Source organism: Helicobacter muridarum (assembly GCF_000765805.2).
Lineage (GTDB): Bacteria > Campylobacterota > Campylobacteria > Campylobacterales > Helicobacteraceae > Helicobacter_A > Helicobacter_A muridarum.
On sequence record NZ_JRPD02000001.1, the window covers coordinates 1 to 57,671 of the forward strand.

Annotated in this window: 54 protein-coding genes, 2 tRNA genes and 1 pseudogene; 27 read left to right on the forward strand and 30 right to left on the reverse strand. The window is 33.1% G+C overall.

From position 1 onward, the window contains the following. Nucleotides 1-152: 152 nt before the first annotated feature. From alr to LS73_RS10485, 6 genes are all read right to left on the reverse strand, one after another. Entirely contained in the window at nucleotides 153-1,292 is a 1,140-nt protein-coding gene (alr, locus tag LS73_RS00005; protein ID WP_034559685.1) for an alanine racemase, read from the reverse strand. A gap of 1 nt (nucleotide 1,293) precedes the next feature. Continuing rightward, on the reverse strand, nucleotides 1,294-2,367 hold the full coding sequence (locus LS73_RS00010; RefSeq protein ID WP_052090001.1) for a YkvI family membrane protein: 1,074 nt from the start codon (nucleotides 2,365-2,367) through the stop codon (nucleotides 1,294-1,296). Between the two features lie 257 nt (nucleotides 2,368-2,624). Continuing rightward, on the reverse strand, nucleotides 2,625-5,732 hold the full coding sequence (locus LS73_RS00015) for an efflux RND transporter permease subunit (RefSeq protein WP_034559687.1): 3,108 nt from the start codon (nucleotides 5,730-5,732) through the stop codon (nucleotides 2,625-2,627). A 26-nt stretch (nucleotides 5,733-5,758) separates the two neighbouring features. Continuing rightward, on the reverse strand, nucleotides 5,759-5,983 hold the full coding sequence (locus tag LS73_RS00020) for a YbdD/YjiX family protein (RefSeq protein WP_104692126.1): 225 nt from the start codon (nucleotides 5,981-5,983) through the stop codon (nucleotides 5,759-5,761). A gap of 12 nt (nucleotides 5,984-5,995) precedes the next feature. After that, nucleotides 5,996-6,739 carry a BspA family leucine-rich repeat surface protein gene (locus tag LS73_RS00025; RefSeq protein WP_034559689.1) on the reverse strand — a complete coding sequence of 248 codons (744 nt, stop codon included), beginning with the start codon at nucleotides 6,737-6,739 and terminating at the stop codon, nucleotides 5,996-5,998. 438 nt (nucleotides 6,740-7,177) lie between these two features. Next, complete coding sequence (locus LS73_RS10485) at nucleotides 7,178-9,280, reverse strand: methyl-accepting chemotaxis protein (protein ID WP_114985949.1); 2,103 nt, start codon at nucleotides 9,278-9,280, stop codon at nucleotides 7,178-7,180. Between the two features lie 177 nt (nucleotides 9,281-9,457). Between LS73_RS10485 and ppk2 the strand changes: the two genes are divergently transcribed. Next, on the forward strand, nucleotides 9,458-10,396 hold the full coding sequence (gene ppk2 / locus LS73_RS00035) for a polyphosphate kinase 2 (protein WP_034559589.1): 939 nt from the start codon (nucleotides 9,458-9,460) through the stop codon (nucleotides 10,394-10,396). A gap of 116 nt (nucleotides 10,397-10,512) precedes the next feature. Further along, on the forward strand, nucleotides 10,513-11,403 hold the full coding sequence (locus LS73_RS00040; RefSeq protein ID WP_052089987.1) for a CinA family protein: 891 nt from the start codon (nucleotides 10,513-10,515) through the stop codon (nucleotides 11,401-11,403). A 26-nt stretch (nucleotides 11,404-11,429) separates the two neighbouring features. Here the strand turns inward: LS73_RS00040 and dut are convergent, their stop codons facing one another. Next, nucleotides 11,430-11,888: a dUTP diphosphatase gene (gene dut, locus LS73_RS00045; RefSeq protein ID WP_034559587.1), complete on the reverse strand. Its 459-nt coding sequence runs from the start codon at nucleotides 11,886-11,888 to the stop codon at nucleotides 11,430-11,432. Nucleotides 11,889-11,957: 69 nt separating this feature from the next. On the opposite strand from dut, the gene yidD reads away from it, so the two are divergent. The 4 genes from yidD (at nucleotide 11,958) to mnmE (ending at nucleotide 16,593) form a co-directional block, all read left to right on the forward strand. Beyond that, nucleotides 11,958-12,353, forward strand: a complete 396-nt coding sequence (gene yidD / locus LS73_RS00050) for a membrane protein insertion efficiency factor YidD (protein WP_158654949.1) — start codon at nucleotides 11,958-11,960, stop codon at nucleotides 12,351-12,353. Between the two features lie 17 nt (nucleotides 12,354-12,370). Then, entirely contained in the window at nucleotides 12,371-14,044 is a 1,674-nt protein-coding gene (gene yidC / locus LS73_RS00055; RefSeq protein WP_034559583.1) for a membrane protein insertase YidC, read from the forward strand. Between the two features lie 76 nt (nucleotides 14,045-14,120). Further along, the gene (locus LS73_RS00060; RefSeq protein WP_052089985.1) at nucleotides 14,121-15,200 is read left to right on the forward strand and encodes a Jag N-terminal domain-containing protein; all 1,080 of its coding nucleotides are present in this window, start codon (nucleotides 14,121-14,123) and stop codon (nucleotides 15,198-15,200) included. A gap of 1 nt (nucleotide 15,201) precedes the next feature. Beyond that, nucleotides 15,202-16,593, forward strand: coding sequence for a tRNA uridine-5-carboxymethylaminomethyl(34) synthesis GTPase MnmE (gene mnmE / locus LS73_RS00065; RefSeq protein WP_034559581.1), 1,392 nt, complete (start codon nucleotides 15,202-15,204; stop codon nucleotides 16,591-16,593). A gap of 114 nt (nucleotides 16,594-16,707) precedes the next feature. On the opposite strand, the gene LS73_RS00070 is transcribed toward mnmE, so the two are convergent. Then, nucleotides 16,708-17,535, reverse strand: a complete 828-nt coding sequence (locus LS73_RS00070) for a prephenate dehydrogenase (protein WP_034559579.1) — start codon at nucleotides 17,533-17,535, stop codon at nucleotides 16,708-16,710. 235 nt (nucleotides 17,536-17,770) lie between these two features. Here LS73_RS00070 and LS73_RS00075 point away from each other — a divergent pair, with 235 nt between their 5' ends. The 3 genes from LS73_RS00075 (at nucleotide 17,771) to LS73_RS00085 (ending at nucleotide 22,199) form a co-directional block, all read left to right on the forward strand. After that, nucleotides 17,771-18,322, forward strand: a complete 552-nt coding sequence (locus LS73_RS00075) for a thioredoxin family protein (RefSeq protein WP_158654948.1) — start codon at nucleotides 17,771-17,773, stop codon at nucleotides 18,320-18,322. A 24-nt stretch (nucleotides 18,323-18,346) separates the two neighbouring features. Then, nucleotides 18,347-18,931 carry a thioredoxin fold domain-containing protein gene (locus LS73_RS00080; protein WP_034559577.1) on the forward strand — a complete coding sequence of 195 codons (585 nt, stop codon included), beginning with the start codon at nucleotides 18,347-18,349 and terminating at the stop codon, nucleotides 18,929-18,931. Nucleotides 18,932-18,992: 61 nt separating this feature from the next. Then, nucleotides 18,993-22,199, forward strand: coding sequence for a cytochrome c biogenesis protein (locus LS73_RS00085; RefSeq protein ID WP_034559574.1), 3,207 nt, complete (start codon nucleotides 18,993-18,995; stop codon nucleotides 22,197-22,199). 300 nt (nucleotides 22,200-22,499) lie between these two features. Here LS73_RS00085 and dapF read toward each other — a convergent pair whose 3' ends face one another. Beyond that, nucleotides 22,500-23,288: a diaminopimelate epimerase gene (gene dapF, locus LS73_RS00090; protein ID WP_104692193.1), complete on the reverse strand. Its 789-nt coding sequence runs from the start codon at nucleotides 23,286-23,288 to the stop codon at nucleotides 22,500-22,502. Between the two features lie 108 nt (nucleotides 23,289-23,396). Here dapF and LS73_RS00095 point away from each other — a divergent pair, with 108 nt between their 5' ends. Then, nucleotides 23,397-25,430 carry a DNA polymerase III subunit gamma/tau gene (locus LS73_RS00095; protein ID WP_052090010.1) on the forward strand — a complete coding sequence of 678 codons (2,034 nt, stop codon included), beginning with the start codon at nucleotides 23,397-23,399 and terminating at the stop codon, nucleotides 25,428-25,430. After that, nucleotides 25,430-26,137, forward strand: a complete 708-nt coding sequence (locus tag LS73_RS00100) for a hypothetical protein (RefSeq protein ID WP_052090008.1) — start codon at nucleotides 25,430-25,432, stop codon at nucleotides 26,135-26,137. The genes LS73_RS00095 and LS73_RS00100 overlap by 1 nt, the downstream gene beginning before the upstream one ends. A gap of 1,146 nt (nucleotides 26,138-27,283) precedes the next feature. Here LS73_RS00100 and LS73_RS00105 read toward each other — a convergent pair. After that, nucleotides 27,284-27,526: a S24 family peptidase gene (locus LS73_RS00105; RefSeq protein ID WP_034559797.1), complete on the reverse strand. Its 243-nt coding sequence runs from the start codon at nucleotides 27,524-27,526 to the stop codon at nucleotides 27,284-27,286. A 24-nt stretch (nucleotides 27,527-27,550) separates the two neighbouring features. Continuing rightward, a complete protein-coding gene (locus LS73_RS00110; protein ID WP_034559795.1) occupies nucleotides 27,551-27,760 on the reverse strand; it encodes a hypothetical protein in 210 nt (69 codons plus the stop codon). 442 nt (nucleotides 27,761-28,202) lie between these two features. Between LS73_RS00110 and LS73_RS00115 the strand changes: the two genes are divergently transcribed. From LS73_RS00115 to LS73_RS00140, 7 genes are all read left to right on the forward strand, one after another. Continuing rightward, nucleotides 28,203-28,433: a hypothetical protein gene (locus LS73_RS00115; protein ID WP_034559793.1), complete on the forward strand. Its 231-nt coding sequence runs from the start codon at nucleotides 28,203-28,205 to the stop codon at nucleotides 28,431-28,433. A 434-nt stretch (nucleotides 28,434-28,867) separates the two neighbouring features. Beyond that, nucleotides 28,868-29,242, forward strand: a complete 375-nt coding sequence (locus LS73_RS00120; RefSeq protein ID WP_104717593.1) for a BRO-N domain-containing protein — start codon at nucleotides 28,868-28,870, stop codon at nucleotides 29,240-29,242. Continuing rightward, complete coding sequence (locus LS73_RS00125; protein WP_034559829.1) at nucleotides 29,232-29,462, forward strand: helix-turn-helix domain-containing protein; 231 nt, start codon at nucleotides 29,232-29,234, stop codon at nucleotides 29,460-29,462. The genes LS73_RS00120 and LS73_RS00125 overlap by 11 nt, the downstream gene beginning before the upstream one ends. A 161-nt stretch (nucleotides 29,463-29,623) precedes the next feature. Next, complete coding sequence (locus LS73_RS00130; protein WP_034559831.1) at nucleotides 29,624-29,812, forward strand: hypothetical protein; 189 nt, start codon at nucleotides 29,624-29,626, stop codon at nucleotides 29,810-29,812. 106 nt (nucleotides 29,813-29,918) lie between these two features. Then, nucleotides 29,919-30,050 (forward strand): BRO-N domain-containing protein, encoded by a 132-nt coding sequence (locus tag LS73_RS10390; RefSeq protein ID WP_267891695.1) that lies wholly within the window; start codon nucleotides 29,919-29,921, stop codon nucleotides 30,048-30,050. A 47-nt stretch (nucleotides 30,051-30,097) separates the two neighbouring features. Next, nucleotides 30,098-30,580, forward strand: coding sequence for a BRO family protein (locus LS73_RS00135; RefSeq protein ID WP_052089925.1), 483 nt, complete (start codon nucleotides 30,098-30,100; stop codon nucleotides 30,578-30,580). After that, nucleotides 30,577-30,798 carry a hypothetical protein gene (locus LS73_RS00140; RefSeq protein WP_034559271.1) on the forward strand — a complete coding sequence of 74 codons (222 nt, stop codon included), beginning with the start codon at nucleotides 30,577-30,579 and terminating at the stop codon, nucleotides 30,796-30,798. Before LS73_RS00135 ends, LS73_RS00140 begins: the two co-directional genes overlap by 4 nt. Before the next feature lie 45 nt (nucleotides 30,799-30,843). Here LS73_RS00140 and LS73_RS00145 read toward each other — a convergent pair. The 11 genes and pseudogenes from LS73_RS00145 to LS73_RS00190 form a co-directional block, all read right to left on the reverse strand. Beyond that, nucleotides 30,844-30,999: pseudogene (locus LS73_RS00145) on the reverse strand (DNA adenine methylase); the annotation flags it as partial. Nucleotides 31,000-31,167: 168 nt separating this feature from the next. Further along, nucleotides 31,168-31,950, reverse strand: coding sequence for a hypothetical protein (locus LS73_RS00150; protein ID WP_034559273.1), 783 nt, complete (start codon nucleotides 31,948-31,950; stop codon nucleotides 31,168-31,170). A 37-nt stretch (nucleotides 31,951-31,987) separates the two neighbouring features. Beyond that, a complete protein-coding gene (locus LS73_RS09940; RefSeq protein ID WP_034559274.1) occupies nucleotides 31,988-32,182 on the reverse strand; it encodes a hypothetical protein in 195 nt (64 codons plus the stop codon). Continuing rightward, nucleotides 32,179-33,051: a hypothetical protein gene (locus LS73_RS00155; RefSeq protein ID WP_034559275.1), complete on the reverse strand. Its 873-nt coding sequence runs from the start codon at nucleotides 33,049-33,051 to the stop codon at nucleotides 32,179-32,181. The genes LS73_RS09940 and LS73_RS00155 overlap by 4 nt, the downstream gene beginning before the upstream one ends. A gap of 15 nt (nucleotides 33,052-33,066) precedes the next feature. Beyond that, nucleotides 33,067-36,240, reverse strand: a complete 3,174-nt coding sequence (locus LS73_RS00160; protein WP_081955656.1) for a hypothetical protein — start codon at nucleotides 36,238-36,240, stop codon at nucleotides 33,067-33,069. Nucleotides 36,241-36,250: 10 nt separating this feature from the next. Then, nucleotides 36,251-36,457 (reverse strand): hypothetical protein, encoded by a 207-nt coding sequence (locus LS73_RS00165; RefSeq protein WP_034559276.1) that lies wholly within the window; start codon nucleotides 36,455-36,457, stop codon nucleotides 36,251-36,253. A gap of 44 nt (nucleotides 36,458-36,501) precedes the next feature. Further along, entirely contained in the window at nucleotides 36,502-36,804 is a 303-nt protein-coding gene (locus LS73_RS00170) for a hypothetical protein (RefSeq protein WP_034559277.1), read from the reverse strand. Nucleotides 36,805-36,814: 10 nt separating this feature from the next. Next, nucleotides 36,815-37,465, reverse strand: coding sequence for a hypothetical protein (locus LS73_RS00175; RefSeq protein ID WP_034559279.1), 651 nt, complete (start codon nucleotides 37,463-37,465; stop codon nucleotides 36,815-36,817). A gap of 9 nt (nucleotides 37,466-37,474) precedes the next feature. After that, nucleotides 37,475-37,915: a D-Ala-D-Ala carboxypeptidase family metallohydrolase gene (locus LS73_RS00180; RefSeq protein ID WP_034559281.1), complete on the reverse strand. Its 441-nt coding sequence runs from the start codon at nucleotides 37,913-37,915 to the stop codon at nucleotides 37,475-37,477. A gap of 371 nt (nucleotides 37,916-38,286) precedes the next feature. Continuing rightward, the gene (locus LS73_RS00185) at nucleotides 38,287-38,520 is read right to left on the reverse strand and encodes a hypothetical protein (RefSeq protein ID WP_034559283.1); all 234 of its coding nucleotides are present in this window, start codon (nucleotides 38,518-38,520) and stop codon (nucleotides 38,287-38,289) included. 570 nt (nucleotides 38,521-39,090) lie between these two features. After that, nucleotides 39,091-40,488, reverse strand: coding sequence for an FAD-linked oxidase C-terminal domain-containing protein (locus LS73_RS00190; protein ID WP_034559286.1), 1,398 nt, complete (start codon nucleotides 40,486-40,488; stop codon nucleotides 39,091-39,093). Nucleotides 40,489-40,648: 160 nt separating this feature from the next. Between LS73_RS00190 and LS73_RS00195 the strand changes: the two genes are divergently transcribed. The 4 genes from LS73_RS00195 (at nucleotide 40,649) to LS73_RS00210 (ending at nucleotide 45,514) form a co-directional block, all read left to right on the forward strand. Then, nucleotides 40,649-41,944, forward strand: a complete 1,296-nt coding sequence (locus LS73_RS00195) for an RNA polymerase factor sigma-54 (RefSeq protein WP_034559288.1) — start codon at nucleotides 40,649-40,651, stop codon at nucleotides 41,942-41,944. Between the two features lie 129 nt (nucleotides 41,945-42,073). Beyond that, complete coding sequence (locus LS73_RS00200) at nucleotides 42,074-43,063, forward strand: TatD family hydrolase (RefSeq protein ID WP_052089927.1); 990 nt, start codon at nucleotides 42,074-42,076, stop codon at nucleotides 43,061-43,063. 105 nt (nucleotides 43,064-43,168) lie between these two features. Continuing rightward, nucleotides 43,169-45,238, forward strand: coding sequence for an ATP-dependent helicase (locus LS73_RS00205; RefSeq protein ID WP_052089929.1), 2,070 nt, complete (start codon nucleotides 43,169-43,171; stop codon nucleotides 45,236-45,238). A gap of 199 nt (nucleotides 45,239-45,437) precedes the next feature. Beyond that, nucleotides 45,438-45,514: transfer RNA gene (locus LS73_RS00210), tRNA-Ile, on the forward strand. Between the two features lie 40 nt (nucleotides 45,515-45,554). Here LS73_RS00210 and LS73_RS00215 read toward each other — a convergent pair. The 3 genes from LS73_RS00215 to LS73_RS00225 all read right to left on the reverse strand — a co-directional run bounded on the left by LS73_RS00215 (nucleotide 45,555) and on the right by LS73_RS00225 (nucleotide 47,828). Next, nucleotides 45,555-46,397, reverse strand: coding sequence for a DUF815 domain-containing protein (locus LS73_RS00215; protein ID WP_034559289.1), 843 nt, complete (start codon nucleotides 46,395-46,397; stop codon nucleotides 45,555-45,557). Between the two features lie 177 nt (nucleotides 46,398-46,574). Beyond that, a tRNA-Asn gene (locus tag LS73_RS00220) sits at nucleotides 46,575-46,649 on the reverse strand. A gap of 66 nt (nucleotides 46,650-46,715) precedes the next feature. Beyond that, nucleotides 46,716-47,828, reverse strand: coding sequence for a hypothetical protein (locus LS73_RS00225; protein ID WP_034559290.1), 1,113 nt, complete (start codon nucleotides 47,826-47,828; stop codon nucleotides 46,716-46,718). 218 nt (nucleotides 47,829-48,046) lie between these two features. On the opposite strand from LS73_RS00225, the gene LS73_RS00230 reads away from it, so the two are divergent. Then, nucleotides 48,047-48,469, forward strand: coding sequence for a hypothetical protein (locus LS73_RS00230; protein WP_034559291.1), 423 nt, complete (start codon nucleotides 48,047-48,049; stop codon nucleotides 48,467-48,469). Nucleotides 48,470-48,496: 27 nt separating this feature from the next. On the opposite strand, the gene LS73_RS00235 is transcribed toward LS73_RS00230, so the two are convergent. The 4 genes from LS73_RS00235 to LS73_RS00250 form a co-directional block, all read right to left on the reverse strand. Then, nucleotides 48,497-49,174 (reverse strand): thiamine phosphate synthase, encoded by a 678-nt coding sequence (locus LS73_RS00235; protein WP_081955657.1) that lies wholly within the window; start codon nucleotides 49,172-49,174, stop codon nucleotides 48,497-48,499. Then, on the reverse strand, nucleotides 49,171-49,488 hold the full coding sequence (locus LS73_RS00240) for an AzlD domain-containing protein (protein WP_052089933.1): 318 nt from the start codon (nucleotides 49,486-49,488) through the stop codon (nucleotides 49,171-49,173). The genes LS73_RS00235 and LS73_RS00240 overlap by 4 nt, the downstream gene beginning before the upstream one ends. 8 nt (nucleotides 49,489-49,496) lie before the next feature. Then, nucleotides 49,497-50,120 (reverse strand): riboflavin synthase, encoded by a 624-nt coding sequence (locus LS73_RS00245; protein WP_034559292.1) that lies wholly within the window; start codon nucleotides 50,118-50,120, stop codon nucleotides 49,497-49,499. Between the two features lie 122 nt (nucleotides 50,121-50,242). Next, nucleotides 50,243-51,412 carry a pyridoxal phosphate-dependent aminotransferase gene (locus LS73_RS00250; RefSeq protein ID WP_052089934.1) on the reverse strand — a complete coding sequence of 390 codons (1,170 nt, stop codon included), beginning with the start codon at nucleotides 51,410-51,412 and terminating at the stop codon, nucleotides 50,243-50,245. Nucleotides 51,413-51,835: 423 nt separating this feature from the next. Between LS73_RS00250 and LS73_RS00255 the strand changes: the two genes are divergently transcribed. The 3 genes from LS73_RS00255 to LS73_RS00265 all read left to right on the forward strand — a co-directional run bounded on the left by LS73_RS00255 (nucleotide 51,836) and on the right by LS73_RS00265 (nucleotide 55,526). Continuing rightward, entirely contained in the window at nucleotides 51,836-52,603 is a 768-nt protein-coding gene (locus LS73_RS00255; RefSeq protein WP_034559294.1) for a 3-hydroxybutyrate dehydrogenase, read from the forward strand. A 15-nt stretch (nucleotides 52,604-52,618) separates the two neighbouring features. After that, nucleotides 52,619-53,917 (forward strand): GntP family permease, encoded by a 1,299-nt coding sequence (locus LS73_RS00260; protein ID WP_034559296.1) that lies wholly within the window; start codon nucleotides 52,619-52,621, stop codon nucleotides 53,915-53,917. 247 nt (nucleotides 53,918-54,164) lie between these two features. Further along, a complete protein-coding gene (locus tag LS73_RS00265; protein WP_034559298.1) occupies nucleotides 54,165-55,526 on the forward strand; it encodes a TIGR00366 family protein in 1,362 nt (453 codons plus the stop codon). Between the two features lie 119 nt (nucleotides 55,527-55,645). Here the strand turns inward: LS73_RS00265 and LS73_RS00270 are convergent, their stop codons facing one another. Further along, nucleotides 55,646-56,140 (reverse strand): ferritin, encoded by a 495-nt coding sequence (locus LS73_RS00270; RefSeq protein ID WP_034559300.1) that lies wholly within the window; start codon nucleotides 56,138-56,140, stop codon nucleotides 55,646-55,648. A 505-nt stretch (nucleotides 56,141-56,645) separates the two neighbouring features. On the opposite strand from LS73_RS00270, the gene panC reads away from it, so the two are divergent. Beyond that, nucleotides 56,646-57,629, forward strand: coding sequence for a pantoate--beta-alanine ligase (gene panC, locus LS73_RS00275; RefSeq protein WP_081955658.1), 984 nt, complete (start codon nucleotides 56,646-56,648; stop codon nucleotides 57,627-57,629). The last annotated feature ends 42 nt before the right edge of the window (nucleotides 57,630-57,671 follow it).

Below are 57,671 nucleotides of genomic sequence, written 5' to 3' on the forward strand. Positions count from 1 at the left end.
GGCTTTATATTTGAGCTAGCAAAGAGAAAAGGAATTATAAAGATTCGTTTACTTAATATAAAGCTGTATTTAGATTTTAGTGGGGTTATGAGTGTGTTTAAGTAGATGGATTAGAAATTGACAGGCTATAGTAACATCATTTGTTATAGCCTTTAAGTATTCTTAACATAAACTCTTGGCACTCGCTTAGATACTGCACAAACAAGCTCATAGTTAATAGTTCCAATATGGTTAGCCAACTCATCTACACTTAACTCATTGCCCATATTATCGTAGCCAAACAACAATGCGCAATCTCCTATTTTTACATTTTCTAGGTGGCTAATATCAACCATGCAATGATCCATGCAAATATTGCCTATCACTGGTGCTCTTTTGCCATGTATTAGCACATCTGCCTTGTTGGATAAAAGTCTCATATAGCCATCGGCATAGCCTATAGGCAATGTGGCTATCTTGCTTTTCTTATTGGCTATGAATGTTTTGTTATAACTTACACCTTCATCCTTGCCTATTTCTTTTATATGTATGATATTGGCTTTAAGGCTCATAGCTGGCTTTAGTTTTACCCCTTGCATATCCATATCTATACTTGGTTTTAAGCCGTATGCGCTGATCCCTAGCCTAACCATATCTCTATGTGATTGTTTAAACCTAAGTAAGCTAGCACTATTAGCACAATGCAATAAGATATTTTTTGGTAGCGTTATGGAATCTAGGAAATCTTGAAAGCCCTTGTTTTGCTTATTGAAATATTCCAAATCATTAGAATCAGCCGTAGCGAAATGTGTGAAAATACCCTTAACATTAATATATGGTAGATTAAGAATATCTTGTATTTCCTTTATGCTTCTGGCTGTATATTTATATCCTATACGATTCATGCCTGTATCTAGCTTGATATGCGCTAAAGCCTCTTTGTTTTCTTTGCTAGCAATATTTGAAAATTCTTTTGCTGTTTGCATATCATATATACATAGCTCAATATTGTTTTTGATAGCCTCCAAAGCATGATATGGTAGTGTGTATCCTAGGATTAGGATTCTAGGTTCTTTGAATCTTTCTCTAAGTTGCAGTGCTTCTTCAAGTGTTGCAACTCCAAAAAAAGATATATTATGCTTTAACGCAAATTCTGCTAGCTTCACTGCTCCATGACCATAAGCATCTGCCTTTAGCACTAGCATTAATTTTGTATTTTCCTCTATTCTTTCTTTAGCTAGATTAATATTATGCAGAAAATTGGACATATTAATCTCTGCCCATACCTGCCTTTTTAGACTATGATAAGCCATTCTATTGCTTTTTGGTTTTTACTTGAAAGTAAGCATAAAGTATAATAAGCATAATGACTATCCCACCATATCCAAGCAATGGATAAACAATACTAATCAAATCCTTGAATCCCAAAAGACTAGCAAAGAATCCAACTAGCGCAGTGGCTGTTATAACTATCAATGACGATGTTCTTTGTAGTTTATAGATTTTTTTAAATCTTTCTACTGATCCATAAAAGCAAGTAATAGCGGTTGAATACAATCCGCAAAATAATATAATTGCATAAAGAGAGCCAATAAAAGGTGACATATTATTGGCAAGCACTATCATAGGTAATCTCTGTGTGCCAACTTCAACTATATGCGCCTTTAACACTAGGCTTAAGAATAATGCACAACCGCCAAGCATGATTGCCCCTAGCAATATACCAAAAAATATTGTGCTATTGTTTTTTGATTCATCGCTAAGTGGCACAAGAACAGCCAGTGCTAATTGGAAGTTAAAGGCTACATATAACACAGCAGAAATCCCCCAGTGCCAAATCAAGCTGCTATTATTCACCGCAGCATTTGCTATTTCTTGCTCAGATGCATTACTTGGATTTACTATAGAGTAGATTCCAACAACGGCGACCCCAAGAAACATAATGGGTATAACTATCTCCATAACCTTTACAATCGTGTTAAGCCCTATATATGTGTTAATCACAAGTAGAATACACACGACCAAAGCACCTACAAACATAGGTAATCCGAACTTATCTTCAAATGTAGCCCCAGCTCCAGATAGCATTATAACTAGCGTGCCAAATAATGAAAGCGTTATAAACAAATCACAGAACAAAGAAAGGAATTTGATATTAAGCGGATTAATTGCTTGTATATAGCTGTTTGTTCTAAGAGTAATAGCAAGCCAAGCAGGTAAATATCCAAATACAAAAAACAATAGTGTAGTCAAACATACAATAAGCCAAGTATGTTCTTTGAAGTATAAGAAATATTGCAAGATTTCCTGTCCAGAAGCATATCCTGCCCCAATTACAGTGCCTGCATAGGTTGTTGCAACACCTATAATAGATACCTTTTTGGACATGATATATCCTTTCTATTTATGATGTTTTATACTAATATATAAGCTCTTTTGTGTCAAGCTCTTTTGTGTATTTTTTGAAAATATATATTGAGGATAATTTTTCTATTTTAAGTTTTAATCAAAATACTTTTTAATTTCATAGCTTTTAGATTCTTCATCTACTAAGTTTGGTTATAAGACAAAAGATAATAGTTGTTGTAAGTAAGTCTTAATAACTTAATAATCTTATATTAATTCATATCATTTGTTTTTAATGATTACTTATCGTCTTTTGTCCTATAGAATCTCTGTATTTTTTCATCAAGAGGCGTAATGATTCTATAAAATATAGGGACTACAATTAAAGATAGTATCATAGATACCATTAATCCGCCTATCATTGCTAGCCCTATTGGCTGCTTCATAGCACTGCCATCGCCTGTTGCTATTGCTAGGGGTAACATGCCTGCTACCATGGCTATAGTTGTCATAAGGATTGGTCTTAACCTTTGCTTACCTGCAAGTTGTATTGATTGTGCAAGTGTTGCTCCATTCTTTCGGTTTTCATTGGCTACATCTACTAGTAATGTGGCATTTTTACCTACCATTCCAATAAGCAAAATGAGCCCCATAATGGAGAACATGCTAATAGCCGCTTCACTTCCGCCTGCTATCTTGATTGCAAAGAATGCCCCACTAAAGCTTAACGGCATAGTCACCATGATGATAATTGGCTGTAAAAAGCTTTCATACAATGCTGCAAGAATAAGATAAATAAGCACAAATGCCATCATAATGGCTACACCAAATGCTACAAGTGTCTCACTTAAACTATCTGCTTGTCCCATTAGGCGATAGTTTGCGCCACTATCTAGCCATTTTGCTCCAGAATTGGCATTTTTTTCAATTAGATCTACCATTTCTCCAACGCTAAGCCCACTATGTTCTTTTGGTGCTACTGCTACTATTATGCTTCTTTGCCTATTGAATCTTGTAATATTGGTAGATGTAAGATCATCTTCTATATCAACTAGTCCGTCTATAAATATTAAGTCTCCGTTTTTGCTTCTAACTTGAATTCGCTTTAAATCATCAGAAGTCATACGTTTATAATCTGGAGCACGAACAGTTATGTAATATTCCTTGCCATCTTCTTTATAGTATGCTACTTGGGTTTCACCAGAAAATGCCGTAGCTACTGCTTGTCCTATGTCTGTGCTTGTGATTCCATATTGTGCTAGATTCTGCCTAATTGGTTTTAATTTAAATGCTGGCATAGAATCTGAAGTAGAAAGATGAAAATTTGTGATTTTATCCTTAAATCTTGGTTCTTGCTCTGTAATATATTTACTTAGATTTTCAACGCTTGATTGCATTATTTGCTCTATTGGCGAAAATATAGCAAGTTGCACAGGTGTATTATCGTTTCCACCCCCAACTAATGGAACTTCAGATCCATATATATCAATACCTTCTGCTTCGGGCATAGATAGTAAGGTGTCAGTTAGACTTTGCAATATAACAAATTGGTCTGCCTCTTTGCCATGCTTCTTACGCTCTTTTAGTGGTTTTAGTGCTACATACAGTTTAGAAAAGAAAGCTTGCTGTAAGTCGCCGGGTCCTACTTGCAGAGTTACAAAATCTACATATTGGTTTGATTCTATATGACTTGCAAAGAATTCAGTTTTTCTTTTCATCTCATCAATACTAATTCCTGGCTTTGCTTTGAACATAATCTGAAATTGGCTTCTGTCTTCTTTTAGTAAAAATTCATTACCCATAGTTGATGCAACAAATAGCGAAAGAATAAAAATGCCAAAAACCAAGCTAGCCACAATTAACATATTCTTCCAACTTTTCATTAGAAATTGCAAGATAGACAAATATATATTATCAATTCGCTCAAAGAATGGCAATGTCTTATAATAGAATCTTGATTGTTCTGCTTTAACTAAAAGCGCGCTAAACATAGGAATGACAGTTATTACAACAATATAGCTAATTACTACAGCTAGTGCTACTGTTAGCCCAAAGCTAGCAAAGAATTTGCCCGAGATTCCGCTCATTGTCCCCACTGGGATAAATACAGAGAGCAACATAGCAGAGATTGCTATAATGGCAAATCCAATTTCGCGAACCCCTTCATAGGCTGCTTCTCTTGGGCTTATACCATGTTCTAGTTTGTTATGAATGTTTTCTATGACGACAATGGCGTCATCTATGATAATTCCAATAGCAAGAGTTAAGGCTAGCATTGTTAGCATGTTAAGCGTAAAGCCCATAATATGTATACATACAAATGCACCTAACACTGAAACAGGCAATGATATCGCTGATACTATTGTAATAGTGAAGTTTCGTAAGAAAAATAACACAATGCACACAGCTAAAAATCCGCCTAATGCTAAATCAAATTGTATGTCATTAATTGATGAGCGAATATATTCTGTAGTGTCCCAAAAGATATTTATATCATATCCCGGGCTTACTGCTTCTATTTGCTTCATTGCTTTTTTTACACCGTCGGCTATGGCTATTTCATTTGCTCCTGTGATCTTTTGAACCTCTAATATTACTCCTCTTTTGCCTTTGTATGTTGCATAAGATTTTTCCTCTGCTAGTCCATCTTCAATATCTGCAATGTCTCTAAGCATTAATCCATCTTTTATGATGATGTTTCCTACTTCTTCTACGTTTATGCTATTTGCATCTGTGATAATGTAATGCTCGCTAGTTAAGTCTATTAATCGCCCGCCATCTATCTCTCTATTTTCTCTTCCTATGATACTTGATAGGTCTGTATATGTGATGTTGTATTTGCTCATCAATGTAGGATCTGGATAGATTTTAATTTGCCTTTCACGGTATCCGCTTAGTTGTACATTTCCTACTCCTCCAATTCTTTGCAATATAGGAGAGATGATATTATTTGTATGTTTCATTATTTCTGGCATTGGTTTATCAGATGATAAAAAGAGAGAAATAATAGGAGTGCTGCCTGTATCTAGCTTCTGCACTGTTGGCTTATCTATTTCAGAATCTAGCACCACGGCATTTACTTTATCGCGAACATCATTTACAGCTACTTCCAAAGGCTTTTCTAACTCAAACATCACAGCCACAATACTAATGTTTTTCGCGGAATTTGATGTTACATATTTGATTCCATCAATTGCTAGCACAGCTTGCTCAATTTTGTCTGTTACTTTGGTTTCAATAGTTTCTGCACTAGCACCTTTGTATATAGTTTTGACAACCACTACGGGAAAATCTACATCAGGAAACAAAGCTTTTGGCATGCTTTTTATTCCATATATTCCAAACAAAATAAGAGCCATTGCAAACATAAATGTTGATACGGGTCTGCTAATGGCAAATTTATACATATAATATTCCTTTAAGATTGTTTAATTTAACAGCATCTTTTTCCGCCACCTCTTCCATATCTTTTATCTTGAGAATCTAGAAAGAATTCTTTGCGGCTTTTTATAGGACAATTTGGGTGATATTTTTCATGATGTTCCTTATATTTTTCATAGCTTGGTAAGCCTACTAATAGACTAAAGAACTTTTCAGATTGTCTATATATTCTTGATATGTTTGCAATATATTTTGCAATTTTGCTTTGTTTTTCCATTATATACCTTTATCATTTGGGATAAAAATGCTTATTTATATATTTTATCTCTTGTTCTTTCTGCCATTCCTCCTTATACCAAGAGGGAATCTTTTGCATACCAGATTTAAGAAACATTCTATCCATAGTTTTTAATGATGGCATATTCCATGACTCTAAATCCTGATTAAAGCTTTTTGCGTTGTGAAACATATCTCTAGCATTCTTTAGTTTTTCTAGATTCCAATTGCTTATATCTTGATTGAATGATAAAGCGTTATAAAACATGCTTCCAGCTGCTATTACATTTTCTACATTCCAAGAGTTAAGCGGCTGATTAAATTTAGTTGCTCCTAGGAACATATTAAACATAAACTTTACATTGCTTACATTCCATGAATTAAGAGGACTATTAAACTCGCTGGCATCATGAAACATTCCGCTCATATATTCTACATTTTCTACATTCCAAGATTCTATATTGTGGTTAAAGAATTTAGCTCCAGCAAACATATAGCTCATGTCTGTAACATTACTTGTATCCCATGATTCTATACCTGTGAAATCTTTTCGCTTTGAATCTTGAAATAACCTACTCATATCAGTAATCTTACTAGTGTCAATATCGTCTAATGAAATACTAGGATCTCTTAATAGTCTTTCTAGATAATAGCGAGATCCTGGACTATGCTTGGCTTGTGCCATTGTATATGTGCCAAATTCCACATATACACATAGATAAAAAAAATAGCTTATTTGCAATATAATCTTTTGCATCATTATCCCTTGATATTGTGCTTATATAAACTATCTTTAAATAAACATATTCTAATAACTCATTATTAACAATAGCCCAAAAATATAAATTGCTTACATATGCATAAGATTAATAACCTCTATTTATTTGCATTACAGAATCATTTTTATATCCTAAGCTAGATAACAAAATTATCATAATTATGACTTTATGCTAAAGCAACATAATAGTATTTTTATGATGACTATATGATATAAAGAATCTAAAACTTCATAATTAATAATTCTAGATACATTTGGAGGGAATAGCTTAAGAAATCTAAAAAATATATTTTGCTTTGATTTATGTCATCAAGTTGGGAATCTAAATGTGTTGAATTACGCATAATTTATTTTATGGGACTAACAAGATTCACAAATCAAGAATCTGCCTAATGTTGATTTAGCTACATCATATATCTAGAATCGTTTTTTAGCTACATCTTGCATAATCCTTTCAGATATGTCATTAACAAAGTTGCTTATTTCTTGAGAATGACCAGCAATTTCTAGGGTTTGCTGTGTAACTTGCTCTAGTTGGTCAACTGTTTCATTAATTTGACTTATACCTTGTGCTTGCTCTTTAATAGACTCTGCCATATCATTAATGCTTTGCACTAATATATTAGTATTTGCTTCTATTTCTCCTAGGCTCTTTTGAGTTCTCTCTGCTAGTTTTCTAACTTCATCTGCAACAACTGCAAATCCTCTACCATGTTCTCCTGCTCTTGCTGCTTCTATTGCTGCATTTAATGCTAATAGATTTGTTTGGTCTGCTATATCTCTTATTATTCCAATAACATTCTTAATGTCTTCACTTTGTTTTATTACTTCATCTGTTCTACCTGATACATTTTGCATAGATGATGTTATTTCTTCTATAGCTGATGCCGTTTCTTCAAGCGAGCTTGCTTGAGTGTTTGAACCCTTTACTAGCTCTTGTGAAGTTTCTTTTAATATTTTGCTTTTTTCTTCTAGTTCACTAGCGAAGTTGTTAGAAGCAATAAGCATTTCTCTTATCTCTTCTCCCAATGCGTTTGTTACTATTTCTACTCGTCCGTTAGCATTTTTAACCTCTGTTGTAAAGTTAAGCTTTATATAGGAGTTAAACACACGTTCAATTTCATCAAGATTGCTACCAATTTTATTTTGTAATTCTTCAAGCATGTGATTAAGGACATCTCTTAATTCCATAAGTTGAGGATTATATGGGGTAGATTGAATTCTAGATGTTAGATTGCCATGCTCTACTGATTTTGCAGTTTCTACGGATTCCTCTATTGTTTGTCTATCTTTTTCTAGTCCTTTTTGCATTTTTTCAATATTGTGGTTTATTGATATTGTCATATCTCCAATTTCATCTTGATATTTGGGTTTTATTAAAGCTGGCGGAACTTTTATCTCATGGTTTAGGAATCTAAAGAAGTTTTGTAATAGCCTATAAATATTTTGGATACGTGATACAATCTGCGTTTTAATATAAAAGTATGCTACACTAATAACTATTACAAGAGTAATTAATATGCTAATTATTATAATATTTCTAAGTTCAACTATAGGTATAGATATATCTTGTTCTGACACTATTTCTATAGATGCCCAATATGTATTACCAATATCAAATGTTGATATAGCCCCATAACTATTTATCCCTTGTAAGTTAACAAGATTGTATACCCCATCTTTTCTATTAGAAATTGCATCAAGAATTGCGTTTATGCTAGGATTCGAATTAATTTCTTTTATTTGTCTTCCAAGATATGATGTATTTGAGTGAGCTGCAATTATTCCATCACTTGTTGCTAGTACTCTATAGTCATTGCTAAAGGCTTTATATTTATTTCCTGCTATATCTTCGTTTATTTTATGTAAATCAACAAAAGCTCCAATTACTCCTATTATTTGTTGATCATTATCAAGTAATGGGGAGTTTACTCCCATACCAAAAAATTCAGCATTATTGGCAAATTGAATTTTTCTTGGAGTGCCTATGACTTGTTTGCCTGTGCTTAATACTTCAGATATGCTAGGAATTGATAGTATACTTGGATCTGCTTGTAATAGCTCTATGCCACCTTGATTATCTGGAATATTGTCATTAAGCAGAATCATTAAATCGCCATTTGGTAGAAGATACTTAGGGTTTGTTATTTTGCCCATTTTACTATTATAATTTTTAATATATAAGTATCCATATTTACCTAAAGTGGTATCTAACATGTTTTCTATGTATTTTTGTATTAGTGTTAAATGATTTGTATCACTGCCGAAGCCAGTATTTAACATAGTATTAATTATATTAGCAGTAACTTCAACTGGTATTATAGTTTTATTTAGATCAGATTGCAATGAAGCTGAGATTCTACCTGAAATATTTTTTGCTAGCTTATCTGCTTCTCTATATTGTATTTTGCTTGACTGAATTACGATGACAACCATCATAATTATCATGCAAATTATCAATACTATACTTATGCTTATGATAATTTTTGACCCGACACTTAACTTTTTAAAAAAATTCATTATTTATTCCTTTTTAGAAGTATTTGAAATACTTATATCTTAACTTGGTATAGTATCTAAAAATATTCTTTAAGTTAAGTATTCAGCAGCAGATATTTAACTTAACATTAGCTTAAGGATACTTTAGTTAGAATTGAATGATTATATTAATATTGTAACAAAGGGGAATTCATAGCAATGGGTAAAAAGCAAATTGTTGTAAGACCTGAAGAGTCTTTGGATCCAAAAGAAGTATATAGCAAAAAAATCATTAATAATCGTCATCTACTTAAGAATGATTTTTATGAAAAAGAGCTTTGTAAGCTAGAAATAGAACTTGTCAAATTTCAGAATTGGGTAAAGAAAACAAAGCAGAAGATTGTAATCATTATGGAGGGACGAGATGGTGCTGGTAAGGGTGGCACTATTAGAGCTCTTACAACACATTTAAATCCTAGGGGTTGTCGCGTTGTTGCCCTACCCAAACCTTCAGAAGAAGAAAAAACAGAGTGGTATTTTAAACGTTATATAAGCACACTTCCTACTGGTGGTGAGATAGTTTTTTTTGACAGAAGCTGGTATAATAGGGCTGGTGTTGAGAAAGTAATGGGATTTTGTACCCAAGATGAATATAGGGAATTTATCTATCAAGTAAGCAATCTAGAACAAATGCTAGTAGCAAGCGGGACCATGATATTTAAATATTTCTTAAATGTCTCTAGAGAAGAACAAAAAAGGCGCATTGAGAGGAGAAAAGATGATCCTTTAAGAATGTGGAAATTAAGCCCTATTGATGCGAAATCTTTAAACCTGTGGGACGATTACACAGAGGCATTTGAGAAGATGTTTTCGCGTACGCATACGCCATTTTGTCCTTGGGTGATTGTGGATTCTAATGATAAAAAGAGAGCAAGGCTAAATCTTGCCAGGGATTTACTAAGTAAGGTAGATTATGAGGATAAGGATCAAAATTCTGTTTGTCTTTTAGCTGATCCAAATATCGTTCATCTATATTCACAGCAATCAAGCTTCATAAAGAAGAATAAAAATTTTAAAATCTTTAAAGATGATAAAAAAGATGCTAAGGACGACAAATCTAAAGATAGCAAAAAGGATGACAAAGATGACAAAAAATAAAAAGTAGCATAATACTTACATTTGAAATTATGAATATTTTGTATATTAAATTTAATATATTTTTGCTGTAGGTATTATAATGCTTGTAATTCAAATAGAATATTTAAAGAGAAATTATGCAAGACGATATGACTAGACAAATTGTGTCATTTGAGATACTAGGCTTTGAGCAGCAAAGCACAATTCAAATATTGACTAGTCAAGCTAGCAAATTCAATGTTTCACTTTCTTGTTCAAGAGATAATGATTATGAGATTGTAGCTATTGGTAGTGGAGTAGATTTAGAATTATTTTTCCAAGAGTTGCAATCATTATTTGGCGAACGACTCTTGCATGGTGATTTAGCTCATTTCCTTATACATAAACTAACGCAAAAATCCCTTACAATTTGCGTTTCAGAATCTTGCACAGGTGGAGTGTTGAGCTCTTTGCTTACATCTGTTCAAGGTGCTAGTAATGCATATAAAGGTGGAATAGTTGCATATAGTATAGAATCAAAAAAGCAGATTCTAGGAGTTCAGGATTTTGTGTTCAAAGACTTTGGTGTTTATTCTGAAGAATGCGTGAAGGCTATGGCAAAGGGAGCTATGGATATATTTGGGGCTGATATAGCCATTGCAACAAGTGGCTTGGCTTCAGAGGATACAAGTGGACATAATTTTCTTAATCTTCCTATAGGATATGTTTTTACTTGTGTATTATGTAAGTCTATGCTTCCTGTAGTCATTTCGCAAAATTATCTCTCAAAAGATGCTTTAGATTCTTACACACCAAGCTTTAATTTGGAAAGATTATATGGATTTAAGAATTACCAAAATCCCCAAGATTTTTCAGACTTTAGAGAAAAAGATTCTAATATACGAGAATCAAATCATCTAAAGCCCAACCTTCAAAATCCAATCCAGCAAAATTCAAGTTCAACACTAATTTCATCAAGAATTTTTATTCAGCAAGAAGCAAGCTTGTTTGCTCTGCGTCTAGTTTTAAATACCATAAGCAACTTATAGTCATCTATTTCCAAATAATCATGTGCCTATATACCTGTGCTACCAAATCCGCCTTTATCGCGCTTAGTTTTACTAAGCATAGAAACTTCTTCGATTTTTACAATGGGTAGCCTTTGTATTATGCCTTGTGCTATCCTATCTCCGCTATTAATTTTAAATTCCTCTCCAAAGTTCATCAAAATAATCATCAATTCTCCGCGATAATCACTATCAACAGTCCCCGGAGAGTTAAGAATGGTAATTTTATGATTTAATGCTAGACCACTCCTAGGGCGCACTTGTAGCTCATATCCAAATGGCAACTCTACGCTAAGCCCTGTGTGAATAAGAGATTGTTCATTTGGCTTTATAACATAAGAATCCAAAGCATGAAAATCAAAGCCGGCTGCACCATTGCTAGCAAATTTTGGAATAATAGCTCTCTTGTCAATTTTACAAAACTTTATGATAACTTCGTTAAGCCCTGTTATTTCATTACTAAACATAAATACCGCCTTTGGTTAAGTATAATATTATATTTTGTTTAAATATTTGTCAATATTTAAAGGTGAATGATGAGAAGACTCATGTATCTTTTTGTGTTATTTTACAAGCGTTTTGTTTCTCCGTTTTTGCCACCGGCGTGTCGCTATTATCCCACTTGCTCTATATATGCCTTAATACTTTTAAGGTTTGATAATCCAGTGTTTGCAGTTTGCAAGATAGTATGCAGAATCTTATATTGCAATCCTCTAAGCAAAGGAGGATTTAACCCTGCATTTGTTTTTCTGCCAATCAATAAGCAAAAAAATATACAAAAATTGATTTTTATAGCAAGCTTCAAACAAGCTCATTTTCTATCTCCGATATGCCCTCAAATCCCGCAGAATGCAAACTATTTTTTCATAGAATCAAATATGCGTTTATTGCGTAGATTCCAAAAATTCTATATAATTTCCGTTTATGTTTAAAATAGAGGTATTCTAACGTGGATAAGCAAAGCAATCTTAGATTAATCTTAGCCGTAGCCATTTCATTTTTAGTAATTGTTGTTTGGTCAAAGTTTTTTGCTCCAGAGTCATCTACAGGAACATCTATTAAACAAAGCAATGAGGTTAAGGTTGATAATAGTAGCGAGATTCCAAAAGCAATTACTAATCAATCATCATCTCAAGCAAAAGATACTAATGATCCACTAACTGATTCCATAGCTGTAAAAAATATAATCACTAGAGTAAATAGTAAAGATTTTGATATGGATATAGATTCTAGGGGGACTATTGTTCAAGTTTATCTTAAGGCAGATAAATATATCCAGCCACATCAAGAGGGAATTTTTACTCATATTGGTAGGATATTTGGCGTTGTTGGAGGAGAAAATAATAAGCTTGATAGATTGCCGCTTTTAGCTAATAATGCTAGTTTATATCCACTCCAAATGTTTTTTGTTGATAATCATTTACGAGAGCTTTCTAATAGCACTCCATACACGGCTAGTGTAGAGCATATTGCAATCGAAGATCGCGCGCAGACTTTAGTTCTCATGCAAAACTTAGGTGATATAACTGTAGAAAAAAAGCTTACCATTTATCCCAATATGACCTATAAAGTTGAAATCAATCTTAGCAAACCTGCACAATATATTATTAGTAATGGCATGCGGCCAAATGCAGATGGCGAGAGTTATGCTTTTCATGGAGTTTTATTACAAAAGACCGATACAGGTATAGAAAAAATAGAAGATGGTGATGCCAAGATAGAGGGGCAAAACTACTCAGATGCCCTTTATATAGCTAGCGTGGATAGATATTACACAAGTCTACTATTTAACATAGAAAAACCTCTTTCTGTCGTGGTTGGCTCATTTGGCAAGGGAATGCCTAGACCATTTGTTAATCTTCAAGAGCAAAATGAGATTTTATATGGATATATTGGACCTAAGGATTATAATTTATTAAAATCCATTAATCTTCATTTAACTAGCGTTGTTGAGTATGGGAGAATTACATTTTTTGCTAAATACATATTTACATTGCTTGATTATTTATATCAACATATAGGGAATTGGGGAGTTGCTATTATCTTGCTTACTATTATCATTAGAATCATATTATTCCCTTTGAGCTTTAAGGGAATGGTAAGTATGCAAAAGCTAAAAGATTTAGCCCCTAAGATGAAAGAGCTGCAAGAAAAGCATAAGGGTAATCCACAGAAGTTACAAGCTTCTATGATGGAGCTTTATAAAAAGCATGGAGCAAATCCGCTTGGAGGCTGTCTACCATTGCTATTGCAAATTCCTGTATTTTTTGCTATCTACCGAGTTTTGTATAATGCTGTTGAGCTAAAGAACGCAGCATTTTTTGCTTGGATACATGATTTAAGCGTTATGGATCCTTATTTTATTTTGCCTTTGCTTATGGGGCTTTCTATGTATGCTCAACAAACTCTAACGCCTACTGCATTTAGCGATCCTATGCAGGCAAAAGTTTTTAAGTGGTTACCTGTAATTTTTACAATTTTTCTTATTACATTTCCTGCGGGCTTAATTCTTTATTGGACAGTAAATAATATTATTTCCATAATACAGCAACTTGCAATCAATAAAATATTAGATATTAAAAAGCAGAAAGAAATAGAAGTTAAGCATAAAAATAAATCTTGAGTTATTTAAAATAACAAATAATCCCTGTTAAGTTTATATATTATCATTATAATATATGAAAACTAGGGATAAAATAATGAAAAAATTTGTTTCAAATTCGATTGATTCTTGTTTGTTGCAAGCTTCAGAGTATTTTGGTTGTTCCGTTGATTATATTGATTATGAGATAATTCAAAATCCAAGTGCAGGTTTTTTAGGCTTTGGTAAGAAGGAGGCTATTATAATTGCTTATTTCAGCAATGTTGCTAAGTCGATTCAAAGCCAACATTACATAAGAAACCAATATTTAGACCCTATTAAAATAGAACAAGTGCAGACAAATAACAATGATTCAAATGAGCTTGCTTGGAGTGATGGGTTTAATAACAAAATATATAATACAAATAGCTTGGATATTGGTAAATATGATGGTGATGGTTTAGAAAATTCCAAAATACACGATAGCAACAAAGATACATATATCCTCCGAAACAATTTAAATAATATAAAATATAATATGCCAGATATAAAAGATAAACAGTATGAATATATAGAAGATAATGAATATAGTATAGATCAATCTAATATGGATATATGTTCTAGTAATATTGTTTTGAATAAACATCATACTGAAAGCCAAGACAATATATCATGCAATCTACCCGCAAGCAGTCTTTATTGCTATGATATGGAATCAAATGCTATGATTATAGCATGTCAAGAAATTAAAGATGAGTTGGTTGAACTTCTTGGGATTTTGCCACTAGATATAGATAAAATCGAAGTAAAGCCCTATAATACTCATTCTGTGTTTATCATAATAGATGGTATTGATTCTGCTCTTTTAATAGGGCAAAAAGGATATAGATATAAGTCTCTAAGCTACATGTTGTTTAATTGGATAAACACTCGCTATGGATATGGGGTGCATTTGGAGATAGCGCAATTTTTAAAGAGCCAAGAACAGGCTATGAAATCATATCTTAAATCAATTATACTTAAAGCCAATGAGCATGGTTTCGCGAAGACTAAGCATTTAGATGGTGTGCTAGCATATATTGCTTTAAGAATTCTAAGGCAGCAATTGCCGAATATGTATATCATATCTCATGATGGTGACAATAATGAAAAATATATTACAATAGATAGTTTCTCAAATAATTCTCGCATAAATTAATATGATTAATAACATAAGTAAGCAAGGACATACTATAGTAGCAATCTCTACTGCTTTAGCAAAGAGTGCTATAAGCATTGTACGTTTAAGTGGTGAGGGGGCACTAAATATTGCCTATCGTTTTCTATCTGGCAAACAAAGCACATTGGATTTTAGAATAGAATTAATCCCTAGACATGCTAAGCTTTGTGATATATATGACTCTGGGGGGAGATTGCTTGATAAGGCTATTTTAATTTACTTCAAAGCCCCATTTAGCTTTAATGGTGAGGACATAGTAGAAATACAAAGTCATGGAGGTGTGCTAATTGCGCAAGAGATTCTAAAATCCGCTCTTGAGTTTGGAGCAATGCTAGCTAGCCCTGGCGAATTTAGCAAGCGAGCGTTATATAATGGTAAAATGGATATACTAGAGTTAGAGGCAACACTTGCAATAATTAATAATACAAATACTAATCTAACACAACTCCTAGCACGTAACTTAACAGGGCAATGCGCTAAGATGTTGGAATCTAGTCGTCAAACCGTGCTAGAAATCATTGCTCAAATAGAGGTAAATATTGATTATAGCGATGAGGATTTAGATCCAAAAATCCTAGAAAAATCCATAAATAGTTTAGGAATGTTGGTTGCCAAATTTAGCTCTATTGTGGAATCTAGTGCTCATTATTCGCGCCTGCAAGGCATAAAGCTTAGCATACTAGGTAAGCCAAATGTGGGGAAAAGCTCTTTGCTTAACCTTCTTTTGCTTAGAGATAGGGCTATTGTAAGTGAGATAGCTGGCACAACAAGAGATGTAATAAGCGAAAGCTTAGATATTAATGGAAATATTGTTTATTTACATGATACTGCTGGTATTCGCACTAGTTTTGATTCTATAGAAAACGATGGGATACAAAGGAGCTTTGATTGTGCTAAGGAAAGCGATATTTTGATTTGTTTGTTTGATTTGTCGCGTGAAATGGATAATGATGATTATAGGATACTTGATTTTATTAGTTCAGACCTTATAAATAAAAAAGATATTTTAGTGTTGCTTAATAAGAATGATCTAGAATTGCGTAATTATTATGATTTTTCAAGATTTAATCATTGTTCAATCAATACAAAAGATATTTCTAACCGTCAAATAATTACACAAAAGATAGATCGGTTTTTAACAATGCATATTGATAATGATACTCTTGTGTTTACAAATGCTATGCAAACCAATCTTTTAGAAAATGCTTTGCATAATTTGGAGAAGGCTTCTTCTCTTTTATCTGAACAAGCACTAGAGCTTGCTAGCTTTGAGCTTATGGAATCTCTTCAAAACTTAGGAGCAATTACTAAGCCTTACAATGTAGAAGAAATGCTTGATTCTATGTTTTCGCAATTTTGTGTGGGTAAATGATTCTTAAAGTTTTAACAATCATATCTGGCATATATATAGCAATATTATTTTTGCTAGGTCTTGTTACTTCTCTAGCTTTTAGCAATCAAAATATTTATAGCTCTATATTTTCGATTATAAAAACTCATATAAAGAATTTGCCATTCTCATCCAATTCTCCAACTTATCCCACTCTTCATTTTTGATATAGGTTTTTGCTAGAGCGATGTTTTTTTCAAACTCGCTAATAGATTCTAATAGATGGGTTTTATTGTGCTTGAATATATTGCACCAAGTAATAGGAGAGCTTTTTGAAAGTCTACTAGTATCACGAAAGCCACCGCCAATTAGGGCTAAAATATTCTCTGGTTTTTCTTGCCCTAGCACAGTGTTTGCTAGCGCGAAACTAAGGATATGAGGGAGATGTGATATATAGGCAATGTGGGCATCATGATTATATGAATTCATCTTGATTATTTGCATACCAAGAGAGACAAATATGTCTTTTGTAAAAGCTATTTGAAATTCCCCGCTTTGCTCTGTGTCTGTAAGAATTAGAATATTGTTTTTAAAGAGATCTTTTTTAGCTGCTTTTGGTCCACTGTATTCAGTTCCACTCATAGGGTGTGCGCCTACATAATTCTTTCGTATAGATGAATTAATTAGGCTGGCTATAAGAGACTTTGTGCTGCCTAAATCGATTATTGTTTGATTTGGTGCTATGTTTTTGAATCCATTTATAATTGTTGCTACTACATCAAGCGGCACAGCTATAAAAATGACATCACTTGATGAGATTTCATCTAAGCTTACGCATTCATCAATCAATCCTAGATTTAGTGCTTGTTGTTGGTGTAACGGATTTACATCATAGCCTAGTATGTTTTTAAAAAGTCTAGTCTCCTTAAGGGCTAATCCGAGCGAACCTCCAATTAATCCTAGCCCAACAATGCCTGCTTGCATACTGCTCCTTTTGTTGTAGTCAGATTTGGTATTGTAATCCAAGATTTCACATTTACGAATATTTACAATTCTACATGTAGAATTATAACTAATTTACATCAGACGCAAAGATTGATAATTTAAACTACAGGTAAATAAGGATAATTTAATGTTCATTAACCATACCTATTTCCTATGTTTTTGGCTTTATTTCTCTAGGCTTTTTTATGCAATTTTGCCCTGTGCGCTCCTTATAATGCTTATTTTTTCCCAATTGTTTGCGCATTCCCAAGATGTAGATGTTCAAGATTCCACACCCAAGCAAGAAATTGTAAATTCTACATCATCGCTTGAATCCTCTCTTAACTCCATTTTTCTTGATAGTAAGAATATATTTATAGAAAATAAGTATGTTTTCTTAATATTTATTAGGGACGATTGCTACTATTGTCGAATATTAGAAACAAGCATTGTTGAAAACGCATCTATAAATGGCTACTTATCTATAAATTTTTCTTCATATCTAATCAATATTAGTTCTAATATTAAGCATAATATTCCATATCTTAAGCTATCTGGCGTTAGTTCTATTGATATGGCAAAGTTATATGGAGTAACAGCCCTCCCATATATTGTTTTTATTGGCTTGGATTCTGAGGAGATTATACGTGTAGTAGGATTTCCCGGTGAGCGTAGACTTATGAGAGTTTTAGAATTTGTAAATAATGATTTGTGGAGGAGATCCAATACGCAAGCAGAGCGTATTGAGAGCTTCTTGAAATATGAAGAAGATTATAGCTTAAAGTGATAACCGCTTTTTCAAGGAGATTTTATGAATATAAAAACTTTTATCTTTATTATTGTTTGTGCTATTTTTCCGATGTTTGTGTTAGGTTGCAAAGAGGGTAATATTACTATTAGCGATGGTAATAATAATACTCAAGCCCTAGAGGAAATGAATCAAAATATTGATATAGCAAGTTACAAGGGGTTAGAAGATGTATTTAGTAATTCAGCACATATAAAATCAGACTCTAAGCCTATCATGTTGGTATTTGGTAAGAACAACTGTTTGTATTGCGAGAAGCTAAAAAGCGATATTACTAAAGATTCTTCTCTTAGGGATTTTATAAAAGAGAATTTTATTTCATATTATATTAACACTAGTTACAGTAAAAGCCATGAAGTCGTATTCTTAGATAAGAGTATGCCAACAGATTCTTTAGCTATGGTTTATGGACTAGATGGGACTCCTCTTACTATCTGGTTTGAGCCAAATGGGAATAAGATTCTTAGTTTGCAAGGTTATGATAAAAAATATTTTGTTTCTATGTTGCATTTCATACAAGAAGAAAAATATGCTCAAGAAGATAACTTTAATAAGAGAATGGAACTCTTTGCTAAAACATTACAATAGTCCGACTAGCTAATGTGGCGTATTTTATGAATATTTGGAGGGGAATATTGAAGGGAAATATATGTTAAAAATAAAGACTCTTCTTAAAAGTCTTTTTGCCTCTTTGCCTCTTAGTATATTTCTTATGGCTTTGTATGCAGCCTGCATTGGTTGGGCTACTTTTGTAGAGAGAGATTATGGCACATTGGTAGCAAATGATGTGATATATCATTCATGGTGGTTTGAGACACTTAATGCTTGGTTGTTAATTAATATACTAGGTTGTTTAAGACAGAGTATAAAACTTGGCGTGAAGATAAGCATGGCTATATTTCACTTCTCTTTTGTTGTTATCATTATTGGAGCTGGCATAACTCGTTTCTATGGTTTTGAGGGGAATCTAGTTCTAAAAAATGGAGAGACTAGCTCATTTATTCGTTCTGCAGATAGTTTTTTGAATGTGCTAGTAAGTAATGAAATTGGAGAAAATTCTAGCCCTCGTGATATAGATCCTCTTGCAAGTTTTAAGGAGGGATTTGAGATCAATCTTAGTCCATATGTTAGATATTCTTCATTTACACTAAAAAAAGAAGTATTTGATAAGTTTTTGCAAATTAAATCCATAGATATTATTAATTATTCTTTGCAATCTCTTTATGCTGATGCTTCCAAGGGTGAACCAAGTGAGCAAGATATAGCAGAGGCTAAAAAACAAAATCATTACATTGCGGCTTTTGAGGTTGAGTATGATGGAGTAAAAAAAACTATACAAGTCTCAAATAGGGGTGAAATTTCTATAGAGAAATTTGGCAACCGCTACATCACTCTTTCATGGGGACCTAAGTCTATGCTTCTGCCTTTTAGCATTACATTGCAGAAATTTGAAGTTATTAATTATCCTGGCTCCCAAATGCCTTCAAGTTATGCTTCCTATGTAGAGGTAAATGACAATGAAAGCGGGGATGTCTTTGAGTATAAGATATTTATGAACAATGTCTTAGATTTTAAGGGCTATCGCTTTTTTCAGTCTAGTTATACTACTAATGATTCTGAAGATGGCGTAATTTATACCGGAACAGTGTTATCAGTTAATAATGATCCTGGCAGGATTCTTACATATATTGGCTATACACTTTTAATCATTGGAGCAATTTGGCTTTTGTTCGATAAGGATTCTAGATTTAGACAGCTAGGCGATTTTGTTCAGCGTCAAAAGATTCTTTCTTTGTTTGTTGGCATTGTGATTATTTCATTTATTGAGCCCTCTATTGCAAGTCAAGCTAATGCACATCATTCCAGATTAAATACATTAGATATATCAAATAAGATAGACGCAAATGCTAAGTCAAAAAATCAAGTTCAAGCTTTTATGCGGTATTTTGATGAGTTAGCAAATAAACAACAAGAATTAGAGCCTTTGTTAGAAGATTCTAGCCTAGAGGCCATAAAAGCTAGATTAGAATCCCTAAGAAACATTCCAAAAGACTACTTGCAATCTTTTAGCCAATTACAGATACAAGGCATGGACGGACATATTAAGATAATGGATACGTATAGCCATGAGGTTATGCGTAAAATTGTAGAATCATCTACATTTCGAGGTCTAAAGCATAATCAATTTTTACTAGGGCTTTTAGCATTACCATATGATATGGCAAAGTTACGTTTTATACGAGTAAAAAATAAGCAGATTTTAAAGATGTTAGGAGTTAATCAAGATGCTTTTGTTTCATTTAATGATTTATTTGTAGCAGATTCTTTGAATGACATTTATGAATACGCAATGTTTCCCACTCAAGAGTCATTAGATAAATTCAAGCAGGGCTACAAGCTCTATCACTTCGTGATTACTGCAATCAAAAAGCCCGAATCAGAACGTAATGAATTTGATAAGCAGATTCTAAAACTCCATGATAAGATGGACTATCTTATGCCTTTTTCTATTTGGAATTACATGAGGATATTCCCAAATCCAAATAATATAAACTTAGATTTAAATCGAACTAGCCAAGTTGGCAATTTGAATATGGAGACTAAACAAGGCGAGGATAAAAGCAATAATGACATAATAGGCACAAGTGTTGTGCCACATGAGGAAATATCCCCAGATTTATTCCACGAGCTTCATACTTGGCACTCTTTAGGGAATCCATTTTTGCTAAAAGACCCATTGCTAATTTATTTCTATAATAGCCTTGTAATAGCCTTGCAGCAGGGCATATTGCAAAATGATTGGAGTAGATTACCGCAAGCTTTGAATGCTATACACGATTATCAAGAGCGAACTGCTGGAGTCTTATATTTAGATTCTATGCATGTTAAGTCTGAATTACTACTAAACTCCATAGACATTTTCCCTATTTCGCAGTATTTTTACTTGATTTTGGGCATGATTCTGTTTTTCATTGCGCTTATTGCTATTATAATTAATAAGAAGATTCCGCAGTGGTTAGGACGTAGCATATATATTATATTGATGCTAGTTTTTATATCGCATACTATAGGACTTTTGCTGCGTTGGTATGTTGGTGGTCATGCCCCTTGGAGCAATGCTTATGAATCCATGTTATATATTGCTTGGGCTAGCGCGTTATCAGGCATTGTTATATTACGTAAATCATATTTTGCACTTTGTGGATCTAGCTTTTTGGCAGGAATGGCACTAACTGTTGCACATTGGGGGTTTATGGATCCTCAAATTGGTAATTTGCAGCCTGTTCTACAATCTTATTGGCTTAATATTCATGTAGCTATTATTGTAGCTAGTTATGGATTCTTAGGGTTATCGCTCATGCTAGGAGCGGTAAATATGATTCTATTTATCTTTAGAAACCCCAATCGACCACAAATTGATAGCTCCATCCTTTCCATTAGCGCAATTAATGAAATGAGCATGATTATAGGCGTGCTTATGCTAAGTGTTGGAACATTTCTAGGAGGAGTTTGGGCTAATGAATCTTGGGGACGATATTGGAGTTGGGATTCTAAGGAGACTTGGTCTCTTGTTTCCATTGGTGTATATGCCTGTGTGCTTCATATTAGATTGCTCAAGATAGTGCATATCGTTTATATATTTAATGCGTTATCAGTATTGGCATTTTATAGCATTATCATGACATATTTTGGTGTGAATTATTATCTTGCCACGGGTCTTCATTCCTATGCTAGAGGAGATGCAGCAAATGAAATAAGTATTAGGATTATTATTTGTGTTGGAATTACTCTTCTTATTGTATTGTTAGCTTTTTTAAAGAGGAAGCTACCACAGACTAAGGATTTGTATGGTTAGTATAACCTTATGTTTTACTATGCCTTATCAAATGCTAAGCAAGAAAACTATTGCTTCTTATATGGGAGATGAATTATTATTTTGTTAAAAATATACTAAAATTCTAATAATTCCTTTGTGTTAGGAATTATCCTACCTAAGATTCTAAACAAAAGCCTTATTAGTTAGCTAAGATAACTTAACTTTAATTTGCTGCTCTCACAACTTTTAAGTTAGGGGGGGGGGGGTAATTCATGCAAAGTTTTTAGACTTGATAAATTGTATTTATATTATGTATATGTAAATCTATTTTGCATATACCTATATAACACAATGGCATATTTTTCTTGCTATACCGCTACAATATATTTCATTATTTATATGGTTAACCTTTAATGCTTCTTTGCTAGGTGGGACTAAGATTCCTTCTTTAGAAAAATCTCCAATACAAATATATACAGCACTAGCTCCAGTTCCACAAGCCTGCGTAACACCTTCTACACCACGCTCGTAAGTAGCGTAATAAGTCATTTTAGAATCTTTAAATGCAATGCTTACATTGGCATTATATTTGTGGCGAAGTTTCGATAAGAATTGAGTATCTGCCACTAAGCTGTAATACTCTTTCATAGATGATACTAGGCATACTAGATGTGGAATTGTTATATCAATTAATTCAAACTCATAGATGTTATTTTTTCTATATTCTACAAAATTGCCTTTTATGGTATATTTACCAATTTTGCTTTGAATATATGCCTCTTTATCACTTATAATTTCTTTAATCTCTGTTGAGATGATTCCAGCTTTACTAAGAAAATTATGCTTATTTGGAGCTAAGTTATTGTGATTAGCATATAGGCTTACTGCTCGGCTAGCATTTCCGCACATATCAGACACGCTACCATCTGCGTTGTAGAATTCCCATTTATATGATGCATCAATGTCTTTTTCCTCTATAGATAGCGGCAATAGCACAACTAAACCATCAGCTCCTATGCCATTAAATCTATTGCAAAGTTTAACTGCCATGTCATTTCTATTTGCTGGTAAAAAGCTATGAAATATTAGAAAATCATTTCCACTTGCACAATATTTACTAATTAGCATTTTGTTTCCTGTTAATTTTTCAGTTTTATATTATTATTATATTATTAGTTGTTTTAACATAAGCATTTTTATTCTATAATCTAGCTATTTTTACATTATGAGTGCTATATGGTTACCAATGATGACATGCCACCATGGGATATAAATCAAGATTCTAAGAATCCAATTGATATAAATATGCCTTTTGTTGCCCCAAAGAGCATATTTGATATAGAATTTATCCCATCTAAGCAAGCTACAAAAATTCCAGATAAAATATATAATCCACAGCAAAACCAATCCGCTGTTAATGTAGAAACAAAATCCCAGCCCCTGGATAATACTTTAAACTCAAAGCCCATAGTTCAAAATCAAGCCTTAGCCATCAAATACAGACCAAAGCTATTTTCTGAATTAATAGGTCAAGAGAGTGTTACTAAGACCCTTTGCCTAGCCCTTGATACGGGCAGAATCTCACATGCATATCTATTTAGCGGACTGCGTGGTAGTGGCAAAACCTCTTCGGCTAGAATCTTTGCACGATGCTTGCAGTGTCAAGTGGGCATAAGCTCCAATCCGTGCGGGAGCTGCGCTAGCTGTGTTGCTGCTCTAAATGGGAATAGCCTTGATATTATAGAGTTAGATGGGGCTAGCAATAGAAAGATAGATGATATTCGAGAGCTTATTGAGCAGACTAAATATAAACCTAGTATTGCTAGATTTAAGGTATTTATTATTGATGAGGTGCATATGCTAACTAGAGAGGCATTTAACTCATTATTAAAGACATTGGAAGAGCCTCCTAGTTATGTGAAGTTTATTCTAGCTACCACAGATCCGCTAAAAATTCCATCAACTATCCTTAGTCGCACACAGCATTTTAGATTTAAGAAGATCTCTAATGTCGCGCTTAAGAATCATCTAAGCAAAATACTTGACAAAGAAGGAATAAGTTATGATAATGCTAGCATTGATATAGTTGTTCGTAATGGACATGGGAGCGTTCGAGATACTCTTACTTTGCTTGATCAGGCTATTATTTTTTGCGAAGGAAACTTAAGCACAGATAAGGTAGCAAATATGCTAGGCTCTCTTGATCTGGCTAGCTTTGATTCTTTATTTCAAGCTTTGTTACAAAAAGATAGGCTAGAGTGTTTAAGATTTGTTGATTTGCTTGATAGCTATGATGTAGAAATGGTATTAGATTCTCTTAGTTTGTATATCAAAGATAAGCTTATGCAAGATTTGATTATGCCAGTCATGGCTATGCGCTATGCAAATATTATTGCAGATTCTAAGGCATTGTTGCAAATTGATTGTGATGAAGAATTTTGCTTGCTTCTTACTGTGCTAAAAATGCTTGAAGCCCAAAAGATTCATGATATAGAATCAAGCATAGCTGCGCTGGAATCCAATCGAGCCTTTCAACAAGAGCTTACATCTATCTCACAGCTTGGTGATGCTAAAACGCAGCCAGCGCATGTATTAGAAGATGCAAGGAACAATTTACAATCTGATTCTAAGCTTAATCCAAATGCATTAGAAACAAAATCACAAGCAAGTAGTTTAGATAATATCACCGTAATGCAAGATGAATTAAGCAACACAAATACATTAAATAATCAATCTCAAGAGATTAATACTAATTTAGATATTAACACATTAAACGAACAAGAGCCATCATTAGAGCAGAAGCAAAAATATTCTCAAATGCTGCAAGCAATTAGTCAAAGGGACTTTGACACAGGTGAAATCTTTGAGAATCACATTACATTTGATAAAGTAGATTCTTCATTTATTTATTTGAGTGCATATACCAATGAAGAGCAAAATCTAATATTGCGACAATCATATAAGGGAATCCTAGATATAGCGCGCCAAGTCTTTGGGCTTCACATTTCTATTAAGGTTGATAAAAAGCCTCCAAGCTCATATCAAGTTCCACTAAAAACGCAGGTTATTACCAAGGTTGATAATAGTACTAATGCAAGTATAGAATCTATACATAATCAAACACCAAAGCAAGCGTTAAATCTTAAGCAAAATACTATACGTCTAGGCGAAGAAACGATAAAGGATTTTGTAAAAGATAATCAAAAAATATTAGATACAATAAAGAGCGAGTTAGGTATAAACAATGTAAAGTTGGTGGATTATAAATAATGCGCTTAACCTATTACCTTATGTTTATGATGTTTATATCAACTTGCTTGGCTAGAGATGAGCTATATAATACCAAGCAGGAATTAGAGCAAGACATCCAAATCCAACAAAATTCACAAAATCAAATTGACTTTATTAGAAGAGAATATAAGGGTAATCCAGCTGCAAGTGACTTAATATATTACAAGCAAAATAAAGCTCAAGAAGAAATACAAAAAGATACCTTGCTAAATATAGAGCCAAGTAGAGAGCCAGAAATAGAGCAGGTTGCCTCTAGTATGCTATATGAATTTACTGTGTTGTATACATTTAAGATTGTCAATGATGTTCCATATGGGGAGAGTTATAAAATATCTGTGCCTTTAGTATCTAAGGCAAACAATAAGCATATAGCAAAAACTTGCGAAATATCAACAAAGGAGACATATTATTCTCTAATGTTATATCCTTATTATACTCCTTCGCAAAGCCAAGCAAGTATAAAGAAGCAAACACAATATAAACTATATGACTTCTTGCAAGAATACAAAAGTGATGTGATTGTATGCCTAATGCAACATAGTACTCTAATTGATGATGTGAATCTAAACATAAACTTACAATCCAATACTAAGACGCTTGCTAGCGTTAAGGCACATTTATTTGTAAGTTTTAATGGCGGTATTTTAACGCTTAATATCCTTGAGATAAAAGATAAAGATAATTGAGACGTAATGTTCATGGTTAGATTTAGCTGTTACAATGATATTGAAGCTTAATTTAAGTCAAGTAAAATTGTTTAAGCTCATTTTACTTTGCTATTTAAGCCTTGAGATAGAAATAGATATGTGTATATAATTACACAACAATTTTCTAATTAGCCAAGAATATCCTCATTGCGCAATTCTCTATATGTGCATTAAAGCGTTTGCAATCTAATCATTTTGTTTTCAAATGTATTGTTGAAGTTTAGAATCAAACTTGTCATGTTTGGGCATAGCCTGCTTGTCATGCTTGAATGAAGCGAAACATCTTTAAGGATTAGCTGAGAGATATTTCAGACATTCGCCTTCAATATGACAATGCAAATGTTTTACTTTTTCGCGCATGACAAGGATAAATTTTGTCATTTCTTAAACGAAGTAAAGAATCTCTATTAATTAAATGTTTTTCTTCGCTCGCATGTCGCGTGAATGATTTGGGACTACTAACATACGTGACAAGTTTTAGAATCTGCTTTTAACCTATCATCAAGTCAAATTTAGAATTTAGATTCTATGAGTTCTTTAACAAAAGAATGGCAGAAATTATTTATAAATCAACTATTTTTTGTATTTTTATTTTTATATATTATTAAAGTATTTGTATAAGTTGGGGAGTGAATAGAGGGGCATGGGAATTGTGCCCCTCTATGTGCCTGAAAAATCCTTGAAAATCCATTTGTGTATTTTTATAATTTTTATGTTAAAAGCTTTTGTATTTATATTTGTGTGCTTGGATTTAAGACTTATGGTTTGCTTTGTTTCTTTGAGTGGGCAACATAGAGATTTGGCAGCATAAAATTCTCTTGTGCTTTGTGTCAATATATTGCTCTTGGTGCTTTAGATTGTGTTGTATTAAAATAGATGTTTTGCTTTGCTCAACATAACAATAGGGTAAAAATCTTTAGAATGACAAAAGACTTCTGTAGATCTGCAAATGAAATTAAAGTCATTTCTCGTTTAAAATCAAAGTGGGCGTTAAACTGCTATTGCCCACTTTGATTTTATTTGATGAAAATACTCTCATTGTTGTTTTATATAAACACTTACTTTAGCTATATATCTTGATTAACTTTTATCAATTTTAAATGTATCTCATTAGTCGTAACGCAATTACAACGCATTAATGATGCCTCTAACTCTCCCAACCACGATAATATCATCTAGTGCATATTGCATTGGTGCATAAGCTTCATTTACACTTACAAGCATGAGGTTAGAATCTGCTGTGATTTTAGAGTTTGTGTGGTAGCATTGCTTTACAAACACATCATCCTTTGTGTTTATCGCATATATTTTTCCATTTTTTATATCTTTTGCGCTAGTGTCGATAAAACAAAGGCTTTCTTCGCTCATCGCTATTGTCGTATAAAACTAGCATTATTTTTTATACTTACTTAAAATCTCTAGTAGCTCATCTAAGGCTAAACCTTTTTCATAATAATATAAAAAAGGTTCTACCCATACAGGAGTTTCATCCTTTTGCTTCCAATTCATCATGGTTTGATAAGGCATCCCGATAATTTCACTAAAATCTTTTTTTGAGATTTTTAATGCTTCCAATCTTTTCTCAAAGTCTGTATTATTCATTTGTGTCCCAAATATATTAATATGATTATAATCATAGATTAAATTAACTAAAATAATTATAAAACATTTGACAAAATAATTAAAATAATATATAATTATCCTATAAATTAATTATTTTAGTTAATTTATAAATCAACGAAAGGGGGCACAAGATGAAAAGAATAGATTTGATAATCGCCATTTTAAATCTAATCATTGCTTTGTTAGCTTTCTTTGGATAGCAAAGCAATGGAGGGGTAGCAAGGGGCTTAAAGCTTAAGCTTTAGCCTTGCGCCCTGCTTTTTATCTGTGTGCTTTATTATATCCTAGTTTAGGAGGTTGTTTATGGAGATATTGGCTTCAATCGGTGGTTTATGCTCTGCGGTAGTGCTTTTGGTGTTAGTATTGCCAGTGCATAAACTAGAAAAAAGAACGAGAGATTTAGAATCTAAAAAGGATTGATATGACAGCACAAGAGCTAAAAGATTTTTGTAAAGAGCAAGGGCTTACTTACAGAGAGCTAGGCGAATTAATCGGAATGACAGAGGGCGGCATACAAAATGCAATCAAAAAAGATAATGTAAGCGAGCAGACATCTAAGAGTATCGAACTTTTAAGAGAAGTGCAAAGATTAAAAGAACAGTTAGCAGACTACGAAAATCTTAAACAAAGTCTTAGAAAGGCTATACTTTAAATATTGTCAATATTGGTTAAAAACTATATTTTTATATAAAAAATATTGATTTTTAATCTAGTTAAATTTGACTTAATAGGATTTTTAAGCTAAAATTATAATATCAAAAGAGGTTAAAAACCTTTCTTGAAATTTAAAAGAAAGGAGAGACACAATGAGAGAAAAACTAATAACTGCAGTATTAGTTTTAAAGATTATTTACTTGCTCGTAAAAATCTATGTAACTCTTAACACATAATGGTTACGCCTCGCCCAAGACATACTAAAGGGGCGGGGTTCTCATTTGTCTTTTATATTTTAGCATAAAGGATTGAAAATGGAAATATTTGGTGATATTTTGGAAATTGCAGAAGTGCTTATCATTGTAGGACTTATTTATCAAGTTGATAAATTGCAAAAAAGAGTAAAAGATTTAGAATCTAAAAAGGATTGATATGCAACTACAAGTATTTAATCATAAAGATTTAGGACAAGTTAGAGTTATAGGCAGTAATGATAATCCTTTATTTTGTCTTAGGGATATTTGCGAAGTTTTGGAGCATACCAACCCATCAAGGCTAATAGAAGCCATAAATACAGAGCTTGGAGGTGGGCTAACTCTAAGTTACCCCATAATCGACACGCTAGGTAGGATACAACAAGCAACCTTTATAACAGAGCCACAACTCTACTTTGTGCTAATGCGAAGTGATAAACCAAAAGCAAAGCCTTTTAGGCAATGGGTAGTAAGCGAAGTCCTGCCTAGATTGAGAAAGAAAGGCTATTATCTAAATCCAAAAGATATACGAAAGGGAAAATATGGTAGATAAACATGAGAATCTAATCAAAAAGACTTGTAAAGAATTGGGATTGACATATAGAGAATTAGGCGAGAAGATTGGGTATAGTGAGAGTGCTATTAATAACGCCTCAAGGCAAGAGAGTATAAGTGAGCCGCTTACAAGGGCAATAGAGCTTTATTTAGAAAATATAAAACTCAAAGAACAATTACAAGACTTCTACACACTTAAAGCAATTCTTACTAAATAACACTTTTAAAGTATTATTTTCTCTACAAAAAACATAAATAATATATTAAAATACTTATTTTTAAACTTTTAATGTGTTATAATTACATTATCAAACATAAATAATATGTTTGCTTGTTCTTTGAAAGTGGATTGTTTAAAATTAGTTTGCCATAATTGATTATGTATGATTTAACAAAAAATATAGGCTTAGGTTTATTTGTAAATGGAACATTTGCCTTGCTTAATGGTGATTTTGGTATTATGACTATAATTATTTCATTGGGCAGTGTATGTGTTATGTATATGTCAATAAAGCTAGATGAAAGGAGCAAAAATGGGACAAGTAATACTAACAATAGTAACAATTAGCTTATGTGCTTTTTTAGCTTATAAACTTTACTTTGAAAAAGGTAGGCAAAACTAAATATTAACAATCCCTTTTAAAGAACTAAATTGCTTTTAAAAGGAGATTAATATGCAACTACAAATATTTAATCATAAAGATTTAGGGAGGATTAGAGTTATAGGCAGTAATGATAATCCTTTATTTTGTCTTAGGGATATTTGCGAAGTTTTAGGGTTAGAATCTGTTAATAAGGTTGCGTAAAGCGAATAAAAGCGGAGTTTGAGGGAGGGGAATTAGATTCTGCTCCTTTGCAAACTAAAGGCGGAACACAACAAGCAACCTTTATAACAGAGCCACAACTCTACTTTGTATTAATGCGAAGTGATAAACCAAAAGCAAAGCCTTTTAGGCAATGGGTAGTAAGCGAAGTCCTGCCTAGATTGAGAAAGAAAGGCTATTATCTAAATCCCAATATAGAATCTACAATCACAGAGTTAAAATATTCCAATTCTCATAAAGATTGCTTAAAAAGAGAGAATGAAAACTTAAAAGATGAAGTAATCGCCTTGCAAAGAAAGCTTTTAAGTCTCTATGATAGAAATATATCTAAAGAGCAAGAAGCAAAAGTAGTATCAAAGCACTATGGACAAAGGCTAAGTAATAATGAAAAGGCTCAAATACGAGCATTAAGAAGTGAAGGTAAGAGTATAAGACAAATACAACACATACTACAAAGAAGCGAAAGCGCAGTGCTAAAAGTGATAAAAAATGATAAAAGAGGTGTGCTATGAGTGAAGCAGCACCAATAAAAACACATATAGATGCAATCGATGCTTTAAATAATATTAATTATGACATAACTGCTTTAGCGCATATTGCTATGTTTATGGGCATTGGCTCAAAAGAGCTTCAAGTAGAGGAGCAAGAGCTATGTCTACTTAGCGATACATTGCAAAATATTGTAAAGAAAGTGCAAGATGTAGAGAAGTATTTGGAATCACAAGGTTAAGTTTTAGATGATTCTAAGATGTTTTAGCATGTCTTCTATGCTTGGTTTTGCATACAAAACTGATAATGCTCCACCAAATACCTCTACATAGAGTCTATGCGGGGGCATGAGCTCTACAATATCTTTTGCTAGTCTGCTTTTCCCCCCAACCCAAGAAAATGGGGCTTTTAGTGTTGTAGGTTTATAAAAACCTGTTTCCATAATGTCTCCTTATAAAACATAAAAAATTAAATTCTCTTTTTTAAAAAGAGTTAAAATATTTTGTTTTAAAGGCAGAATTATGCGTTAAAACTCTATTTAAACAATGTTTAAATTCTCTTTCTATCTTGTTTAAATAGATTCAGTTCATTAATCTAGTCAAATCAACTGCTAGCCCACATAATATCCCTCCAATAAATGCACTCTTCTAACTTCATTCGTATTTCCACCATAAACTGAAGTATTGTTATAAACAAATCCTCCTACCATATTTCTACGTCTGCTGCTACCTCCTAGAGGTTCTGAGGTAGGAGTCCAGTGTCCATAGCTATGACTATGGGCTAAAAGCTGTTGTTCTCCAAAGCTTCCCACAAGGCTCTTAACGCTTACTCCCTTTGTGTAGAGATTGCCTTGTGGTAGCCTAAAGTATCCTTTTGGCGTGCCAACTTGTGCCTCTTTGCTTGTTTGTAAGCTATAAAACCATGCTAGCGGGTAATCTCTTATTTTTAATAAAGAATTAGGAGCTTTATAGCCTTTTGGCAGACTACTCCGAAAAAATAGCTTATATTCAAGCATTTTATCTTGCTCTATTAGTTCTTTTTCTTGTGTATCACGAATCTCTCTTAGCAATAACAAGATAAACTGCGCTATGTTTTGCCAGCTATCAGACTTAATGCCTGCTATTGCTTTTAGCTCTTTTGCTCTTTTATCTGCGGCATGTTCAATGGATGCTATACTCTCTTTTGTAGTAGCTTTTAAATCTTCTTTTGCCGTTTCCACAGCAGATTGTATATTGTCATGGACGACATTTCCTACTTCATCAACATCAAGCCCAAAGGCATTTAGCTCATCTGCAAACTTTGGCAAACTCTCCAAAAAAGCATCAGCCCTAATGTCAAAGTTTATGCTATCTTGTGTTGTTGGTGGCTGTGGCAGTGGTGTAATTTTAGTCATAATATTCTCCTTTTTAAAGTTTTCTTTGTTATAGATTTCATCTTGTCCCTTCTTTCATGCAAACATATCGCTTAAAGAATTCTAAGATTATGCAAATAACGCTAATGCGGAAGTCCTGCGAGTTGATTTTGCTTGTTTTCAAGCAAAAAGCGAAGGGAGTTACCTTATGTGGTAATGACCAAGCTTTGAGCGAAGAATCAAGCAAAAGCAGCCGCAAGACAAACGCATTCATATTAGTCCTTCAATTTCTATTGATACAATACTTCTCCCAACCTTTTCTAATAAAATCTCATGATTTTTCAAGAATCCAAAATTAATCAGATTTTCAAAATAATCAGCAATAACAAACACAATAGCTTCTCCTCTAAGCTCGCTAAGCAAAAAGCTTACTCTGTCCATATCTCTATCTTCAACTAGCACTTCAAAGGCATTCGTGCGCTTAAAATTGCCTCTTGTTAATTGCGTATAACCCCGCTCATCGCTCTCAACCTTGCTAAAATCAAGCATAGAGATTGAATTTTTTGCATAGAGTGTCATAGCTATATCGATTAACTCTCCACAGATAATAGAGCCTATTGCTATATCTCTTAGCCCATAAGCTCTTATTCTAAAGACTACATTGCGTGTGTATGTTGTGCGCTCATAGTAAATATTGCTTTTTTGCTTCCCCTTCCAATTTCCAAAGAAGTATTCACTCCAGCTAGCAATCATATTGCCATAAAGTTTAAATTCTTGTTGTTCTGTTATCTGATTATTTCTTATATCAATAACTTCAATAAGTAGCATTTTTGCTTGCAACCCCGCAATATAAATTGCATTAGCCCCCACGCATGCAAAGCTAATATCAATGCAGTCTTTATTGTAAGAGCTTGTATTTAAATAATAATCAAAGCATGCCCATTCATTGCTTGTGTCAATCCATTCCCAATATGCAGCATTGTTTAGATTTTGATTAATTACATCTACCTTTGCTTTGTATTTAGACTTAGAATTTACCACGATGTCGCCCTGTCTGTATTGCGCATTTTTATCAAATAATTGCGTGTCATCGCTTAAATTTGATTCTATAATAACAATTTCACCGCGCCTTAGAATTTTCATGTTTTTGCCCTTACTTTAATTAGCTTTGCCTAGCTCGTTCAAGCTTTCTTGATTGACGCGCAACATTTGCTTCAATGTGCTTAAAATCTGCACGCTTAATTTTTCTTGTGTGTTGTCTTTTTGCGTTTGTATTTCTTTTAACTCCTTTGTCTTTGCTAAAAATGGATCTATCATATTTAGCTTTTGCTTTTTCTCTCCTTTTAGAGCTTCTTCATATTTCTTTGTAGCCTCGCTGCTTGCCATCAAAGCCTCACCCAAAGCATTTATATTTGCTATTGTCTGCGGATCAAAGCCCTTTTTTATTGCTTCTTCTCTATATTGTAAATAATTATCTATATTCACATCAGTAGCACCTAGTGTATCCATAAGCCTATCTACTTGCTTTTTTGCTAGCTCACTTTGGAATCTTAAAGCCTCGCTTTCTTGCCCTTTAAACCTATACACCCAAGTTTTAAAATTATTGCCTGTGTTGATATAAGCATTTAGGCTTTCACTAAGAGCCTCGTTTACTTCCTTATCAATGCTTTTTGCATAATCCTGCCATATTTTGTATATCGCGCTTAAATTTGGATTTTCAATCTCTTTTTTGATAGTTTGGGTAACATCTTCATACAAGTCTGTTGAAAAGAATGTTTGCGTATAGGTTTTTGTTATGGTTTTTGGAATATCTAAAAAACTTGCTATTAGCTCCTTTGCCCCAACATTAGCAATGTCTGCATAGCTATTATATTTACCCGCATTTACACTTATTTCTTTAAATCCCGCACCCATATCTTGCAAGGCATACTCATACCCTCTTAATGTATCTTTAACTTGCCTTAGCGCGAATTCATCAGCATTACTGTAATTTGTATGAAAGCTTGTTTTTTTAGATAATCCCCACCAGCTAGTTTTAGTTGTCTTAAAGTCTTCATATTCTCTTGCTTGTATTTGAGATTTAGTAGCTCTTTTAGTTAGCTCTACTCCCTTTGCTATACTCTGTGTTTTCTTAGAGTTAAAAGAGCCTATAAGACTTCCAGCAATGCCTCCAATCACTCCTCCTATCATAGCCCCAGCAGGTCCAAAGGCAGCACCTAAGGCAGTGCCTCCAAGACTTCCTACTTGGCTATATTTCTGCGTCCTTTTAGCATTTTGCTCATTACTAGTAAAGCTACCTACAATGCCCCCACTAGTTTGCCCTAGGCTAAATCCCGCAAGTGAAGCTCCTAGCATTTCGCTAATTTGCCCACCTATGCCACTACTATTAAAAAGCTTATCTAAAAAGCCACCTTCGCCTGTGAGTTTTTCTAGCATAGAGCCAAAAGACTTTTGCATAGATTCCATAACTTTAGAATTCATAAACGCGTTACTTAAGGCATCGCTAAAGCCTTGTGTAATGCTATTTTGCGCCTGTTTAAACATTGTTTCAAAAACATTTAAACCTTCATTATTCATCAATCCTTGCAGTGCATTGCTAAGATTTTGAGTAAGATTTGAAGTTATTTGACTTGCATATTGATTATATTCTTTAATATCCTTCATTCGTTTTTCATGCAATGCCAATTCTGCAGCATACATAGCATTTGCTTGAGATATTTCTATCTCGCCACTTTTTAGCTTTTCGTTAATTTCAAAGTTTAAGTTTGTAATAGTCCTATCAAATCTTAGCTTCTCGCTCTCTAGCTCTTTTGATTTGGAATCTTTCATTAGGGCAACGTTGCGCTCTCTTAGTCTATACTCAAAGTCCCAATAAGCTTTTAGCTTGTCTTCTTCGCTTTTACCCTTTTCTTGTTTTAACTCTTGAGGAGATTGCTTTTGCTTTAAGCCTACTAAAGTAGCCTTTTTTATATTATCACTAGCCTTTTGCTCTATTTTCTCTTGATTTTTAATCCATACATCTGTAATCTCTTGTAAGCCATCTTTAAAGCTCTCTCTCACATTATCTATATTGTCCATCATAGCGTTAGTTAGCTCTTCATCTTGCTTTGCAAGCGCATTTAACTTTGCTTTAGCCTCATTATCACGTCCAAATGATAGGGCTAGACTTATTGCATGATATGCTTTCATGGCTTGATTTATAAGCAATTTAAAGCCATTGATAGCAGCTTTAATAGAATCTACTATGATTTTTATAGTTGTACTTGTAGCTATGCTTATGCTCTGAAAAGTCTTGAATAAAATAGTAAATGTATCTAACTCTTTGTTGCTTTCTCTAAAGCAAGAGGCAAGCCATTTAATAGCCTCACTTAGATTGTCCCATATAAAGCTAGCTAGGTTTTTTAATGACTCTACAACTCTGCTAATATGCTCTATCAGAAAGTTAAAAACAAGAGATATTCTATCTTGCACACTGCTTAGCGTATCTGCAAAGCCTATGATAGATTTTTTTATAGCCTCAAAATAAGGGCTTAAGGCACTGCGCTTTATATCTTCAAATGCAGAGTTAAGCCTACCCATAGCCACAGAATAGCTAAGGCTCTGCGCTTTTACACTCTCTTGCAATGGACTAAGCTTTTCTAGCATTAACTCATACAGTTTGCCCTCATTTTTTGCCTTTTGCATAGATTCTGTGGAGAGCCCAAGAGATTTAGCAAATCTACCAAAGTCAGTTGCTGTATCAATAGCCCCACTTCCTAATGTATCAAGCGTTACCTTAAGACTAGATACATCAGCACCGCTAACTTGAGCAGCTACTGCTATTGCTTCCATAACTTCTTTTGCTTGCTCTAGGCTCATGCTAGCCCCAGCAGTGCTATAGAAGGTTTTGAACATATCAGACATGTCATTTAGACTATATCCAAGCTTTAGCCCCACTTCTTTTAAGTCATTTAGGGTTTCTTTGCTTTTTTCTAAAGATAGATTCCATTTTTCCTGTATATCTAGCATATTGCCCATAGAATCTACATTTGCATGATTTATAGAGATTAGGGAGGCTAAGGAGTTGCTTAGGTTTTCATATTGAGAATTTAATTCTATGCTTTGCTTTATTGGTTCGCTCAATATATCCTTTATTGCATTAAAGCCCTGCATAGCTAAGCCAATCCCAGCAAAAGAAGCTCCAAGCTTAACAATGGAGCTATTAAAAGATTGGCTAGCTTTTGTATTTGATTCTATATTGCTTTTGCTTTTATCTAATTCTGTGTTTGCAAGCTCTAGCTTGGATTTGGACACATTGAAATTAATATCAACTGCTACATTTGAGTTTGTCATATAGGGACCTTTAATACATTCTTAAAGCTATCATTTCCTTGCATATGCTTAACACCTCAATGCTATCAAGTCTATGTTTTTTACAATAATCCCTTATCACAGCATAATCAACGCATTCAATAACACTAGCTGCCCCTATTTTAAAATCAAGCGCAAGATTAAAGCAGTAAGCAATTAAAATCTCTTCGCTATCATCTAGTTCTATGGGCAAAGGCACGCTACCTCCTCTAGCTATGAAGGCGCTTTCCTTTGCCCAGCGAATTAGTTTTTTCTTTTAGCCTCTTTTATTTTCCTAAATTGCTCGCTCATAGTTACATAAAAACTATCAATGCTGCCATGCTCTAATAAGTCTTGTATAAAATCCTCTTTTCTCTGCCCACTTAAATTCTCTCTTAGCTGCTTTAGCGTTATATCAATATTAGAATCTAGCTCTTTTGCCTTTGTTAGCTCTTGTAATTGTCTAGTATTTGTCTCAAAAAGTGTTAATGTAACACTCTCTCCATTGCTTAACTCTGCGCTAAAATCAATACTTGCGCGCTCTACTTTAAATACTAAATTTGCCATTTTTTCTCCTTTACACTGTTGCGTTCTCTTGTGCTTGTTCTACTTGTGTCTCTTGGGTTTGTGTTGGGCTCAAGTCATCTTTTTGCTCTGTGAAACTTTGTTCGATATAGTGAGTATAATATCCCTCTTGCGTTTTATTCGCGCTTCCCTCAAAGCTCATTGTTGCAAATTCCTCACTCATCAAAGGCAAATCCCCGCCCATTTTGATATTTGCTTCATGGATTATCGCAATCACTCTTTTGCCTGAAATAGGTTTGCTCTCAAATATTAACTTTGCTTTTAAAAGTGGATTACTCCCTGCGTCTATTTTTATAAAAGTGTAATCACCATTTGCTAATTCTCCATTTGGCAATATTTCTCCATCTAGTATTGTTACCTTCTCTACTCTTGAGCCAAGGGCTGACGCTAGATTCATAGGAGAGAAGCTATTGCAAGTGATTTTCATCGTGTAGTTTTCCTCTGTAACTACCTCCGCAATCTTTTGCTTTAAGCCCCCGCTTCGTGTAAAAGCAATAGCACTCTGCGTGTCTCTTGTGAGTGTTACTTCTGTTGCACCCATATCATATTTTTCACTAGAAAGGCTGCCGTCTTTCAAATATGGCTGAATATATAAAGTGCCGCCTGCAAGATACAAGTTATCTTTTTGTGCATTATTTATCATAAAATATCCTTATGCTAGATTTAATGTGTTTTTCAATTCTGCTAGATAGATTTCGCCTGCCTTATTATAGCTCCAGCGTGCCTTATAACCGCGCGTATCCAAATGCACAAAGCCTCTAAACTCATCTTGCGTATTTATAGAAATTGCGATTCCAAAAGGTTTATCGTTATATGTTTTCAGCACATATTCAAATACTTTTTTAGTTGGGACATTATCAATCACAAAATCCACAGCGTCCCCTTGTGTATGTCTTGATCTTGGTGCTCCACCTACTTTTTTATTATGTTCAGCACAGCGATAAGCTGATCTTATTCTTAAAGGTTTATTAAAATGCTCTCTAATTTCAACAAGCGCATCAATTAGAGAATCGCTAGGCATGCCATGCGGTAATTCGCATTTACCGCATTTACATTTAAATTCATGTAGTTTAAAATATTTGTTTACTCTCATTTAGATTCTATAATGCAATCACATTGCGATTTGCCCTGTTATTGCGACTTATCTTTCCATTCTTAAGCTTTCGCAAGAAAGCGAAGAAACTTAAAATATATAATCCCAAACAAGTGCTAAAGAGATGTTTTATTTCATTCAATATGACAAAGGAGGTGGGTAAGAGATTCTTCGCTTTGCTCAGAATGACTTTGAGTAGAAAGCTTAAAAATGACGCAAGGAGTGAGATTCTTCAGCTAAAGCCTTAAGAATGACAAAGAGAAGAATATAAAATCTAATCTCAAATATTTAATTTTTAAAGAATATATAATCCGCATAGCTTATTTTTCGACTATTTTATAACCATATAATGCAAAATATTGCTTACTCCACTATATTTTCATCAAAATTTTTATTTGCATAGCGGCTATATGCTCTAAAGCACCACTTCCGTAACACAAGCTCTCAAAGCCTTCTATATCATTTTTCAAACTAATCCCACATAATATTTGGTAGTATAAAAGCCCATTATACTTGCCTTGTCTGTTTGCTCTCCCAGTGCGATATTGTGCGGGATAATCACATCTTACAGGAATTGAGCTCAATGTTTCTACATAAATTCTCATCAGTTTCCTTTAATAGCCCAAAGGCATAGACTTTTTGCCTTTCGCACAAGGGTATAATAAAGAGTATTATTGCCAATATTTGAGCCTATATCTAAATATTAGCTTTATATTTAAAGTATTTATCTGCTTGCTGTATGATGTGAATATCAAAAAAATCATCATTTCTTACTATATGGGTTTGAGTATAATCGATTAAAATATTGTGTAGATACATATCTTTGGATTGTTTTTGTCCCCACCCTTATCCTTGAAAGCTCCGTGTTAATTATAGTTTCAATTAAAGCTAGTCTTCGCTCTAGATATCTATTTGATACGCTTCTAACTTTTCTCCTTACTCCTTTAAAACCATTGACAAAATGCCTCAAACATCATTTTTCCTTTTAATACAAATGCTTCAAAAGCGCATACTATCAAAATATACTAAAAAAGCTTCTTTGAGTCCTGATACTATGCGGAATTCAATAAAACTATATTTAGTTAATAGAATCTAGATTTTATGCAATTTTAAACAGAACCTTGATAATTATAATCCTAAGTTTCAAATCATAATAGATTCTATAAATATAGAATCTACAATGCCATTTTGCCCGGATTTAGAATGTTATTTGGGTCAAAAGCCTTTTTTATTTGACGAAAAAGATTCATTTCAGAATCATTAAAGGCTAGATTCATAAATGGTGCTTTTGCTAGCCCAATGCCATGCTCACCGCTCAAAGTCCCCTCTAAATTAACTGCAATCTTAAAAATCTCTGTGATTGCTTCATGTCCTTTCTCTAAATCCTTTAAATCCTCAACCATTACATTTGTATGTACATTGCCGTCGCCTGTATGTCCAAAACATGGAATCTTAAAGCCATATTTCTTGCTCACTTCATCAATTTGTGCTAATAACTCTGGTAATTTTGCGCGTGGCACTGTTATATCTTCATTTAATTTCTTTTTGCCATAAATACTAATGCTTTGACTTACATTTCGCCTTGCAAACCATAAATCTTCTCCTTCTTTAGAATCCTTAGCCACTCTAAACTCAACGCAACCATTTTCTTTAAACTTAGATTCTATTAATTTTAATTGATACTCTATATCCTCTTGAAGATTCCCATCTACTTCAGTAATCAAAATTGCTCCTGCTTCCATAGGTAGCCCTTTGTGGAATTTTTGCTCAACTGCGCGAATAGATAAATTGTCCAAAAACTCCATAGCAACAGGTGTTACGCCACTAGCCATAGTTTTATAAACTGCATTCATTGCATTTTCTATTGTGTCAAAGATTCCCATAGCAGAGCGTTTATGTTTTGGTTTTGCAATTAACTTTAGAGTAATCTCGCTAATTACTGCTAAAGTCCCCTCGCTTGCTATTAAAATACCTGCTATGTTGTATCCTGCTACATCTTTGATTGTCTTTTTTCCTGCGCGAATAATATCTCCATTAGGTAAAACAGCACGGATAGCCATTACATAATCTTTTGTGATTCCATATTTTGCTGCTCGCATACCGCCTGCATTTTCGCTGACATTTCCACCTATTGTGCTTTGATTCTCACTTGCTGGGTCTGGCGGATAAAATAATCCATGAGATTCTACGAAGTTTTGTAAGTCTTTGTTGATTACGCCGGGTTGAACGCGCACTATTAGATTTTTTTCATCAAGTTCTAAGATTTTGTTCATATATTTTTCTAATGCTAGAACGATGCCACCTTTAGCCACAATGCTGCCACCTGTAAAGCCACTTCCAGCACCTCTTGGGACAATTGGTATTTTATTGGTGTTACAGTATTTTAAAATATCGCTAATATCTTGCTCATTGCGTGGGAAAAGCACTATATCAGGCTCTCGCTCCTCTCTTGTTGCATCATAGCTATATGCTAATTTGTGCATAGTATCGCTTTTAGTGTTTTCTTTACCAATTAGATTTTCAAAAAATGTTATGTGTTTTGATATATCGCATATGTTTAATTGATTGCTCATTGTTTTTCCTTGAATTATGTTCTTGCCATGCAAATTATGTTAAGAGAATAATGTTAGCAAAATTTTAAATGTCTATAAATTTAGATACCAAAAGTATGTTATGAATTGCTAGATATTTTGCTACAATATAGAGTAAACTTCAGCGAGGACGCGGTGCATAATGGCGAAATTAAGACAAAATATTGCTGTTAAATCAAAGCTTTCTTCTACACTTAAGAGCTGGTTACCGATATTGCAAAGTCCTATTAATGAGCTAGAAGAAACACTTAACAAGATTAGCCAGGATAATCCATACATAGAGATAGAATCTGCTTTTTCTACAAGTTTGCAAGGTCTGTATCAATCCAAATCTCCAAAAAGAATCACACAGCAAACAAAAAACTCTATTGGAGATACTATAGAGTTACTTACAATCTATGAAAAAAGCCTCATAGAAATATTGCAAGAACAAATTAATCCACCATTATTTCCTACGATAAGAAGCCAAAAAATAGCTCTAGCAATTGTTGATAATCTTGATAGTGAAGGATTTTTTGATTGCGATATGAGTGTTGTATTGGCGGATTTAGCTAACGGCGGTGTTATATGTGATGAGAATGAGTTTCAAAAAGTCAGGCAGAGATTTTGCCATTTAGAACCTAGTGGGGTTGGAGCTAAAGATCTACTTGAATGCTTGATTTTTCAACTAGATGCAAGTGAGTTAGAGGGCATAGACTATGATATAGGTTTGCAAATAGTAAAAAATCTTGAAAACCACTCTAAGTTTAAGAAATATAGTAATTATGAAAAAGTGATGAAGGTGATTAGGGATTTTGCTAGAATCCCAAGCCTTGATTTTAAAGAAGATTCTAATGCAGTTATTGCAGATATTATCATAACGCAAGAAGATGGCAATATAGAATTAAAGCTAAATGATTCTTATTATCCTGGCGTGTTGATTGAAAAGCCTTATAAGAAAAATGTTCAAGAGGATAGCTTTTTTAAAAGCAAGTTAAAAGAGGCTAGGGATCTGGTTGACGCGCTTGATATGCGCAAGGCTACCATAAAAAAAATAGGGCTAATGATTGTAGAATATCAGTATGATTTTTTCATGGGAGGGGAGATTAAACCTATGAAATTAAAGGACTTAGCTGACGAGTTTGGGCATTCTCCTAGCACTATCTCACGTGCCATTGCTAATAAATTCCTAGAATGTGATAGGGGTGTATTTCCTATTAAGAGTTTCTTTACTACTGCCATTGATGGCGATACCTCTAATGCTAGTGTTAAAGATTTCCTAAACGAACTTATAAAAAATGAGGATAGGAAGAAGCCACTATCTGATATAAAGATTTTAGAGTTAATCGAAAAGAGATTCGCCTTAAAGATGGTGCGTAGAACAGTTACAAAGTATCGTAAACAGCTTGGTATACTAGGCTCTAGTCAGAGAAAGCGATTATATGAGATAAGCATATAATACATTGCGATTCATTTCAGTGTAAGTTAGATTTGAAGGCTAGTAAGTATGCCTTTTAAATTTCTTATAGGTTTTACATTACAAACAAAATCAATTTAAGATAGATTCCGAGTATTGCAAAGGATTATCATGAGTTCTATGATTGACACACACATACATTTGGATTTTGAGGATTTTAGTGATGATTTAGATAAAGTCATAGAACAATCGCAAGATGTAAATGTAAGCCATTTTGTAATACCAGGTGCATCACTTGAAACACTGCAAAATGCAATCTCTATATCTAATTCTTATCCACAGGTGTTTATGGGTATTGGCATTCATCCATACAATACAAATGAGATGATACTCTTGGATAGAATAGATAAGTTATCTCATTTGTTATTGCTATTTAATATTGATGATGATATTGGAAAATCTATAGAATGCTTTGTAGATTCGTTATTAGAATCTTGGGAACAAGTCCATGATATTTTAGATACAAGCAAAGAGATTTGGATACAAGATTGCCTTAGACAATTTGAAAATGTTTTATTATTACCAAAGTGTATAGCAATAGGTGAGTGTGGGCTAGATTTCTTTCGCCTAGAATCAAAGCAAATAGCCGCGCAGGTTTTAATACAAGTATTATGTCTATTTAAGCAAATTATATTTGCCTTGCAAAATAATTTACCGCTTATATTGCATGTTAGGGATAGTAAAGAGCATTTTTCAGCAAGTCTTTGCATGTTAAAGATTTTAAGATTCTGTAAGTATAAATTAGAACCTATATATAATGTGAAACTTAGAGGGGTATTTCATTGCTACAATGCTAATAGACAGCTTTTAGAGATGAGTGATAGTTTTTATTATGGTATTGGCGGAATCATAACATTCAAGAATGCAAAAGAGCTTGTAGAGATTTTACCAAATATTCCAGTGAATAGAATTTTACTTGAGACAGATGCTCCATATCTAGCACCAGTGCCACATCGTGGCAAGCGCAATGAATCGAAATTTCTAACTATAATATCAGAAAAGATAAGCGAGATTATATGCACTTCATCAGAACAGCTAAGAAACATTACAACAATCAATGCAAAGAGATTATTTTTTGAAATTGCTAGCCATTCCATATAAATTCAGCAATAAGAGCTTAATTATTCTTATTAGTCTAGTAGGGCAAAGACTAAAGTTTCCATTGCTATAGTAATTATAATTCCTTTACATAAGGTTAAGTTAGATATGAATCTAAACGAAGAACAGCAACTAGCATGCAATGCGCCTCTTGGTTATAATTTAGTCATTGCATCTGCTGGTACAGGTAAAACCTCAACAATAGTTGGACGTATAGCTCATTTACTGCGACAAGATATTAAACCAGAGCAAATTTTATTACTTACCTTTACCAATAAAGCTTCTAGTGAAATGATTACTAGAGTAGCAAAAATGTTTGGAGAAGGAATAGCAAATAAAATAGAGTCAGGAACATTTCACAGCGTAGCATATCGCTATCTAAAGGCTCATAGGAGCGTATCTCTAAAACAACCAAGAGAGCTTATGATATTATTCAAGAGCATCTATGATAGGCACTTATTTGATAAAGATAAAATGCCATATTCATACCAATATCTCTATCAGTCCTATGGGCTTTTTCATAATAGTGTAATTAATGGTAGCTATCGTGATTGGTTGGAGAGGAAAAATGAAGACCAATTAAGATTTGTGGATATTTATGAGGATATTTTTGATGAATTTAATAGGTTAAAAATGGAGTATGGATATGTTGATTACAATGATTTACTTATTTTATATCGTGAAGAGTTAAAGCAATTAGCAAGTATTAATTCTACACCTTATATCGAAGTTCTTTGTGATGAATATCAAGATACAAACCCGTTGCAAGATTCACTAATTAGGGCAATTAATCCAAAAAGTTTGTTTTGTGTCGGAGACTATGATCAGAGTATTTACGCATTTAATGGAGCTGATATTAGCATTATCACAAATTTTACTAAGAATTATCCTAACTCCAGAGTCTTTTCGCTAAGCAAGAATTATAGATCTACAGAGCATATATTAAATCTTGCAAATAAAGTCATTGCAAATAATCCTAGGATATATCCCAAGACTCTAAAGATAGTCAAAAAGGGGGGATCACATGCGCCTGCGTTATTGAAATATAATGATCTATTTGCCCAATATAGTGGGATTGCAAAACAGATTCAAAAACTGCATAAATATAGTGGAATTCCATATGAGAGTATGGCTATTATATATCGCAATAATTCAAGTGCTGATGGTATTCAAGCCGCGCTTAGGACGCTAAATATTAATAGCAAGCGAAAAGGAAGTACTAGTTTCTTTGATAGCAAGGAGATAGAGTTTTTGCTCTGTCTATGCAGCATTCTTGCAAATAAAAATGACATGATGAGCTACATTCATATTATAAGCCATGCAAAGGGAATTGGAAATTCTATTGCAAAAGATATATTTGAGGCTCTTATGCTAGTTGGCGCGGGAGATTGTAAAATTGGACTTCTTTCTCCTAATAAGAATATAGAATGTTATTTTTCTAGAGCGAATAATACTGGTATAGGGCTTTTTGATGAGTTCTTTCGCAAAGAGGAGCGAAGTAGATTTGATTCTGTGCTACATGATGATTTTAAATCTCATCCAATTCTTGAGCATCCAAAAATCACGCAAGAAGCAGCGATTTTTCTAAATGACTTCTTTATCGTATATAAGCAAAATCATGATGAGCAAAATCCTACAATATTGCTTGAGAATCTATGCAATTGCTCGCTATATAAAAACTATTTGAATTATTTGAGTAGAGATAGAGCAAAGGGCAAAGATGGTAAACTTGATTTAACTCTATTGGAGTCTGTGAAAAAGAGGATTGATTCTAAAATAGCAATTTTGCAAGATATTTCTAGGAATTATAAGGATTTACTAGGATTCTTAAATGCTATGGTATTGGGCAGTAATGAATTAGCAGAAGGATCTGGAGTAAATTTGCTTAGTGTGCATGCTAGCAAGGGGCTAGAGTTCTCATGTGTGTTTTTAGTTGATTTAATGGATGGTAGATTCCCTAATCGTAAGTTAGCATCTAAGAGCGGCAGTATAGAGGAAGAGCGGCGACTTTTTTATGTAGCTTGCACACGTGCTAAAGAACTTTTGTATCTCTCGTTTGCTATGCAAAATACAAGGGAGCAAAAGGAATATATACCATCTATATTTCTATTTGAGGCTGATTTACTAAAAGAGGAAGATTATGATGTTACTAAAATTTGCGATATGAAGAGGACTTGATTGAAGTTATGCTAGAGATTCATATTAATATCAATTGAAATTGATATTAATATGAATCTTGTAAATCTCCAATTCATAAATAATAAATAAGCTTTCATTATGGCAGTTAAAAACTTCTTTAAAATATAGTCTTATATGCACTTATTTGCAATTTTTTAGTATAATTCATCTTCTCATTATTTATTAATACAGAGCTTATGGATCTTTAGCTCAGTTGGTTAGAGCACTCGGCTCATAACCGAGTGGTCGTAGGTTCAAGTCCTACAAGATCCACCACTTCTTACTTCAATAAATCATATAAATATATATAAAGAATTTAATTTAATATGTTGGTTTTATATAGATTCCAAAAATCATGTGCACTTCTTGGACTTTTATTGCCTATTTGCGTAGCGAAATTGATAGCATCTTGTTTTATTTGATGAAATATCTTATTAGATGTTTCTTCTAGATTCTCCATATCATGATCTTGGCAGCTTTTTGTTATTATGGATTCTAAGATTGAGAGATATTCTTTTGTGCCAATAGGATAGAAACCAATATTTAATGGAAACCTATCAGCAAGGGATAATGTTTCTTGAGTATATTCATAATCTTGCTTGGATTTTTCATCTTCTTTCATAATACGTCTTAAATTTGATGTAGCATATATAATTACATTTGTAGGTTTTTTCTCAAATGATCCTTCAAGACAACTCTTTAGACTGCGGTATGAGTAGTCATCAGGAAAAAATGCCATATCATCACAAAACACAATAAATCGATAATCAGCAAACCCACGCAAGTAATCTATTATAATTGGGAATATATCGATGTCTTTACTCTCGACTTCAAGCACACGTAAATTAGTTTTCTGGTTATAGATATATTTGCCTAAAACAGCTTTGACCACTGAGCTTTTTCCACAGCCTCTAGCACCCCATAATAGAGCATTGCTAGCATATTTATTGTTTAGGAATGATAGAGTATTTGAATCTAATTTTGCAATTTCTTCTTCTAACCCTATTAGTGAACTTGGTTGTATAATATCTAAATCTTTTTCATTGATGCAATGCAAATAGCAAGTTTCTCTAGTTCTTCTTAATACTGCTATCTTGACTGCGTTCCAATTCACCTTTGTGCTCCAATCGCTATTAAAAAGTTCATTTGCATACTTCATATTATTTCCTTGTGTTAAAGTTATAAATCTTAGTGTATAAAAGCTAAAAATGATTGCAATATTATATGTTATGATTAGTTTAAAATAATGACAAGAGTAAATAGCATCATCTTAAGGATAATGCTCAAATGATTTGATTATATTTTAAATTTAATAGATAAAAGGAGGAAAATGAAGTGGCTCCGGATGCAGGATTCGAACCTGCGACCAAGTGGTTAACAGCCACCTACTCTACCGCTGAGCTAATCCGGAATATTCATAAGCCATAATTATAAAGAAAAATTCATTTACAATCAAGACAATTATATATTTCACATTCTATTTTTTTTCTTCTGGTGCTTTAGTTAAAAGCTTTGCTATTTTACTGAAATCCATACTTAGAGCAAAATTTTCTTGAAATCCCAAGAAGTGATAAAACCTATCTGTTGTGGTAAAGATTTGTCCAAGTGTTGAATGTCTATCTTTTCGCATTAAATTTTCCTTAAAATACTTTTCAATCTCTCTTAATTCGTTATCAAAATCGTCTGTTCCGGGGAATCTCTGTCCATTAGCAAGCACTAAACGTATTTTATTGCATTGTGCTTCTTTTGCTTTTAATAAATATAATGATTCTATCCATGTAGTGCTACTAGGCTCAATGGACAATAATTTTATATCATGTTTCATAAGCTCAAGTCGCCAATTTGTATTTTCCTCGATTCTTGCTACGATATTTTCTTTTTGATATTCCTTATTAAACTTACTTATTTCATCTTGTATGATTTTTAACGTAGTATCAATACTTTTGCGCTTTGCCTTATACTTCTGTTCTAAACTATTATCATTTGGATCTAGCACGGCTTTTGATAGTCCTACATATAGACCACAATTTACGTCTCTACAGAAGTCTAAATAACGATATATACTTTGTAGAATATCATCTGTATGAGTGTTCCAATCAGGTAGATAAAATGCAATAGGAAGCTCGGTTTTTACTGGATTTTTCTTGTATGAGGCAACAATATGACGTAAATATACATAGCGATAGGAATCTATCATTTGATAGATAGTGTGCTCTTCTAATGGGAAAATCTTGCTATACCATTGTGGTTCAACTTTTACTACCCTTTTTTCCCATTCTACAGGATTTTTAATAAATGGCCTATTGTGCCTACTTGGACCCGCAACGGAATCTCCCATCTCAATAAATGGTATATTAGGTTCCGTTTTAAGATGACGATAATGCCCATTAAAAGACATAATAAAATCTGGAGTGCTTGAACAAAAATGCGATAGAAGTTTGCTAAGCGGAAATTTTGGATTAGCAAGAATATGCGGCTCAATCTCTGCAAAATCATATTCGATTTTACCAGTTTTTGATAGATACTCTAAAAATATCTTCGCGAAAGGGCTTGTATCCGCAGCAGAAAGACATAGCAGTTTTGTTATCATACTCTTTTTCCCCAAATAATTTTTGTAAAGTAAATAGTTTAGTATAAATGCCTATCGTAGTATTATAGCCTTTTTTTAATATTTTTACAAAGTTATTTGCCTCCCCTTTTTTTATTTGCAGAATCTATAATGAAAAATGTAAGCAGTAGAATGCAATAAAATATCTTAATTTATACTACAATTACGAGCGCGTAATATTTAAGTCTAGGGGTTTATCTATGGTATTAGACAAAAACAAACATTCAGATTTTTATGTTGATTTGCCTATGGTTTTTTCTGTGGTAAAAGTTGATGAGTTAGTAGCAAGTGCAAATGAATTCTATGGAACAAATATTATCTTGCCACATAGTGGAGGTAATTTTGATGAAAAGCGTACTTTTTATATCTATAAATTTACTATGACTAAACTTGATAATGAAGAAATGCAGTTGAAAAGCAATGCTAGTGGATTTGAAACTACTTTAGTTAAGATTGGTGTATTTGCTAGTTTCTTAGAAGTTATGAACTCCATTAATACTGTAACAATCTTTTCTAGCATTAAAGAAGCTGATATATTTCTAAAAGCAATATTAAAAGTATATGATGATAAAACAAAATCCGTATTTATTTGTGCAGATTCTGAAATAGATGGTCTAGAGTGAAACGTAAATATTTATCTTGCTTATCATTTAATTTTGTAAAAAATATCCAATACTTGCAAATCCAGCTATTTTACATTGTTGTATTAATAGCACTTTTTTATCTGTAGTGATTCCGCCAAGGGCTATGATTCTTGATTTGAGTCTTGAATCCAGCTCGCCAAAAATTTTAATTCCTAATGCCTTGTTGCCATTTTTTTCATAAAAAATAGGACTAATAGTTGCGAAATCAGCACCAAGTTTAATTGACATTTTTACATTATCTATACTATGCGCACTGTAAATGAGTGGTGTGAGATTTTCATTTGTCTTATTGCTCTTTGTAAGCAAAGGCAGAACTTTTTCTATTAATGGCATATCTGCATCTTTTAGGTGAATACCTGCAGACATTCCATTATCTTGCATTATATGTAATATATCTAGTTTCGCATGGGATAAATTTATAGTAGCCACTATATTTAGTGTTTCACATATTGATAAAAATGTGCGAATCAAATTCCATTCTTTACTGCTAAGAATTTGCTTTGCGTTATAAGAGTTGTTATAACGCAAGCAGGCAAATTTTAGTTTTATAGATGTTGCAAAACCTATATTTAATTTAGCAATTTTATTATTTGCATATATTATTTTTTGTTTAAAGTAAGATAGGTTACTATCGCTAAGATCTCCATAATAATCTTTTGATGTGATGAGATAGGCAAACATCATATATTGCTTTGCAATATTACTACAAATGTTGTGCCACCTATGATACTTAGCAAAATATTCTTAAATATTTTATGTATTATAATAGTGAATATGATTCCAACGATATTGCAAATGTCTGTTTTATCTAACTTTGGGGTGTGCAAAATGATATTGTTACAAGAATATATAAATATCATGGCAATAAGGCTTGCAGGCATAATCATTCCCAAATTTGAAACTATATTCGGAACTTTTTTATAAAAAACCAAGAATGGCGCAAACCTAGTAAAAGCTGTAATAGCAGCTATGATTGTAATATATGCAATTATATCCATTGTATTCCTTAATATCCTAGTGCTATACTATCAAGAAGCTCTTGCGTGTTAATATTATCTTTGCTACAAATATATCGTTGCATAAGTGCAAATAACGATCGCACGATAATATCTGTTTCTATATTAACTCTCCTATTTACCTGATATGAATGAAATAATGTTGTTTTCATTGTATGTGGAATTATGACTAGTTCAAAATAATTATTGAATACAGCATTAACTGTAAGGCTTATTCCGTCAATACATACGCTACCTTTATTTACCATTAGTTTTAACGATTTGGGTTCTACTTGAATATGAAATAAGGTTTGATTCCCTACCTTGTCCTTTTTTATGATTGTCCCTATGGAATCAACATGTCCTTGAACTATATGCCCATGTAATCCGTCATTAAATTTTAATGCAGGCTCAATATGCACAAATCCAGATAGATTTTCTATAGCAATGCTTTTTGCCGTTTCTATGCTAAGCTCTACACAGAAACAATCTTTTTGAGTTTTAATAACTGTTAGACATGCTCCATTTACTGATATGCTATCCCCAATTTTTGGATATAAGGTGGATTTTAAACATAGCATATTATTGTTGTAATCAATAACTTGACCAAATTGTCTAACGAGTCCACTAAACATTGTTAATCCAACCGATTTATTGCGTTTATTACAATAAAATTTGTCCAACTTTGCAAAAGAAAATTAAGTAATAATTCAAGCTATATATTCTTGCTATTAAAATTGTGAAGCTTGTGGATTAGCTATACTAGTCTTTTCTTTCTAAAGTCTTTTAGGACTTTGGTGTAATATTGCATTTGATCTGGAGTTCCTAATGTAACCCGACAGAAGTTTTCATATCTATCAAATTTCCTTCCAACAATGATGTTTTGAAGTTCCATATTATTAGCAAAATCATCAAACTGACCATTAATTTCATGGAATATAAAGTTACCATGTGATGGTGCATATCTTAGATTCAAAGAATCAAGAACCTTTGTAACAATCTGCCTTGATTTGATATTTGAATTCAAACAATATTGCCTAAAGCCAAAGTCCTTAATAGCGGCACTAGCAGCCACAGCACCCAATGCATTAATACCTACAATTTCTAAAAACTCATCAATTCTACGTTTCAACTCTGGAGTAGTTATAATGTATCCTACACGTAAACCTGCAAGACCAAATATCTTAGATAATGAGCGCACCACGATGACATTTTTTGCTCCGCCTTTCAAAATATCTATTCCGCTTGTGAACATATTGCTTACAACGTATTCTGCATAAGCTTCATCGATTAGAAAAACAGTTGTATTTTTAGCTGTGCGAATCCAAGAATGCAGATCATTAGCGTTAATTATATTTGATGTTGGATTGTTTGGATTGCATAAATATACAAGAGACATACCATCAAATTCTCTCTCATTTTTTTTCATACCATCAATATCTATTTCAAAGTCTGCGTCAAGATTATATTTTACAATTTCAATGTCTAAAGGTTTTGCATATTCTTCGACAAATTCAAATGTTGGATTAGGAATTATAATACGTAGTGGCAACCCTTGCTCTTGTGCCATTCTATTTGCAGTATAAATTGAGGATTGGATTCCAGCAGATGCACCATTTGTGAGGCATAATTTATCTGTTTTAATCTGATGAAAATCAGCAATGTCGTTTAACAATTTGTCTGTCAGTTTCTCAGGGTATAATGAAATATTATTTATATTATTTTCAATAGCTTTCTTAGCTAATTGTGAACACCCATAAGCATTCTCGTTGTAGTTTAGCATTAAAGGATTATTTTTTGTTGGTTTAGATTGAGAGGTTGCAGCATTCATTGGTGATAAAGCTCCACCTAAAGCAACAACACCACCAATAAGTGTTCCAATCTTTAGAATATCTCTTCTATTTATCGAATCTTGCACATTTTCCATGAACCTAACTCCTTAATTTATTATCAAAATCTTGCGGCTATATTTGGACTGAATCCTACAACAATTTTATCATAAATGCAACATGAAATAATAAAAATTCGGTGAATATGTAATGCCTATACCTTAAGTGTAACTTTACTTGCTTTCCATAATAATAATTGACTACATTTTGACTAGATTTAAATTCTTAAATATTGGAGTTTTTTAGGAATGCTATTAAAAAATCAAATTATTGAATCTGTTTTTAATTATTTAACACTTGCTATTAATTAGCAAATAATAATTACAAGTTTTTGTAAGTTATTTAATGTTACAAAAATTTGTAATTATGTAAAAACTAAACCTAAAATGTTATTTTGTTTTAATTATATAAGCTTAAATTAGCTTATAATTTACTAATATTGTAATTTTAAGGATTTTTGAATGAGTAAAGTTGTAATCATTACTGGTAGTGCGAGCGGTATTGGTCTGGAGATAGCAAAGGCTTTTTTAGATTCTAATTACAAAGTTGTTTTTTCAGACATTAATGCTAGGGCTTTAGATGGTGTTGTAAAACAATACAATAAATCTAATAATTGCATGGGCGTTGTATGTGATGTTAGCAATGAAGAGCAAGTAAAAGAGCTTGTTTCTAAAACTCATGAGAGTTACAAACGGATTGATGTTTTTATTAATAATGCTGGTTTACAGTATGTAGCAAATATAGAGGATTTTCCTACAAATAAGTTTGAAACTATGATTAAAATCATGCTAGTTGGTGCGTTTATGTCTACAAAATATGTCTTGCCAATCATGAAAAAGCAACAATTTGGGCGCATTATAAATATGTCCTCTATCAATGGCTTAATAGGATTTGCTAGTAAAGCTGCATATAATAGTGCAAAACATGGACTTATAGGGCTTACAAAAGTTACTGCGCTAGAATGTGCAAAGCATGGGATAACCGCAAATGCAATCTGTCCGGGATATATTGATACGCCTTTAGTTAGAGGGCAAATGCAAGATTTAGCAAATAATAGAGGTGTTAGTTTGGAGCAGGTCTTAGATGAGGTTTTATTCCCACTTATCCCACAAAAAAAGCTTATTGATATTAAAGATGTAGCAGAATTAGCGTTATTTATTGCTTCAGATTCTGCAAAGCATATAACAGGACAATCATTAGTAATTGATGCTGGTTATACAGCACAATAGCTTTAAGGAATCTTTATGACAGCTATTATTTTTGGCTTAATAGTCCTTATGCTATTTGCATATTTTGGTTGGTCTATCATTTGGGTAGCACCTCTTGCAGCTGGTGTTGTGGCATTTTTGAGCGGATTGGGCTTATTTGATACTTATACAGGCACATATATGAATGGTTTAGTTGGCTTTGCTGTGAAGTGGTTTCCTGTATTTATGTTGGGTGCAATTTTTGGTAAGCTCATGGAAATTACTCAAATGGCAACTTCAATATCTGTATTGATTGGGCGAATACTAGGAGAAAAGAGGGCAATTTTAGGCGTTATTCTATCTGCTGCAATTCTTACTTATGGTGGCGTTAGTTTATTTGTAGTTGTATTCGCCGTGTATCCTTTGGCTTTATCTCTTTTTAAGAGAGCAGATATTCCTCGCAGACTAATTCCTGCTGCCATTGCTTTAGGCGCATTTACTTTTACTATGGCAGCAATGCCGGGCTCTCCACAAATACAGAATCTTATCCCTATGAAATATTTTGATACAACCCCTATGGCGGCTCCTATTATGGGCATTGTGGCTAGTTTGATTATGTTTTTAGGCGGGTATTTTTATCTAAAATATAGAGAGGGTGTTTTAAAGTCTAATGGGGAGCATTTTGATTTTGATACTAAATTTCAAAATGCTGAATGCAACCAAGTAAGTCAAAATGCCAAAACTCCCAATTTTATTATTTCTTTAATCCCGCTTATATGCGTTGTGGTATTGCTTAATGTATTTAAGTTTGAGATTATTAATGCCTTGCTTTGTGGAATAGGAGCTATATTAATATTGAGCTTTAATAAATATAAAGAATTTATAGAGGCAATCAATCAAGGTGCATCTGGCTCTGTTGTTGCAATCATAAATACAAGTGCTGCTGTTGGTTTTGGCTCTGTTGTGAAGTCTGCACAGGGCTTTAATAGCCTTACAGATTTGCTTTTAAGCATAAAAGGAAGCCCTCTTATATCAGAGGCAATAGCAGTAAATATTCTTGCGGGTGCTACAGGATCTGCATCTGGTGGCATGGGCATAGCCTTAGAATCTCTAAGCGAAAAGTATAGAGAAATAGCAATAAGTCAAAATATACCACTAGAGCTTTTTCACCGAGTTGCCTCCATTTCATCAGGTGGGCTTGATGCCTTGCCACATAATGGCGCAGTGCTAACACTGCTTGCTATAACAGGAATGACACATAAAAAAAGCTATTTAGATATTTGCGTAGTAGCAGTAATAATTCCAATCATTGCCCTAATAGTTGGAATTATTATGACATATTTTGGAATCTATTAAACTATGACTTAATGTTTTGCTTATTGCGAATCTAATAGCTTTATTACCATATTGCACAATATGTATAGAAAACAATCTATCAATATGTTTGCATAATATATAATCAATCTAAGTTTTTAGTTATAGTAAATAGATCCAATAAATGTAGAACTTTACTAATCTTTTGTGTTTGTTTTAATCTTGCCTTTGATTCAAGTTCATATATAAATGTTGGATTCTATAGGATTATGTTGTTTAAGGGGATATTATGTTTTTATTGCGTAGATTTACGCATGCTTGCGTTGTGCTAGCTTCCAGATGTTTGCCAGATTCATTTGTTATTGTTGCTATTCTTACGATTTTTGTATTTTTTATTGCTATGTTTTCAACACAGCAAAGTGCCTTAGATATGATGAATCATTGGGGGAATGGAGCATGGTCGCTACTTGGTTTTTCCATGCAAATGGCATTGGTTTTAGTGCTAGGACAAGCTTTAGCTAGTGCCAAAGTTATTTCAAAGTTTCTTAAATATCTAGCTAGCATACCCAAAAGTTACTTTAGTGCTATTATTATGGTAGCTATATTAAGCATGGTTGCGAATTGGATTAATTGGGGTTTTGGATTGGTCATTAGTGCAATTTTTGCTAAAGAAATTGCAAAAAGTGTAAAAGGCATAGATTACAGACTGCTTATTGCTACTGCTTATTCTGGTTTTGTTGTTTGGCATGGTGGGCTTTCTGGCTCTATTCCTTTAACCCTTGCAAATGGAGGAGAGACACTTAGTAAAACAACATCAGGCGTAATTACAGAGGCAATCCCTGTATCAATGACTATTTTTTCTTCCTATAACCTTATTATTTGTGCTGTTATACTTGTATGTCTCCCAGCTTTATTGGCATTCATACATCCTTCAAAACAAGATATTATAGAGATTGATAAAAAGTTACTTGATGAGAAAGAAGAAGTAGAAGTAATTAGTCATAAAAATGATCATACATTAGCTGAATATTTGGATAGACATTTTCTAATCAGTCTATTAATAGGGGGGTTTGGCTTTATTTATATTATTTCATATTTTGCTAAAGGTGGAGTATTGAACCTTAATATCATAAATATGATATTTCTGTTTGTTGGAATCTTACTACATAGAACCCCAATTTCCTATATTAGAGCAATTAATAAGGCAACTAAGAGTGCTGCTGGAATCTTATTGCAATTTCCTTTTTATGCTGGAATCATGGGAATGATGATGGGAGTTTCTAGCAATGGGGAATCTTTTGCTGGATTATTATCATCTATGTTTGCTAGCATTGCTACTAAGGAGACATTTCCCTTGCTTACGTTTATTAGTGCTGGGATTGTTAATATATTTGTTCCATCAGGTGGCGGTCAGTGGGCTGTGCAAGCTCCAATTATGATGCCTGCTGGATTATCTCTAGGTGTAGATCCTTCAGTAGTTGCTATGGCTATTGCTTGGGGTGATGCATGGACAAATATGATTCAGCCTTTTTGGGCTTTGCCTGCATTAGCAATTGCTGGACTTGGCGCGAAAGATATCATGGGATACTGCGTTGTAACTTTAATATTTGTAGCGATTGTTGTGTGTGTCGGATTTTTATTTTTGAAGTGAGTTACTAGATTTTGCAATATATATTTTATAAATATAAAATTATTTAGGTGGTTAGCTAGGACTAAAGTCCTAGAATACTTAGAATCTCATTTGATTCTAAGTAGTTATTCTATAGATAGTTATTTGCCTGCTAGTGATTTAATATATTGATCTGCTAGATAAAGTCCGTTGCTTTTATCACCTATTAGCTTAATCTTATCTACTATACCCCTAAATAAAGCTTCTTCTTCGTGTTGTTCTGCAACATACCATTGCAAGAAATTAAAAGTAGAATAATCTTTATTTTCTAGCATAAAACTTACAAGCTCGTTGATTGATTTTGTAATTGATACTTCATGATCGTATGTTTTTTCAAAAACATCAAGTAGACCCTTAAAGTTATTCTCTGGCTTTTCAATAGCCTGTAACTCGACTATTGAATCAGTTTCATTCAGATAAGTAACAAGCTTTTTTGCATGTTCGTTTTCTTGACCTGCATGCTCAAATAGAAAAGCACCAGCACCTTCATATCGATTTTGAAAACACCAAGAACTCATGCTTAAATATAAATTTGAAGCATACATTTCCTTAGCAACTTGCTCATTTAATTTTTTAACAACTTCTTTGCTCAACATAATGGACTCCTAAAAATTTAAATATGTTAATTCCTATTAAATTAACTTTATCATTATAAAGCATAAAATGATAATAAGTCAAGTATATTTGCATATAATTTATCATTTTGATGAAATAATGATAAATTTGTTTAAAATAGTCCACCTGATACAAAATATTATCAAATTGATTATGATAGACAAATATGAAACTAGTTTATTAACTTTTATTGTTATTTAATACAAAATGGGAATCCAATAATAACTTATTTTTCATATATAGTTGTATTTTATAGTTTAATGTGAATTTAATGCTGCGCTATATTTGATTTTATTGTTTGATATATTTGGATTTTGTTCTATAATTTATGCTTCTATTCATATTTATTAGCATTTCTATTGCATTGTATCTAGTTTTAGCAGTATTTAGATTTTGTTAATCTCTTTACAAATAGTGATTTTCAAATTACAATAACAACTTCATTATTATTGCATTTATTATAATTCCACAGATTTAAGGACAATGATGGATTACTCTAAGCCTATCATATCTAATGCGCCAATTATTGTAAAAACAAAAGACCATCTTCAAAGACAAATCGCACTATGCCTATCTTTGTATAATGATGAGGCTACTTATGGTGTGTCAAATTTAGATTCTAAAGCTCAAAATATTGTGAAACAAGATTCTATAAATTTGGGCTTGGTTCCAACAATGGGTGCACTCCATAATGGACATAAAAGCCTTATAGAATCAAGCGTTTCTAACAACAAAATAACCATTGTTTCCATTTTTGTCAATCCTACACAGTTTGCCCCTACAGAGGATTTAGCCAAGTATCCGCGCACATTAGAGGCAGATATACAGCTTTGCGCTAGTTTGGGTGTAGATATTATATTTATGCCAGATTATACTGAAATGTATGGATTAGATGAGATTACACTCACGCCGCCAAAGTCTATGGGCTACATCTTGGAGGGATATTATCGTCCAACGCATTTTGCAGGTGTGCTACAAATTGTCTTAAAGTTATTTAATCTTATGTTATTGCCAAAGCAAAGATTCCAAGATTTAGAGTTTCCTAGCTATGGCGTGCGAGCATATTTTGGTAGAAAAGATGCACAGCAATTATTAATTGTTCAGAAGATGACTAGGGATTTGTGCTTGCCTATAGATATTGTTTCAATGCCAATTATTCGCGATTCTGATTCATTGGCACTAAGCTCTAGAAATGTCTATCTTAGCCAAGATCAAAGAAATAAAGCCTTAGCTCTTCCAAGGGCTATTTTAGAGATAGAGAATTTAATCTTGGAAAAGAATATTCGAGATGTTTTGATTCTAAAACATGAGGCTAGTAAAATCCTAGATGGCTTAAGTGTTGATTATATGGACTTTTATACACGAGAGCTAAAGTTGTTAGGAGATAGAGATGAAGCTATGGATTGTGTATTTTTGGTAGCAGTTACAATGCAAAAGGTTAGGCTGTTGGATAATCTTTGGATAGATTAGTCTTGTTGTGATGTGTTATAACAGTTAGGATTGGTTTTGGAT

What these genes read in the sequence shown, in the direction of transcription:
- alr (WP_034559685.1), bottom strand. Translation starts at nt 1,292, where the DNA reads ATGGCTTATCATAGTCTAAAAAGGCAGGTATGGGCAGAGATTAATATG.
- LS73_RS00010 (WP_052090001.1), bottom strand. Translation starts at nt 2,367, where the DNA reads ATGTCCAAAAAGGTATCTATTATAGGTGTTGCAACAACCTATGCAGGC.
- LS73_RS00015 (WP_034559687.1), bottom strand. Translation starts at nt 5,732, where the DNA reads ATGTATAAATTTGCCATTAGCAGACCCGTATCAACATTTATGTTTGCA.
- LS73_RS00020 (WP_104692126.1), bottom strand. Translation starts at nt 5,983, where the DNA reads ATGGAAAAACAAAGCAAAATTGCAAAATATATTGCAAACATATCAAGA.
- LS73_RS00025 (WP_034559689.1), bottom strand. Translation starts at nt 6,739, where the DNA reads ATGCAAAAGATTATATTGCAAATAAGCTATTTTTTTTATCTATGTGTA.
- LS73_RS10485 (WP_114985949.1), bottom strand. Translation starts at nt 9,280, where the DNA reads ATGAATTTTTTTAAAAAGTTAAGTGTCGGGTCAAAAATTATCATAAGC.
- ppk2 (WP_034559589.1), top strand. Translation starts at nt 9,458, where the DNA reads ATGGGTAAAAAGCAAATTGTTGTAAGACCTGAAGAGTCTTTGGATCCA.
- LS73_RS00040 (WP_052089987.1), top strand. Translation starts at nt 10,513, where the DNA reads ATGCAAGACGATATGACTAGACAAATTGTGTCATTTGAGATACTAGGC.
- dut (WP_034559587.1), bottom strand. Translation starts at nt 11,888, where the DNA reads ATGTTTAGTAATGAAATAACAGGGCTTAACGAAGTTATCATAAAGTTT.
- yidD (WP_158654949.1), top strand. Translation starts at nt 11,958, where the DNA reads ATGAGAAGACTCATGTATCTTTTTGTGTTATTTTACAAGCGTTTTGTT.
- LS73_RS00060 (WP_052089985.1), top strand. Translation starts at nt 14,121, where the DNA reads ATGAAAAAATTTGTTTCAAATTCGATTGATTCTTGTTTGTTGCAAGCT.
- mnmE (WP_034559581.1), top strand. Translation starts at nt 15,202, where the DNA reads ATGATTAATAACATAAGTAAGCAAGGACATACTATAGTAGCAATCTCT.
- LS73_RS00070 (WP_034559579.1), bottom strand. Translation starts at nt 17,535, where the DNA reads ATGCAAGCAGGCATTGTTGGGCTAGGATTAATTGGAGGTTCGCTCGGA.
- LS73_RS00075 (WP_158654948.1), top strand. Translation starts at nt 17,771, where the DNA reads ATGCTTATTTTTTCCCAATTGTTTGCGCATTCCCAAGATGTAGATGTT.
- LS73_RS00080 (WP_034559577.1), top strand. Translation starts at nt 18,347, where the DNA reads ATGAATATAAAAACTTTTATCTTTATTATTGTTTGTGCTATTTTTCCG.
- LS73_RS00085 (WP_034559574.1), top strand. Translation starts at nt 18,993, where the DNA reads ATGTTAAAAATAAAGACTCTTCTTAAAAGTCTTTTTGCCTCTTTGCCT.
- dapF (WP_104692193.1), bottom strand. Translation starts at nt 23,288, where the DNA reads ATGCTAATTAGTAAATATTGTGCAAGTGGAAATGATTTTCTAATATTT.
- LS73_RS00095 (WP_052090010.1), top strand. Translation starts at nt 23,397, where the DNA reads ATGGTTACCAATGATGACATGCCACCATGGGATATAAATCAAGATTCT.
- LS73_RS00100 (WP_052090008.1), top strand. Translation starts at nt 25,430, where the DNA reads ATGCGCTTAACCTATTACCTTATGTTTATGATGTTTATATCAACTTGC.
- LS73_RS00105 (WP_034559797.1), bottom strand. Translation starts at nt 27,526, where the DNA reads ATGAGCGAAGAAAGCCTTTGTTTTATCGACACTAGCGCAAAAGATATA.
- LS73_RS00110 (WP_034559795.1), bottom strand. Translation starts at nt 27,760, where the DNA reads ATGAATAATACAGACTTTGAGAAAAGATTGGAAGCATTAAAAATCTCA.
- LS73_RS00115 (WP_034559793.1), top strand. Translation starts at nt 28,203, where the DNA reads ATGACAGCACAAGAGCTAAAAGATTTTTGTAAAGAGCAAGGGCTTACT.
- LS73_RS00120 (WP_104717593.1), top strand. Translation starts at nt 28,868, where the DNA reads ATGCAACTACAAGTATTTAATCATAAAGATTTAGGACAAGTTAGAGTT.
- LS73_RS00125 (WP_034559829.1), top strand. Translation starts at nt 29,232, where the DNA reads ATGGTAGATAAACATGAGAATCTAATCAAAAAGACTTGTAAAGAATTG.
- LS73_RS00130 (WP_034559831.1), top strand. Translation starts at nt 29,624, where the DNA reads ATGTATGATTTAACAAAAAATATAGGCTTAGGTTTATTTGTAAATGGA.
- LS73_RS10390 (WP_267891695.1), top strand. Translation starts at nt 29,919, where the DNA reads ATGCAACTACAAATATTTAATCATAAAGATTTAGGGAGGATTAGAGTT.
- LS73_RS00140 (WP_034559271.1), top strand. Translation starts at nt 30,577, where the DNA reads ATGAGTGAAGCAGCACCAATAAAAACACATATAGATGCAATCGATGCT.
- LS73_RS00150 (WP_034559273.1), bottom strand. Translation starts at nt 31,950, where the DNA reads ATGACTAAAATTACACCACTGCCACAGCCACCAACAACACAAGATAGC.
- LS73_RS09940 (WP_034559274.1), bottom strand. Translation starts at nt 32,182, where the DNA reads ATGAATGCGTTTGTCTTGCGGCTGCTTTTGCTTGATTCTTCGCTCAAA.
- LS73_RS00155 (WP_034559275.1), bottom strand. Translation starts at nt 33,051, where the DNA reads ATGAAAATTCTAAGGCGCGGTGAAATTGTTATTATAGAATCAAATTTA.
- LS73_RS00160 (WP_081955656.1), bottom strand. Translation starts at nt 36,240, where the DNA reads ATGACAAACTCAAATGTAGCAGTTGATATTAATTTCAATGTGTCCAAA.
- LS73_RS00170 (WP_034559277.1), bottom strand. Translation starts at nt 36,804, where the DNA reads ATGGCAAATTTAGTATTTAAAGTAGAGCGCGCAAGTATTGATTTTAGC.
- LS73_RS00175 (WP_034559279.1), bottom strand. Translation starts at nt 37,465, where the DNA reads ATGATAAATAATGCACAAAAAGATAACTTGTATCTTGCAGGCGGCACT.
- LS73_RS00180 (WP_034559281.1), bottom strand. Translation starts at nt 37,915, where the DNA reads ATGAGAGTAAACAAATATTTTAAACTACATGAATTTAAATGTAAATGC.
- LS73_RS00185 (WP_034559283.1), bottom strand. Translation starts at nt 38,520, where the DNA reads ATGAGAATTTATGTAGAAACATTGAGCTCAATTCCTGTAAGATGTGAT.
- LS73_RS00190 (WP_034559286.1), bottom strand. Translation starts at nt 40,488, where the DNA reads ATGAGCAATCAATTAAACATATGCGATATATCAAAACACATAACATTT.
- LS73_RS00195 (WP_034559288.1), top strand. Translation starts at nt 40,649, where the DNA reads ATGGCGAAATTAAGACAAAATATTGCTGTTAAATCAAAGCTTTCTTCT.
- LS73_RS00200 (WP_052089927.1), top strand. Translation starts at nt 42,074, where the DNA reads ATGAGTTCTATGATTGACACACACATACATTTGGATTTTGAGGATTTT.
- LS73_RS00205 (WP_052089929.1), top strand. Translation starts at nt 43,169, where the DNA reads ATGAATCTAAACGAAGAACAGCAACTAGCATGCAATGCGCCTCTTGGT.
- LS73_RS00215 (WP_034559289.1), bottom strand. Translation starts at nt 46,397, where the DNA reads ATGAAGTATGCAAATGAACTTTTTAATAGCGATTGGAGCACAAAGGTG.
- LS73_RS00225 (WP_034559290.1), bottom strand. Translation starts at nt 47,828, where the DNA reads ATGATAACAAAACTGCTATGTCTTTCTGCTGCGGATACAAGCCCTTTC.
- LS73_RS00230 (WP_034559291.1), top strand. Translation starts at nt 48,047, where the DNA reads ATGGTATTAGACAAAAACAAACATTCAGATTTTTATGTTGATTTGCCT.
- LS73_RS00235 (WP_081955657.1), bottom strand. Translation starts at nt 49,174, where the DNA reads ATGATGTTTGCCTATCTCATCACATCAAAAGATTATTATGGAGATCTT.
- LS73_RS00240 (WP_052089933.1), bottom strand. Translation starts at nt 49,488, where the DNA reads ATGGATATAATTGCATATATTACAATCATAGCTGCTATTACAGCTTTT.
- LS73_RS00245 (WP_034559292.1), bottom strand. Translation starts at nt 50,120, where the DNA reads ATGTTTAGTGGACTCGTTAGACAATTTGGTCAAGTTATTGATTACAAC.
- LS73_RS00250 (WP_052089934.1), bottom strand. Translation starts at nt 51,412, where the DNA reads ATGGAAAATGTGCAAGATTCGATAAATAGAAGAGATATTCTAAAGATT.
- LS73_RS00255 (WP_034559294.1), top strand. Translation starts at nt 51,836, where the DNA reads ATGAGTAAAGTTGTAATCATTACTGGTAGTGCGAGCGGTATTGGTCTG.
- LS73_RS00260 (WP_034559296.1), top strand. Translation starts at nt 52,619, where the DNA reads ATGACAGCTATTATTTTTGGCTTAATAGTCCTTATGCTATTTGCATAT.
- LS73_RS00265 (WP_034559298.1), top strand. Translation starts at nt 54,165, where the DNA reads ATGTTTTTATTGCGTAGATTTACGCATGCTTGCGTTGTGCTAGCTTCC.
- LS73_RS00270 (WP_034559300.1), bottom strand. Translation starts at nt 56,140, where the DNA reads ATGTTGAGCAAAGAAGTTGTTAAAAAATTAAATGAGCAAGTTGCTAAG.
- panC (WP_081955658.1), top strand. Translation starts at nt 56,646, where the DNA reads ATGGATTACTCTAAGCCTATCATATCTAATGCGCCAATTATTGTAAAA.